Below are 56,914 nucleotides of genomic sequence, written 5' to 3'. Positions count from 1 at the left end.
CGGCCAGCGCGAGATCGCCAATCACGTCGAGCACCTTGTGGCGAGCGCACTCGTCGGCGTAGCGCAGGCCCTCGGCGTTGAGCAGACGGGCCTCGTCGAACACCACCGTGTTGTCGAAGGAGGCGCCAAGCGCGAAGCCAGCGCCCCACAGCCGCGCCACGTCATTCATGCAGCCGAAGGTACGGGCTCGCGCGATTTCGCGGCGGAAGCCTTCCGGCGACAGATCGAAGGCGTAGGTCTGATGACCGATCACCTTGTTGGCGAAATTGATTTCGACTTCGGCCCGGAACCCGCCGGCGAACGGACGCAGCTCGCCCATCGCATCGCCGATCTTGACCTGCACCGGCTTCAGCACCTGGATAAAGCGGCGGACCGCGGGCTGGGTCACTATGCCGGCCTGGTCGATGGCCGCGACGAACGCCGCAGCGCTACCGTCCATGATCGGAACTTCGGCTCCGTCGACCTCGATCGTGGCGTTGTCGACGCCCATGCCGCGCAGCGCGGCGAGAACATGCTCCGCGGTCGAAACCAGCGGCCCTTCACGGTCACCCAGCACCGTCGCAAACTCAGTTGCGATAACGGCGTCGGCGGTGGCGGTAATTTCGCGGTCGGCACCGTCGAGACCGGTGCGGACAAAAATAAAACCCGCATCAACAGGTGCAGGTCCCAGCGTGAGACTAACAGGAAGACCGGAATGAACGCCTACGCCAGTCACGGTGGCTTGCGACCGAAGCGTTGTCTGACGGCTGAACTTCATTCGATAATGCCCACTACCCGACTTCACTCAATTCAAGTGGCCAAACTTCCCCAAGGCCGACTCGCTTGAGCTCCCCAAGTCCCGGCAGACCATAGTGATTGCCCTAAACCGCGCCAACTCACGCTTGTTTACCGATTGTTACCCCACCTCTGCCGCATTCGCGCCCAAGGTTAACCAAATTGCAGCAGCGAAAACGGCCTCGGCGAGCGGTCATCTGATCACCGAAAGAATAATTAATCATTTAAAATCAGTTGCTTGTTTGCGAGGCGCAGCCCCTGCCCGCGAAAAGAAAGAGGCCCCGGCGGTTCCCCGCCGGGGCCTTGTTCGTCGTCAAAGTTGTAACAAACTTCAGTTTGCCTGCCGGCGTAGGAAGGCCGGGATATCAAGATGGTCGTCACCCTGTGGCGCCGGGGCAACAGGCGCCTGGCGGCCATGGGCGTCCAGTCCCTGCGGCGCCGGGCGCTTCGCATACTCAGATACCGGCGATTCGTTCGCCGATATCTGCTGGGCAACGCTGCGGGCCGGCTTGCGCTCGGGCAGCGGCGGCATCGTCGGCATCGCCGGACCCGAGGCACGGGCCGCGATCGGCGGCTCGGTCTCTTCGTCGCGGCGCCCGAGGCCGACATTGGCCAGCCGCTGCAGCAGCGACAGCCGGGTCTTCTGCGGGTGCTCTGCCTCGCCGTCGCCGCTGGCCTGGCGGATCTCCGCCTGTGCCGGCATCGGCAGATCCTCGAACTTCGGCATCCGCGGGGCACGGACCGGCGACCGCTCCGCCGCCTGCGGGATGAAGGTCTCGGGCGGCATCGGCTCGTGCTGCTCGGCGCGGGCCGCCTCGTGGTCCGGGAACAACGTCGGCTTCTGGGCGATCGGCCGCACGGTGACGTCACCGTAGGAGGCCGGCTGCATCGGCGCCTGCGCCGGTGCGCTGTCCGGGGCGACCGCGGCAGCGATTGCCGCGAGCGCTGCGCGCTCGACGGCCGGACGCTGCTGGGGTGCGGCGGAAGCGGCAATCGGAGCAACCGTCACGCCCGTCGGCGGCTCGAGCTTCTGGGCACGCTCGGCCATGCGCTGATTGTCGGCACGCAGGCGGGCGGTCAGATCGGCCAGCCGGCTCTCGGGCGAGCCGCCCGACTGCTGCGCCGGCGCCTGGGCGCGGGAAGCGATCGCGGCCTGCTCGATACCGGTTGCGACCACCGAGACGCGAATGATGCCGTCGAGCGATTCGTCGAAGGTGGCGCCGACGATGATGTTGGCGTCGGCATCGACTTCTTCGCGGATGCGGGTTGCCGCTTCGTCGACCTCGAACAGCGTGAGGTCCTTGCCGCCCGTGATCGAGATCAACAGGCCGCGGGCACCCTTCATCGAGCTGTCGTCGATCAGCGGGTTGGCGATCGCAGCTTCGGCGGCGGTCAGCGCACGCTTCTCGCCGGTGGCCTCGCCGGTGCCCATCATCGCCTTGCCCATTTCCCGCATCACGGCGCGGACGTCGGCGAAGTCGAGGTTGATCAGGCCTTCCTTGACCATCAGGTCGGTGATGCAGGCGACGCCCGAGTACAGCACCTGGTCGGCCATCGCGAACGCGTCGGCGAAGGTGGTCTTCTCGTTGGCGACCCGGAACAGGTTCTGGTTCGGGATGATCAGCAGCGTGTCGACCACCTTGTGGAGCTCGGAGATGCCGTGCTCGGCGGTACGCATGCGGCGCTGACCCTCGAAGTGGAACGGCTTCGTCACCACGCCGACGGTGAGGATCCCCATCTCGCGAGCGGCCTTGGCGATCACGGGCGCAGCACCCGTGCCGGTGCCGCCGCCCATGCCGGCGGTAACGAACACCATGTTGGCGCCGGTCAGGTGATCGCGCAGCTCGTCCATGACCTCCTGCGCGGCCGCAGCGCCGACATCAGGCTGCGATCCGGCGCCGAGCCCCTGGGTGACCTGGGTGCCCATCTGGATGATGCGCTGCGCCTTCGACATGGTCAGCGCCTGCGCGTCGGTGTTGGCGACGACGAAATCGACGCCCTGCAACCCGGCGGTGATCATGTTGTTGACGGCATTACCACCCGCGCCGCCGACGCCGAAGACGGTGATCCGCGGTTTCAGCTCGCTGATGTCAGGGGGTGTCAGATTGAGTGCCATGGTTGCCTCTCTCGATTATGCGCGCGTTGGTTCGTCCCGGCCGCTGGCCGCAGGAGCTGGTGAAAATGCAATGAGCCGGGGTGCGGTCATCAGAAGCCCTCGCGAAGCCATCGTCCGACCTTTCCGAAGTAACCGTCTGTCCCTGTCCTGAGCTGCCGCGTGCGCCGCGGTTCGACATGTTCAAGATGTGCGTATTGCGGATAGACCAAGAGACCCGTCGGCACCGAGAACGAGGCGCCCTTGGCCTCGTTCGGCAGCCGGCCGAAGCCGAGCGGGCGGCCGATGCGGACCTGACGGTTCAGGATACGGGTGGCAAGCTCGACGGTGCCGGTGAGCTGCGAGGCGCCGCCGCTCAATACGACGCGCGCCCTCGGCTCTGCCGCAAAGGGAGAATCCGCGAGCCGGTCACGGACCATTTCAAAAATCTCCTCGGCGCGATGCCGGACGATGTTGGCGATCGTGGCGCGGGACACGATTTGCGGAGTGTCCCGATCGTCGCCTGCAGTGGGAACGGACATCAGCTCGCGCGAGTCCGAACCGCCGGTCAGCACCGTGCCGTATAAAGTCTTGATTCGCTCGGCATCCGCAATGCACGCGCCGATGCCGCGCGCAAGATCCATGGTGATGTGTTGCCCGCCGAGCGCAAATCCGGATGCGTGCACGAGGCGGCCGCCGGAGTAGGTCGCGATCGTCGTCGAGCCCGCGCCCATCTCGACGACGGCGGCGCCGAGATCGGCCTCGTCATCAGTCAGCACCGACAGGCCCGCGACATACGGGCTCGACGCCATGGCTTCGACGTTGAGATGGCAGCGCTCGACCACCAGCATCAGGTTCTTGGCGACCGTCGCGTCCGACGTCACCACATTCATGTCGACGCCGAACTGGCGCGCCACCATGCCCCTGGGATCGCGGATGCCCTTGACGCCGTCGAGCGCGTAACCGACCGGCAGCGCGTGCAGCACGGTGCGGCCGGCGCCGGCGGCGTGGCGCATGCCGGCCGAGGTGACGCGGCTGATATCGTCCGCGGTCACCGAGCCGCCGTGGATATCGGCCGCGGCTTCAACCAGCTGGCCATGCAGCCGGCCGCCGGAGACCGACAGCAGGACGGATTCGACGCGGACCTTGGCCATGCGCTCGGCCAGCGCCACGGCATGGCGCACCGCCTTCTCGCATTCGGCGAGATCGACCACTGCGCCGGCCTTGACGCCGCGCGACTGGATCTGGCTGTAGCCGATCAATTCGACCGCATGGGTGCGGCCGCGCAGCGCCTCGTTCGGCGGCGACGGCTTGAGCCGCGCGATCATGCAGGCGATCTTGCTGGAGCCGATGTCGAGCGAAGCCACCATCGCGGTGCGCTTCGGCATCGGCCGGGTCTTCGGGGTCAGATTGCGGTCGAGGCCGGTCATGCGGAGTCACCCGGCTTCTTCTTGGACTTCTTGTCCTTGAACAATTCGTCCCGCGCCTTGCCGGCTTCCTCGGACAGTTGCACGACCAGCCGATCGGGCAGACGCATGTCGACGGCGACGATGTCGCGCGAGAACAGCTTTTCGTCCTTGTCGAGCTTGGAGAGCGCGGCCAGCGCGTTCCCGACGTCGTTCTCGGGCAGGCGGACGTCGAGCCCGTCCTTGAGGCGCAGGTTCCAGCGCCGCTCGCCGACGAAGATCGCGGCCTTGGTCACCGAACGCACCTGCGGGTAACGATCGAGCAGTGCCAGGAAGTCCTGCGCCCTGACATCGGCACCCTTGCCTACCACCAGCGGCAGATTGAGGAAGCGGCGCGTGACATAGGGCTCGAGCACCGCGCCGTCGGAGGCGATCACCGACAGGCGGCCGTTCTGCTGCCACAATGCGAAGGCGGTGCGCTCGACGATGTCGATCTGCAGCCGGCCCGGATAGAGTTTCAGGATCGTGGCGTCGGCGATCCAGGGATTGGCCTTCAGCTTGGCGCGCACGGTATCGGCGTCGAGGAACAGCAGCGAGGAGCGGCCGTTGACGCCGCCGATCGCAAGCACCTCGTCCTGGCTCAGCTGCTTGCGGCCGTTGATACCGACAGTGGTGATCCGGAAGCCCGCGGAATTGGCCAGCGCATTGCGGGTATCGCTGAGCGCGGTGGTGAACTCCTCGAGATGGCCGCCCCTGACGATGCCGAAGCCCAGGCTGCCGAACAGGATCGCGAGCGTCGCGACCAGGCCGATGCGGCGCGGCAGATAGCGTTCGAGCAGCAGGATGTAGCGGTTCGGCGGCTCGCGATCGATGATGACCTGCGGCCGCCCGGCGGGACGCCGGCGGCGGCGCGCGAGATGGGCGCCGACATACTCGCGCAGCAGCACCGCCGCTCCAATAGCGGCCGCTCTCAGGTCAGCTTGAGGCCCCAGCGATCGCAGCGACCGGGTGAGGCGTCCTGCACCATCCATTGCACGAGCTCGTCACATGTTTGCGCCCGCAAACCCTGCGGGGTCCCGGCACACGTGTCGTCTCGGCTAGACCGGTGGGATTAGAGTGGCCCCCTGTTCCCTGGTTGCGATCCTCGAAGCGGTAATCCGCGACAGCTCACGCCCCGGCAGCCAAGCGCTACATGCGCCGCCAGCGTTAACCTTCGGGCTTCCTGGTAAACAAATGGTAAAGGAGTTCAGCCTGAGGTGTATTTTGATCAACGCTTTGAGTACTTTGCCGCGAACCCGTTAGCATTTTGGCAACAGCGCCGGGTTCCATGCAGCCGACTCGTGCGGGTTCCCCACCCGATCGGCCTTAACGCCTGGCGCGGCGGCGGCCGAGCTCGATCTGGTCGGCCAGGAAGTGGCCAAAGCCGATGCCCTGTGCTTTCAAGGCCTTAGGGTAAAGGGATGCCGCGGTGAGGCCGGGCAGCGTGTTGGTCTCGAGGTAGACCGGGCCAGTGGCCGACACGATGAAATCGCTGCGCGAGTAGCCGGTGCAGGACAATGCGCGGTGCGCCCGCAACGCATGATCCATGATCGCAGCGCTGACCTCGGGCGCGAAGCGGCCGGGACAGATCTCCTGGGTCGACTTCAGGAGATATTTGGCTGTGTAGTCGAAGCCCCCCTCCGCCGGCACGATCTCGATCGGCGGCAGCGCGAACACCGTGCCGTCGGATTGCTCGAGCACGCCGCAGGTCGCCTCGACGCCCGATACGAACGGCTCGATCAGATAGTCTTCATGCTTCGCCGCATTGCGGACTGCGACGAGGTCCTGTTTCGCGTTGACGAAGATCAGCCCGTAGCTCGAACCGTCCTTGGCGGGCTTTGCGATCAGTCTGCCGTGCTTCGCGAAGGCATCGTCGATCTCGTCGACGGTGATGCCCTGCGGCGCGTTGAGGCCCGCGATCGCGGCGAAGCGCTTCGCCGACGGCTTGTCGAACGCCAGATGCGATGACGCGGAGCCCGAGCCGGTGAACGCGACGCCGCGCATCTCGCACATCGCCTGCAACTCGCCGTTCTCCGCGCGGCCACCGTGCAAACCGAGCACCAGCACGCGCTGCTCGACGCTGGCTTTGTCGAGCGCCTGGTCCAGCGCGATGCCGCGACCATCGGGCTTGAAGTCGATCTCGAAGGGCCGCGTGTGGCCGAGCAGCTGTTCGGACGTCACCGCATGCACGGTATCGTCGACGTCCCAGAACCAGAGCTCCGCATCGGGCAGCGCGCGATGCAGCGCCTGCGCGCTCGCCACCGAGACCAGCCGCTCCTTGTTGGTGCCGCCGAACAGAATGGTCACCTGCATCAGCTCTTCCCGATCCGCTTGATTTCCCAGTGCAGCTCAATTCCGCTGGTCTGCTTGACCCGTTCCCGCACCGTCTCGCCGAGCGTCTCGATGTCATGCCCGGTGGCGTTACCGGTGTTGATCAGGAAATTGCAGTGCATCTCCGACACCTGCGCGCCGCCGACCTTGAGGCCACGGCAGCCGGCAGCGTCGATCAGTTTCCAGGCGCTGTTGCCCGGCGGGTTCTTGAACGTCGAACCGCCAGTCTTTTCGCGGATCGGCTGCGCGGTCTCGCGATGGGTCTGCACCTCGTTCATGCGGGTGCGGATCGCATCCGCATCGGTGATCCTGCCGCGGAAGCGCGCCGATGTGAACACGATCGACGGATCGACGCCGGAGTTGCGATAGACGAACTTCATATCCGCATTGCCGAACATGTGCTTCGTGCCGTCACGGCCGATGCCGGTGGCCTCGATCAGCACGTCCTTGGTCTCTCCGCCATTGGCGCCGGCATTCATGCGCAGCGCGCCGCCGACCGTGCCGGGAATCCCGAACAAGAATTCCATGCCGCCGATATCAGCCGCCGCCGCCGTCTCGGCGACGCGCTTGTCTAGCGCTGCGGCACCGGCGGTGACGACATCGCCAGCCGCACTGGTCTCGCCGAATGCGCGCGGCGCGAGCCGGATCACGACGCCAGGCATGCCGCCATCGCGCACGATCAGGTTGGAGCCGACGCCGACGACATAGACCGGCAATTCCTGCGGCAGGCGCTTCAGGAAATAGGCGAGATCATCCTCATCGGCCGGCGTGAACAGCACCTGCGCCGGACCGCCGACGCGAAACCAGGTCAGCTCCGCCATCGACTGGTTCGCCAGCAGCCGCCCGCGCAACTCCGGCATCGCGGCTTTCAGGTCGGGCGTGATGTCCGGGAAGGTCACGATCACCCCAGCGCCTTCAATTCGCCGGGCAGTGCGTAGGCCCATTGCGTGATGTTGCCGGCGCCGAGACAGACCACGAGGTCGCCGGACTTGGCGAGGCCGTGCACGATCTTCGCGAGCTCACCGGCGTCAGGCAGCGGCACAACGTTGCGATGGCCGTGGGCGCGCAGGCCGGCGGCAAAATGGTCGCGGTCGATGCCTGCGATCGGCGTCTCGCCGGCCGGATAGACCTCCGCAACCACGACCGCATCGGCGTCGTTGAAGCAGGTGCAGAACTCCTCGAACAGCGACTGCAGGCGGGTGTAGCGATGCGGCTGCACGACGGCGACGATCTTGCCGTTGGTGGATTCGCGCGCCGCCTTCAGCACGGCCGCGATCTCGACCGGATGATGACCGTAATCGTCGATCACGGTGATGCCGTTGGTCTCGCCGGTCTTGGTGAAGCGTCGCTTCACGCCGCCGAAGCCGGCCATCGCCTGGCGGATCACATCGTCGGACACGCCGAGCTGATGCGCGACTGCGATCGCCGCCGTCGCGTTCGACGCGTTATGGCGTCCCGGCATCGGCAGCATGATGTCGGCGATCTCGTGCGTCGCGCCCGACTTGCGATCGCGGATCGCGACCTTGAATTTCGAGCCGCCGCCCATCGGCGTCAGGTCTAGCAGCTGCGCGTCGGCCTGCGGATTCTGCCCGTAGGTGATGATGCGGCGATCCTCGATCTTGCCGACCAGGGTCTGCACCACCGGATGATCGGTGCACATCACGGCAAAGCCGTAGAACGGAACGTTCTCGACGAAATTGCGGAACGCGTCCTGGATCGCTTCGAACGTTTTGAAATGATCGAGATGCTCGGGATCGATATTGGTGACGATGACGACGTCGGACGGCAGCTTCAGGAAGGTGCCGTCGCTCTCGTCGGCTTCCACCACCATCCAGTCGCCGGCCCCGAGCCGCGCGTTGGAGCCGTAGGCATTGATGATCCCGCCATTGATCACGGTCGGATCGAGCCCGCCGGCATCCAGCAAGGTCGCCACCATCGTGGTCGTGGTGGTCTTGCCATGGGTGCCGGCGATCGCGACGCAGCTCTTCAGCCGCATCAGTTCGGCCAGCATCTCAGCCCGCCGCACCACGGGAATGCGCCGCGCGCGGGCCGCCATCAATTCGGGATTGTCGCGCTTGATCGCGGTCGAGACCACGACGACATCGGCGCCATCGACATTCTCGGCGGCGTGGCCGACCGAGATCTTGGCGCCCTTCTTGCGCAGCCGATCGAGGTTGTAATTGTCCGACGCGTCCGAGCCTTGCACGGTGTAGCCGAGATTGATCAGCACCTCGGCAATGCCGCTCATGCCGATGCCGCCGATCCCGACGAAGTGAATGGGTCCGATCTCGCGCGGCAGTCTCATGCTGGTGCTAGCCTCATTGTGTCCAATCGACTTATGAAAGACGCGGGTAGCCGAGACAAGCCCGGCCATAACGCCCCATGGCCGAAAATTCCTCGCGAACGCCTAAATTCCTGCCACTTTTGCCACCAGATCGGCCAGCCGCTCGGCGGCATCGAGCCGGCCGACCCCGCGCGCGGCCTCCGCCATCGCAGTCAATCTCGCGGGCTCGGCGGCGAAGGCCGAGATTTCGGCGGCGAGCCGCGCCGGCGTGAAGTCGTTCTGCGCGATGCGCAGCGCGCCGCCGGCCTGCGACAGCACGCCGGCATTGGCGAACTGGTCCTGATCGATCGCGCCCGGCAGCGGCACCAGGATCGAGGGCCGGCCGATCGCGGCAAGCTCGGCGACGGTGCCGGCGCCGGAACGCGAGATCACCAGTTGGCTCGAGGCGAGCCGCGCCGGCAAATCCGTGAAGAACGGCGCCAGCTCGGCATTGATCTTGAGCCGGTCGTAGATCGCGCGCACCCGCGCCATGTCCTCTTCGCGCACCTGCTGGGTGATGATCAGGCGGCTCCACAGCGCGGGATCGAGCTGCTCGATCGCCGGCGGCACGATATCGCTCATCACCCGCGCGCCCTGGCTGCCGCCGACGACGAGCAGGCGCAGTGGCCCGTTCACCTCCGGCGGCGTGTATTTCACCGCGGCGGCGGCGAGGATCGCCGGCCGCATCGGCGTGCCGACGGTGGTCGCCTTGCCGGCGAGCGCGGGATCGCGATCGAGCACGCCCGGCAGCGAGGTCGCGATCGCGTTGACGCGGCTGGAGAGGAAGCGATTGGCACGGCCGAGCACCGCATTGGCGTCGTGGATGACGCCGGGCACGCCGAGCAGCCGCGCGGCCATCAGCGGCGGCAGGGTCGGGTAACCGCCGAAGCCGACGACGGCCGCGGGCTTCAGCCGGCGCACCACATTGGCGGCCACCAGCGTGCCGTAGCCGAGCATCAGCACGGTTTGCGCGAGCGAGACCGGGTTGCGGCTGCGCACGGTCGCGCTCGGCACCAGCTCGATACTCTCCCGGCCGAACAGGCCGGAATAGCGCAGCGCGCGGCCGTCGGTCGCCAGCCGCACCCGCAGGCCACGCCTGATCAGTTCCACGGCGAGCGCTTCGGCCGGGAATAAATGGCCGCCGGTGCCGCCGGCCGCCAGCAGAATCAGGGGCGCGTTGTCCATGGTTCCCAGTTAACCGACGCCGCCGTCACAGTCACCTACGCGTAGGCGCGCCGGGCGCTGGCGCCTTCCATCGATTCGATCTCGGTGCGCGGTCGCTGCCGTGTCAGCGCAAGCATCATGCCGACGCCATAGGCGAGCGACACGAATGATGAGCCGCCATAGGAGATGAACGGCAGCGTCATGCCCTTGGCCGGGATCAGTTGCAGATTGACCGCCATGTTGATGGTCGCCTGCACGCCGAACAGGATCGCAAGCCCCGACGCGGCGAAGCGCGAGAACATGTCCTCGGTGGCGTAGGCGCGCGTCAGCGTGCGGATCACGATGAAGCCGAACAGCGCGACCAGCATCAAGCAGAGGATAATGCCGAACTCTTCCGCCGCGACCGCGAACACGAAGTCGGTGTGGCTGTCCGGCAGGCTGCGTTTTGCAATTCCCTCACCGGGTCCGAGACCGAACCAGCCGCCGTTCCAGAACGCCTCCATCGCGGTGTCGACCTGGAAGGTATCGCCGGAAGCGGGATTCATGAAGCGCTTGATGCGGCCGGCGACGTGCGGCACCAGGAGATAGGCGCCGAACAGGCCGGCGCCGGCGGCGCCCGCGAGCCCGAACACCCAGATCATCCGCATGCCCGCGATGAAGAACAGCGCGCCCCAGACTGTCGTGATCAGCATGGTCTGTCCGAAGTCGGGCTCCAGCACCAGGAGCGACACCAGCGTCATCAGCAGCACCAGCGCCATCGACGTCGCCGGCATCTCCGGCCGTTTGGTGGATTCCGCAAACAGCCAGGCCGCGACGATCACGAAGGCGGGCTTGGCGGCTTCGGAGGCCTGGATGTTGACGCCGAGCAGCGTGATCCAGCGCCGCGAGCCCTTGACCTCGGGCCCGACCAGCAGCGTCAGCACGATCAGCGCGATCGACAGCACGAACACCACAAGTGCAGTGCGTCGGATCTGCCGCGGCGTCATGAACGATACGCCGATCAGCACGATCAGTGAGGGCACCAGGAACATGACGTGGCGGTTGAAGAAGTGGAACGGATCGAGCCCGATCCGGGTCGCGACCGGCGGGCTCGCCGCCAACGACAGGATGACCCCGGCCAGCATCAACGCGGCGATCGCCACAAGCAGCAGCTTGTCGACGGTCCACCACCAGTCCGAGAACGGGGTGCGTTGGTCACGGGCGAGCATGGGCGTCCCCAGATGGCAGAGATAACGTTCATTCGTGGCGCAGGATGGTTTCCAAGGGGTTAACGGGTTGGGTAACTTTTGAGGGAGGGGCTTTGGGAAGTCGCTTTAAAGCTCAACGCCGCCGCCTGCCCCCTGCCAACCCAGTCATCCTGAGGGCGCGACCGCAGCGAGCCTCGAAGGATGCGCGGCCACCAGCCGTGCCGCCGTGCTTCGAGGCTCGCTTCGCTCGCACCTCAGCATGACGGTGCAAGTTCTGATTCAACCGTCAGACAGCTTATGCGGCGTCTTCACCCGCCGGCGAATGACGGACAACTTGTGTCTACACCACCGGCTTGATGCCGGGCAGCGCCTGGACGATGTCGCGGAAGGCGGTGCCGCGGATTTCGAAATTGCGGTACTGGTCGAACGAGGCGCAGGCCGGCGACAGCAGCACGACGGCTTCGCTCAGTCCCGACGCCTCGGCATCGCGCGCGGCGCTGACGATCGCGACGTCGAGCGTGCCGGACATCTCATGCGGGACGCGGTCGCCGAGCGTACCGGAGAATTCGGCCGCCGCCTCGCCGATCAGATAGGCCTTGCGGATGCGTGGGAAGTATTCGGTGAGACCGGTGATGCCACCGGCCTTCGGCTTGCCGCCGGCGATCCAGTAGATATCGGCGAACGACGACAGCGCATGCGCGGCGGCATCCGCGTTGGTGCCCTTGGAGTCGTTGACGAACAGCACGTTGCCGCGACGGCCGACCTGCTCCATGCGATGTGCCAGACCCGGGAAGCTGCGCAGGGCGTTCTGCAGCACATCGGTCGCAATCCCCATCGCCAGCGCACAGGCCGAGGCGCAGGCCGCGTTCTGCGCATTATGCAGGCCGCGCAGCGAGCCTATGCCGCCGAGACGCGCGACCTCGCTGCGCGCCGCACCCTGGGCACGCACGATGGTCTCGTGCTCGACATAGAGGCCGTCGGGCAGCGGGTTCTTTACCGAGATGCGCACCACGCGCTTGCCGGCGCGATCGAGCCGGTCGGCGATGTCGCGGCACCAGCCATCGTCGACGCCGACGATCGCGGTGCCGCCCTGTTGCACGCCAACGACCAGCCGCTCCTTGACCGCCGCGTAATGCTCCAGCGTGCCGTGGCGATCGATGTGGTCCTCACTGATGTTGATCAGGATACCGACCGAAGGATCGAGCGATGGCGCAAGGTCGATCTGGTAGGACGACATCTCGATGACATGGACGCGGCCCATCCGCGGCGGCTCCAGCGACAGGATCGCGGTGCCGATATTGCCGCCCATCTGGGTGTCGTAGCCGGCGACCTTCATCAGATGCGCGATCAGCGCCGTCGTGGTCGACTTGCCGTTGGTGCCGGTGATGGCGACGAACGGCGCGTTCGGTGCATGACGGCGCCGTTCGCGGCAGAACAGTTCGACGTCGCCGATCACCTCGACACCGGCCTCGCGCGCCTTCAGCACGCTCCAGTGCGGCGCCGGATGCGTCAGCGGCGCACCGGGGGTCAGGATCAGGGCGGCGAAATTCGCCCACGACACGGTGCGCAGATCGGCGGTGGTGAAGCCGGCCTGCGCCGCCTTGGCGACGTTGTCGGCACTGTCGTCGGCCGCGATCACCTCCGCGCCACCGGCCTTCAGCGCGTGGCAGCTCGCGAGCCCGGAGCCGCCGAGCCCGAACACCGCGACCGTCTTGCCCGAGAAGGAGGTGACCGGGATCATGGTGACGCTCAGCGCAGCTTGAGGGTCGAGAGGCCGGCGAGCGCCAGCATCACCGAGATGATCCAGAACCGGATCACGATCTGCGGCTCGGTCCAGCCCTTCTGCTCGAAATGATGGTGCAGCGGCGCCATCCGAAACACGCGCTTGCCGGTGAGCTTGAACGAGGTGACCTGGACGATGACCGAGACCGCCTCCAGCACGAACAGGCCGCCGATCACGGCCAGCACGATCTCGTGCTTGACCGCAACGGCGGTGGCACCCAGCATGCCGCCGAGCGCGAGCGAGCCGGTGTCGCCCATGAAGATCGAGGCCGGCGGTGCGTTGAACCAGAGGAAGCCGAGACCTGCGCCCAGCACCGCGCCGCATAGCACCGCCAGTTCGCCGGTGCCGGCGACGTAGTTGATCTGCAGGTAGTCCGAGAACACCGCGTTGCCGGTCAGGTACGAGATCATGCCGAAGCTCGCGGCCGCGATCATGACAGGCACGATCGCGAGGCCGTCGAGGCCGTCAGTCAGGTTCACCGCGTTGCCGGCGCCGACCATCACGAAGGCGCCGAAGATCACGAAGAACCAGCCGAAATTGATCACGAGGTCCTTGAAGAACGGTATCACAAGCGAGGTCGAGGACACGTCGCGGCCGAGCCGGACCAGCGCGTAGGTGGCGGCGAGCCCGATCGCTGCCTCGATCAGGAGCCGCAGCTTGCCGGCGAAGCCGCTGTGCGACTGCTTTGTGACCTTGAGATAATCGTCATAGAAGCCGACGAAACCAAAGCCGAGCGTCACCGCGAGCACGATCCAGACATAGGGATTGAGCGGGTTGGCCCAGAGCAGCGTCGACACCACGAGCCCGGACAGGATCATCAGCCCGCCCATGGTGGGCGTGCCCTTCTTGGAGATCAGGTGCGATTGCGGGCCATCGGTGCGGATCGGCTGGCCCTTGCCCTGCCGCAGCCGCAAATGATCGATGATCCAGGGCCCGAACAGGAACACGAACAGCGCACCGGTCACCATCGCGCCGCCGGTGCGGAAGGTGATGTAACGGAACACGTTCAGAGCGCTGCGGAATGGCCCAAACCCCGGAACGGTGTTGGACAGTTCGATCAACCAGTAGAACATTCAAAAAGTCCTATACCGCTTCTTCGTGCGCGGCCTTGTCGGGGAAGCGTTTTTCCAGCGCGCTGACAATGAGCTTCATCTTCGATCCCAGCGAGCCCTTCACCATGATCACGTCACCGGCACGGACCGCGGCGACCACCTGCGCTTCGAGCGCCGCCGAACTCTCGGCATAGCCTCCCCGCTTGCCCGGGGAAAGGGCATCCCACAGATTCCGCATCAGCGGACCACAACAATATACGAGGTCGATGCGGTTGGCGGTCACGGCCTCGTTCAGGTCGCGGTGCAGGTCGGGCCCGGTCGGCCCGAGTTCAAGCATGTCGCCGAGCACGGCGATGCGGCGGCCATGCGGCCCGGTCTGGGCCTGGCCGAGCACGTTGAGCGCGGCGCCCATCGAGGCCGGGTTGGCGTTGTAGCTCTCGTCGATCAGCGTCGCCTCGCCATGGCCGACCTCGAGCGCGCGGCGAAGACCGCGACCGGACGGCGCTTCGAGCTGCGACAGCGACAGCGCCGCGCGCGCGATATCGGCGCCGAGCAGCGACGCGCCCGCGAGCACCGCGAGCGAGTTCATCGCCATGTGCCGGCCGGGCATGCCGATCTTGTAGGTGATGTCATGATCCAGAATGTCGGCGTGCACCGCCGAACAGGTCGCATGCAGCGAGAGATCGATCAGCCGCGCCTCGGCACGCTTGTCGGCGCCGAACGAGACGATGCGCGAGATGCCGGCTTTCTTGGCCTGCTTCTGCAGCCGCGCGAACTGCCCGTTGTCGCGGTTGAGCACCACCGCGCCATTGGGCTCCAGCCCTGCGAATATCTCCGCCTTGGCGTCAGCGATCGCCTCGATCCCGGAGAAAAATTCCAGATGCACCGGCTCGATCGTGGTGATGATTGCAACGTGCGGGCGCACCATCTTGACCAGCGGCGTGATCTCGCCGGCATGGTTCATGCCGATCTCGAACACCGCAAAGCGCGCGCTCGCCGGGCAGCGCGCCAGCGACAGCGGCACGCCCCAGTGATTGTTGAACGAGGCAACCGAGGCATGGGTCTCGCCTTGCGCCGACAGCACGCGGCGCAGCGCCTCCTTGGTCGAGGTCTTGCCGACCGAGCCGGTCACCGCGATGATGCGCGCGTTGAGCCGCGCGCGCGAGGCGTGCGCAAGTTCGACGAGGCTGGCGAGCACGTCGTCGACCACGAGCAACGGCACATCGGCGGGAAATTTTGCCCGTTGCGCGGTCTCGACCACGGCGAGCCCGGCGCCGGCCTTCAGCGCGGCCTCGACGAAGGCATGGCCGTCATGGACGTCGCCCTTGATGGCGAAATACGCATCGCCCGGCGCGATGGTGCGACTGTCGATCGAGAGACCGGTGACGCCGTTTGGCAATGCGCCTTGCGTGGCGGCGCGCATCGCTTGCGCCATCGCATCCGAGGTCCACAACATCGTGCTCATGCGCCCTCCTCTGCTAGCGCGGCAGCAACCGCCTCATGATCGCTGAAGGGCAGCGTCGTGCCGCCGACGATCTGCCCGACCTCATGGCCCTTGCCGGCGACGACCAGCGCGTCGCCGGGCTCGAGCCCGGCAATCCCGGCGCGAATCGCGGCAGCGCGGTCGCCGATCTCGCGCGCGCCCTTTGCAGTGGCCATGATCGCGGCGCGGATCGCCTCCGGCTTCTCGCTGCGCGGATTGTCGTCGGTGACGATGATGTGATCGGCGTTCTCGGCCGCGATCGCGCCCATGATCGGACGCTTACCGGCGTCACGGTCGCCACCGGCGCCGAAGATCACGACCAGCCTGCGCTTGGCATAGGGCCGCAGCGCCTGCAGCGCCTTGGCGAGCGCATCGGGCTTGTGGGCGTAGTCGACGAAGATCGGCGCACCATTATGCTCGCCGACGAATTCAAGCCGGCCCTTGGCGCCCTCGAGATGTTCGAGGCAGCCGAACACGTCTTCCGTCGCGCTGCCGGTGCCGATCGCAAGGCCAGCCGCGACCAGCGCGTTCTCGATCTGGAATTCGCCGACCAGCGGCAGCCGGATCGCGTGCTTACGCCCGCGGTGCTCGATCACGAGCTTCTGGGCAAAGCCTTCGATTGCAGCATCGGTGAGCTTGATGCCCTCGGCGGCGTCGGCATTGCGGCCGACCGCGATGATGCGCAGGCGCCTCGCCCGCGCCGCGTCGATCACTTGCGCCGAGCAGTCGTGATCGGCCGAGATCACCGCCGCGCCGCCGGGCGCAACGAGATCGCGGAACAGGCGGAGCTTCGCATTGAGGTAGTGCGCGACGTCGGGATGATAATCCATGTGGTCGCGCGACAGATTGGTGAAGCCGCCGGCTGCGATGCGCACGCCGTCGAGCCGATACTGGTCGAGACCGTGCGAGGAAGCCTCGAAGGCGAGATGGGTGACGCCGTCACGCGCGATCTCGTCGAGTTGGCGATGCAGCGCGATCGGGTCGGGCGTGGTCAGCGAGCCATAGACGGTGCGCTTGTCCGAGACGAGGCCGATGGTGCCGATGCTAGCGGAGGAGTGACCGAGCCGTTGCCAGATCTGGCGCGTAAAGGCCGCGACCGAGGTCTTGCCGCTGGTGCCGGTCACCGCCGCAATCGTTGCGGGCTGGCGCGGATAGAATATGGCCGCGGCGAGCGCCAGCGCGCGGCGCGGATTCGGTGTCATCACGAACGGCACGCCAAGCGCGCGCTGGGGCCGATGGTCGCCGGCGACCGCGACGGCGCCCGCGGCGATCGCCGCGTCGACGAAGCGTGCACCGTCAGTCTTGCTGCCGGCCAGCGCGAAGAACAGGTCGCCCGGCTTCACCGCGCGGCTGTCGACCGCAAGGCCACCGACGACGATCTCGTCGGCACTCGGATCGATCCTTGGGTCGATTCCTGGATCGATCGTGGCATCGGCGCTGAAGAGGTCGCGAAGTCTCATGATCTTCCAGTCCGGCCGGCGCCGTTCTGGCGCCGTTGTCTGAGCATGGTCTGGTCCGGAAAACCGCTTCGCATTTTTCGCTACCGCGGCCGTTCCGGTCCGGATCATGCTGTGAATATACGCCTTACTGGGTTGTTCTGGATGCCGCAAGAATAAGGCGGTCGGACGGCGGCAGGTCGAAGCGCGGTTCAACGCCCAAAAGCGGCGCAATTCGGGCGATCACGTTGCCGCCGGTCGGCACCGCATTCCAGCCCGAGGTGATGAAACCGTAGGTCTCCTTCAGGGGCTGCGGCTCGTCGAGCATGATCAGCAGCTGGTATTTCGGATTGTCGGCGGGCAGGATCGCGGTGAAGGCGTTCAGCACGCGCTTCTTGGCGTAGCGGCCGTTGATCACCTTCTCCGCGGTGCCGGTCTTGCCGCCGATATAGTAGCCCTTGACGTCGGCCTTCTTGGCGGTACCGACCTCGGCATTGAGCCGCATCAGATAGCGCATCTTGTCCGAGGTTTCGGGCTTGATGACGCGCTTGGCCAGCGCCATCGCCTCCTGCTCGGAGCGTTTCAGGAAGGTCGGCGGGATCAGGTAGCCGCCGTTGACCAGCGCGTCGATGCCCATCACCGCCTGCAGCGGCGCCACCGCGATGCCGTGACCGAACGAGATGGTGACGGTGTTCAGTTCGCCCCACTTCTTCGGCACGATCGGCGAGGCGCTCTCCGGCAATTCGGTGCGCAGCCGCTCGAGCTGCCCCATCTTGCGCAGGAAGGCCTTGTGCGCGTCGACGCCCATCGCCAGCGCAATGCGCCCGGCGCCGATGTTGGAGGAATAGTAGAACACCTCCTTCATGTTGATCATGCGGCCCATGTTGTGATCGTCATGGATCGCGAACTTGCCGTAGTGCAGCGGGCCGCGCGCATCCCACATCGAGTTGAGATCGAACCGGCCGCTATCCAGCGCCATCGCCAGCGTGAACGCCTTGAAGGTCGAGCCCATCTCGTAGACGCCGGTGGTCAGGCGGTTGATGCGATCAGGATCGTGCGCCTCCTTCGGATTGTTCGGATCGAAATCCGGCAGCGACACCATCGCCACGATCTCGCCGGTGCGCACGTTGGAGACGAGGCCGGAGGCGGCCTTGGCCTTGAACTTCTCCTTCGCCTTGATCAACTCGTCGCGCAGCGCGTGCTCGACCCGCAGGTCGATCGACAGTTCCACCGGCTTCTGCAGCCGGTCGGTGGCAAAGCCCGCGCGGTGCAGATCGGCCAGACCGTTATTGTCCAGCCACTTTTCCATGCCGGCGATGCCCTGGTTGTCGATGTTGACGAGGCCGATCAGATGGGCGACCTCGTTGCCGGTCGGATAGACGCGCTTGTTCTCGCGCAGGAAGCCGACGCCGGGAAGGCCGAGGCGATGGATGTCGTTCTGTTGCTTCGGCGTGATCTCGCGCTTCAGCCAGACGAAGCCCTTGCGCGACGAGAGGCGGTCGCGCACCTCGCTGGTGTCGAGATCGGGCAAGGCTCCGGTCAAGAGCTCGATCGCCTCGTCCTTGTCGATCAAGCGGCGCGGCTCGGCGAACAAGCTCGGCGCCTTGACGTCGGTCGCAAGAATCGCGCCGTTGCGGTCGGTGATGTCCGGCCTCGCGGTTGCGATCGCATCCTGCGAGGCGGCGCGTCGCGCACCATGACTGTCGGCGCCCACGGCGAACAGCACGAGACGTCCGGCCAGCACGCAATAGACGGCGGCGAAGGCAAGGATCGCAAGGCCGACGCGCGCGCGCGCTTTCGCGGCACGGTCGACATTGCTGCCGTACAGCAGCGAGCGGACCAGCCGCGCGCGCCAGGGTTCGGCGGATTTCCCGGCCGGTTGGTTGGCGGGTGCCGGATCGGTCATGGCAGGTCCCGTCATTGCTGATCTCCCCCGCCCTGCTCGGTTTCGTCGGGCGCGGGCTGGTCGGCGGCCGGCTGATCGGTCGCCGGCTTGCCAATCGATCCGGTGGTGCTGTCGGGCGCGGCGGCGGCCTCGATGGTGTCGATCATCGCGCCGATCGGATCGCGCGAACCGGGCCGCGTGAAGCTCGGCGGCCGCTCGGGCAGGTTCTTCAGGGAATCGTACTGGTTGGCGTTGACCGGCTTCAGCGGCAAGTGGCGTTCGGCAAGCCCTTGCAGCCTGAGCGGCGCGTCGAGCTTGGCCCATTCGGCACGCAAGGCGGCGATCGCGTTGCGCTGCTCGCGGATCTCGGCGTTGAGCTGCAGCACGCGCTCGACCCGCGCAGTCGATTCCATCTTGATGCGGTAGACATAGGACGCCGCGAAGATCAGCATGCCGATGACGAGGAGATGGAGGAGACGCATCGTCACCCTCCCCGTTTCAGGTCGGCAAGGCGCGGCCATGACGGCAGGTCGTCATCCGGATGCGCCGGCGCCGCCGTGCGTTCGGCCGCGCGCAGCTTGGCCGAGCGGGCGCGTGGATTGGCTGATATCTCGGCGTCACTGGGTGTCACCGGCCGCTTGGTCAGGATCTGAAAGCTCGGTGCCGATTGCGCCACTTCGGGCAGATGCCGCGAGCCGCCGGAGACCTTGCCGCGCTCACTGAGGAAATTCTTGACGATGCGGTCTTCCAGCGAATGGAACGAGACCACGGCGAGCCGGCCGCCCGGCTTCAGCACGCGCTCGGCCGCAGCCAGCGCGAGGTAGAGCTCATCGAGCTCCTCATTGACGAAGATGCGTAGCGCCTGAAAGGTCCGTGTCGCCGGATGGATCTCGTTCGGCTTGGCGCGCACCACCTTGCCGACGATGTCGGCGAGCGCCTCGGTCGTCGCGATCGGCGCGTCCTTGCGCGCGGCGGCGATGGCGCGCGCGACGGCGCGCGAATGGCGCTCCTCGCCGAAGATATAGATGATGTCGGCGAGCTGCTTCTCGGAAGCGGTGGCGATCACATCGGCCGCGGTCGGACCGCTCTGCGCCATGCGCATGTCGAGCGGGCCACCGAGGCGGAACGAGAATCCGCGCTCGGCCTGGTCGAGTTGCATCGAGGAGACGCCGACATCCATCACGACGCCGTCGACCTGATCCACCCCCTGCGATGCGCAGACCTCCGCGAGATTGGAGAAGCGATCCTCGACCAGCGTCAGCCGGCCGTCCGAGCCGTCGACCAGATCGAAGCCGCCTGTTATCGCGGTGCGGTCGCGGTCGATGCCGATGACGCGCGTATCGGCGACATCGAGGATCATGCGGCTGTAGCCGCCGGCGCCGAAGGTCGCGTCGACATAGATGCCGCCGGCGCGCGGATCGAGATAGGCGACCGCCTCGCGGCCCAGCACGGAAATGTGACGGGGCGCACGCTCGCTCATGCGCCACCCCCGGAGAGGGCCGCGTTGCTGGCATGCAAGCTGGCTGCGCGCCGACTCATTGCGTCTCGAATCCTCGCGCTGGTTGTTCCGGCAAAACGGCCGCTGCGTGATGTCAGCGCCAACTCCCGTCCTCGGCCGCAAATCCTGATATCCGACCGGAATTGGGTGGGTTTCCATGGGATTTCGCGCAAACAGCGGACCTTGGCCGTCCCCCGAAACCGGTTCGGCACTTCACCTCTCAGTAACGGCACTTAACGTTAAGAAAACGTTGATGATCGGTTAGCGGAATCGCTCGCCTTTGAGGCGGATTCGAATGATAGCCTCGGCGCCTGCTCCGGACATCGTTGTGCGGCGCGCAGAACCCTGGAACTCACAGGCTGACTGCGCGGCCCTCACGGTAAAGGAATAGTAAACGCCTATTTGTTTATCCATATGTCAAAATGCGTTCTCCTGGTTCGGGTTTGAGTGATTCGTATGGCTTCTGGTTCGTCCTCGTCCGGCAACGCTGATCCGAAGCGTCAGCGCGTCCTTCCTGTTCCGAAGGGCGTGGCCGACGTGCAGACGTTCACCCCGGATTCCTCGATCGCCTCGGACGTGATCCCGTCGGTGAATTTCGGCGACCGCGCCAACAACCGGCAGCCCGACATGATCGTGCTGCACTACACCGGCATGCCCGACGTCGAGGGCGCGATCGCCCAGCTCTGCACCGCCGGCACCGAGGTCTCGGCGCATTACATCGTGCTCGAGGACGGCCGCATCGTGCAATGCGTGCCGGAGAGCAAGCGCGCCTGGCACGCCGGCGTCTCCGCCTGGGCCGGCGAGGACGATATCAATTCCTGCTCGATCGGCGTCGAGATCGTCAATCGTGGCCACGATTGGGGCTATCCCGACTTCCCGCTGCGCCAGATCGCGGCCGTCATCGCACTGTGCCGCGGCATCATGCTTCGGCGCAAGGTGGTCTCGCATCGCGTGCTCGGCCATTCCGACGTGGCTCCGGGGCGCAAGAAGGATCCCGGCGAGAAATTTCCCTGGCACTCGCTGGCCAATTCCGGCGTCGGGCATTGGGTGCAGCCGGCGCCGATCGTGCGCGGCGACGCGCTGCAGCTCGGTGCGATCAGCGATGCCGTCTCCAACATGCAGGCCGCGTTCCGACGCTACGGCTACAACATCCCGACCAACGGCAAGTTCGACGGCCCGACCATGGAGGTCGTCACCGCCTTCCAGCGTCACTTCCGCCCCGAGCGCGTCGACGGGATCGCCGACCGCTCCACCATGGCGACGCTACACGCGCTGCTCGAGACGCTGCCACCGGATGCTGCGGCGCAGGTCGCGGCGAAGGCGAAGTAAGGCTCCGTCTCTCCACCGCCATTGCGAGCCAAATCCGCACGCGCAAGACGGAACTTTTCGCCATCCGGCGTCTTCTTCATTGGGGCGGTCTGAGTGGAGATTCGTCCATGTTCAAAGCACTCATCACCGGAGCTGCAGCCATCGGCCTCATCGCAGCTCCAGTCGCCGCAGGTGCGATGTCGACCCAGGACAAGTCCATGTCGACCCATCACAAGACCCACAAGGTCCATCATGCGCAGAAGAAGATGATGGCGCCCGGCACCACGACCGGCATGTCGAGTGGAACGACGACCGGGCAATCGGCCGGCGCCAAGGCCAAGACAGGATACTGAACAGATCCGACGCCGCGCGGCACGCTGACGATCATTGATATCAAAGCAGTGCCTTCGCAAGTCACGCACGAGATCGGGTGACGTCACCCATCTCGGCGGTCCTTCGCGCGTAAAGCCGCCGCAGCGGCTCGAGTTGCGTCGCCGCGGTGGCGGCAAGATAGGCCTGCCGCGCTTCCTCCTTGCGGCCGAGGCGGCGCAGCAGGTCGGCGCGCACCGCGGGCAGCTGGTCGTATCCCTTCAGGCTGCCGCGCGCGTCCAGCGCGTCGATCAGATCGAGCGCGCGCGCCGGGCCGTCGACCATCGATACCGCGGCGGCGTGGTTGAGCTCGATCACCGGCGACGGGCTGATGCGGAGCAGCACCTCATAGAGACCGGCGATCTGCGGCCAGTCGGTATCCTCATAGCTCGGCGCCCGGGCGTGCAGCGCGGCGATCGCGGCCTGCACCGCGTAGGATTGCGGCCGGCCCGGCATCTGCAGCGCCTCCTCGACCAGCCTCACGCCCTCGGCGATCTGCCGGAAATCCCACAGCGAACGGTCCTGCTCCTCGAGCAGCACGATGTCGCCGCCTGCGGTCTGGCGGCCAGCTCGGCGCGCGTCGTGCAGCAGCATCAGCGCCAACAGGCCCTTGATCTCGCCGCGTGCCGGAATCAAGCCATCGAGCAGCCGCGCCAGCCGGATCGCCTCGCGGGCAAGATCGGGCCGCATCAGATCCTCGCCCGCGGTCGCAGCATAGCCCTCGGTGAAGACGAGATAGATCACCGCGAGCACGCCGGTGAGGCGCGGCTCCAGCGCCTCGCGCTCCGGCACCTCATAGGGAATGCCGGCGAGTTTGATCTTCTGCTTGGCGCGCAACAGCCGCTGCGCCATCGCGTCCTCGCTCACCAGGAACGCGCGCGCGACCTGCGCGGTCGTCAGCCCGCACACCGTGCGCAGGGTCAGCGCAACCTGGACCTCGGCGGCAAACGACGGATGGCAGCAGGTGAAGATCAGCCGCAGCATGTCATCGTCGAGCGTCGCCTCGGCCGGTTCCGGCGACGGCTCCGCGTCCAGCAGCAATTGATGCGTCAGCTCCTGCTGCTTGCCGCGAAACGAAACCGCGCGGCGGACGCGGTCGATCGCCTTGTTGCGGCCGACATTGACCAGCCAGGCGCGCGGATTGGCGGGGAATTCACCGATCGGCCAGCGCTGCAGCGCGACCGCGAAGGCATCCTGAAGCGCATCCTCCGCCAGATCGAAATCGCCGACGAGGCGGATCAGCGTTGCGAGCGCCCGGCCCGCTTCGTCACGGAAGATTTTCTCGATCTGGCTCGGGGTCATGGCCATCGATCGGTGCTCAACGGCCGCGCCAGAGCACGCGGCCGCTGCATTCATGATGCGATAATGCCGTCATCACGGTTTGTCGTAGATCATCACCGGCCTGACCTCGATCGAGCCGGTCTTGGCGCCGGGAATCCGCGCCGCAAGGCCGAGCGCGGTGTCGAGATCCTTGGCCTCGACCAGATAATAGCCGCCGAGCTGTTCGCGGGTCTCCGCGAACGGCCCGTCGGTCGTCAGCGTCTTGCCGTCGCGGACCCGCACGGTGGTTGCGGTCGACACGGGTTGCAGCCCGTCACCCGCCTTGAAGTGCCCGCTCTGGATGATGGACTGGGTGTAAGCGCCGTACTCCGCCGTCACTGCCTTGCGCTCGTCGGCGGTCATGTGGGCGTATTGCTCGTCGCTCCGGTAGATCAGCAGCAAATATTGCATCTCGTCTCTCCTCTTGATCGGCTGGATCGCCGACACCCAGTCGAACGGGCGACAGGTCAAACGACATCTTCAGGATAAATTATTCTGGCGGCTTTGGCGGCGGTTATCCGCTTGACGGATCGGGCGGAAACGCCCATGCCGTGGGGGTCAGTCGGCCGGACGGCCGCTCCCGCCGGTGCCGAAAGGCCGCGGGGGAGGAAAGTCCGGGCTCCATCGACATGCGGTGCCGGATAACGTCCGGCGGGGGCGACCCCAGGGAAAGTGCCACAGAGAACGAACCGCTCCCCCTTTCCGAAAGGGAGGGACGAGTAAGGGTGAAAAGGTGCGGTAAGAGCGCACCGCGTTTCCGGCAACGGAGACGGCATGGCAAACCACACCGGGAGCAAAACCGAATAGGGACGGCAACGCGGTTAGTTCGCGCACGCGCGATAACACCGCAGGGCGATGTCAGGCCCGCTGTCCGGGTAGGTTGCTCGAGGCAAGGTGCAAACCTTGTCCCAGAGGAATGGCCGTCGCGTACCATTCGCGAGAATGGTGCCCTACAGAACCCGGCTTACAGGCCGGCTGATATTTGGACCATGAGGGGCTCGGCGCGACACGCCGGGCCCCTCGCCATTTTGGCCGCCACGCATGCATTCCATTTGCTAGGATGTCTGCCTCGCGGAGGATCGCAGATGGACCTTCAGAAGATCATGGCGAAGGCACGAGACATCGCCAGGAGCAGCGGCACGATCACCACCGAACAACTCAACGGCTTGTGCCCCAACAACATGGAGTCCGAGGACATCACGGCTCTCTTTAAGGCTCTCAACGCCGAGGGAATTCATCTCAAGGACGACGAAGCAGAACCATAGAGGCGATTGCCTGGGCAAGGGTTCTCGCCGAGTTGGTGCGGCGCAAGCGTGATTGCACATGCAGCACGACGTCGGGCTCCAGATGCAACGACGACGTGCGCGCGACCGACATTGATGCAGATCAAGGTGCCTGGAACTCGTTTCGCTGACCCTCCGGATCAGACCAGGAGGCCTACCATGTCGATCACGCGTCGTCAGGCACTTGCGCTGCTGTGCGCCGGGGTTTCGCCACTCGCGATTTCACACGCTGCACGCGCCGATTTTGATGGCCCGGTTGTCCGGGCACTGGAGGGCGGTGAGGATTTCTGGCTCGCCCAGGACGCCTATATCTACGGATATCCGCTGGTGACGATGGAGATGACCCGCAGGGTCATGACAAACGTCGCCAAGCTGGAAGGCACACGCGGGCCGATGGGGCAATTCGTCAAGCTCCGCAAGTACCCGGATGCGAGCTTCAAGGATGTAACCGCGCCCAATGCCGACACCCTCTACACCACGGCCTGGATCGACGTCGGGGATGAGCCCTGGGTCCTGAGCATACCGGACATGAAGGAGCGCTACTTCCTGTTCCCGATGTTGGATGGCTGGACCAATGTCTTCCAGGTGCCGGGCAAACGCACCACCGGCACCAAGGCGCAGACCTACGCGATCACCGGACCGGGCTGGAAGGGGACACTCCCAGCAGGGGTCAAGGAATACAAGTCTCCCACAAGCATCGTCTGGATCCTGGGCCGCATTTACTGCACCGGCACGGCGGAAGACTATGCAGCCGTGCACGCCGCCCAGGACGAGTTCAGGCTCGTGCCGCTTGGCGCCTACGGCAAGTCGTATGCACCTGCGTCAGGCAAGGTCGATGCGTCGATCGACATGAAGACGGCGGTTCGGGACCAGGTCAATCGGATGGACGCAGCTGCGTACTTCACGCTTCTCGCGCAACTGATGAAGCGCAATCCGCCGGCGCCCGCCGACGCGGCTGAGGTTGCGAAGTTTGCGAAGATCGGTCTCGTTCCCGGCAAGGACTTTGATACGAGCAAATTCGATGCCGCATTTGCCAAGCGGGTCCCGCAGGTGGCGTTCGACCGGATCATGTTGCAGTTCAAGGTCAACAACGCAATCCGGAACGTGAACGGTTGGGCTTTCGACGGCGAAGCCGGCACCTACGGCACCAATTATCTCAACCGCGCCCTTGTCACGGCAATCGGCCTCGGCGCAAACCGAATTCAGGATGCATGCTATCCCACATCGCAGAAGGATGCCGACGACAAGGACTACCTTGGCAGCAACAAGTACGTCATGCGCTTTCCGAAGGGGCAGCTTCCTCCGGTCGCAGGCTTCTGGTCGCTCACGATGTATGACGAGAACTATTTCTTCGTCGCCAATCCGATCAATCGGCAGTCGATCAGCGCCCGCCAGAACCTCAAGTCCAACCCGGACGGCTCGGTCGAACTCTATATCCAGAAGGACAGCCCAGGCCCCGACAAGGAGAGCAACTGGCTGCCCGCGCCTGCGGGCAAGTTCATCCTGATGCTGCGCATGTACTGGCCGAACGAGAAGTCGCCATCGATCATCGACGGCAGCTGGAAGCCGCCACCCGTCCGCAAGGTGACAAGCAGCTAGAGCGCTTTCGAGCGAAGTGGATTCCGGCTCGCGTGAAGAAAACGCGTCAAAACAAAAAGCCAGAACTTCAGTTCTGTTTCACTCAGAGCCGAAGTTCTAGCGACATCTTCGTTAGTCCCGCATCTGTGCAGAGAGGCAGGTGTGATGCTGGTTCCCGATACGCCGTCCGTCGAACAGCTGTCGCAAGTGATCGTGCAGGTCACCGCACCGTCGTTCCTCCTAGGGGCGGTTGCCGGGTTCGTTTCCCTGCTGATCTCCCGCATGAATCGGGTGACCGACCGGATACAGGCCGCCGAAGCTGTCCCGGATGGCGATCACGCCAGGGCAAGGCTCAAGAGGGACATGCCGCAACTGAGGCGCCGTGCCGAATTGCTGAACCGTGCGATCCTGTTCTCCACGACAAGCGCAATCTTGACGTGCCTGCTCGTGATCGTGGCGTTCGTCAGCGCATACTATCAGCTGCGGCACGAATACGGTGTCGCTGTACTGTTTGTCATTGCCCTCGCATTTTTCACCGCGGGGCTCGTGAATCTCGTCCGCGAAACCTGGATTTCCGTGCACGAGTACGAATCCGGATCGTTAGCGCCGTAGCTGATCGATTGGCATTCGGTGACATTCGCGCTATGATCACGAGGAGCTGAACGTCTCCCTCTGCTAAATTGAAAAAACAAGAGGAGGAGTGGTCATGTCAGTCGCCTGCAAGTTCGAGCGCAGCATCCTCAGCCACGAAGAATATGAAGCAATCCGCCTGACCCATCATCCCGCCATCTATGACGTCGTGTTGGCTGAGCTCGAGGCCATGCGACCCCGCTTGCGCAAGATGCGCGACAAGGAGCGGACCGTCGGCCGGCAGAAGCAACGAGAGAGCCGCGGAAAGGCCGAGGCTCGCGGGACGAGCTTTCCGGGAACCGCCAAGCATGCGTCAGAGCGAAAGCAGGTGTTCGCAGCGGCACTGAAGCGGGTGAACACCGAGCTCAGGCGTCAGCACAATTTGGCAGCCCGGACGGCACATGTCGAAGCAGCTCGAAAGGCCCTCGCGCTGCACCGGGCCGCGAAGTTCACCACCCGTCCCTCGGCCGGAGCGACCGCAGGCGAAGGCATGGCGCCGAAGCCAAGCGAGCTCCGAAGAAAGATCATTGCAGGTGCAAAAATCGGACGAATATCGCAGGCTACGAAAGTCGCTCAGGCCGTGCGCGACGCGCGCGGCGCATGACCCCGGGCCAACAAGCGCGCCCGATCGATTCCGGGACGATTCGCACCGTCCCGAAATAACGGCTCGTCAGGAAACGATCTCCATGAGCAGCGCCATCAACGTCTCCGGCGCGGTGACGTTCGGCGAGTGGCTGGCGTCGATCTCGAAATAGCGCCAGCCGGCTTCGTTCTTGATGCGCTTTGCGAACTGGCCGAACGTATCGGCCTGGGTGGCGCGGGTGGCGTAGATATAGCTGCGCGGCAAGTTCGTCTCGCCGTGTTGCAGCTTCAGCTTCTGCTCGAAGCATTTGATCGGCATGTCGACGCGGCGCGCGGTCAGCCATTCGACATCTGCGGCAGACGTATCCGGCGGCGTCGGCATCGGCGGGATGCGCCAGCCGTCGCCGTCGCTTGCGAGCTCGCGCATGGTCTCGATGGCCGGCTCGTTGAGGTCGAACAGCGACTGGCCGTCGCGCGGCACGAAGGCGTCGATATAGATCATCTGCGCGATGCGCTCGCGCATCCGGTCGGCGACGCCGGTCGCGACCATGCCGCCATAGGAATGGCCGATCAGCACGATGTCGTGCAAATCTTCATATGAAATGACGCTGAGCACGTCCTGGATATGCGCCTCCAGGTCGAGCCCTTGGTGCGCAAGGTGCGCGCGCTCGCCGAGCCCGGTGTAGCTGGGCGTGACGAGCCGGTGCCCGGCGGCCTGCATCAGGGGATGCATCTTCTTCCACGCCCATCCGGCTGACCAGGCGCCGTGACAGACCAGAAAGGTTTTCGACGAGTTCGCAGTCATGGGGAAGCTTCCATTCCGATTGTCGTTGATGAGCCGTGATTTCGAAGTGTACCCGCCGCCTGCGTCGTGTAAACGTCGCGGCAATGTACAAAACAACGAGACGAGGATGAACCCGGCAAGCTACGCGGTCCTGTTCTTCGGCGCGCTTGCTGGCGGTTTCGTCTCCGGCCTCGCCGGCTTCGGCACCGCGCTGATGGCGCTCGGCATCTGGCTCTATGTGCTGCCGCCGACGCTTGCGGTGCCGCTGGTGCTTGTGTGCTCGGTGATCGCACAGGTGTCGACGCTGCCGTCGATCTGGAAGACCATCGACTTCCGCCTGGTCTGGCCGTTCGTCATCGCAGGCCTCGCCGGCGTGCCGATCGGCATCCTGCTGATCGCCCGCGCCGACCCCGCGGTCTTCAAGCTGACGATCGGCGTCTTCCTTTTGGTGTTCCCGACCCTGCTGTTCCTGCAGCGCAAGCCGATGTCGATCGGCTTCGGCGGCAAATGGGCCGACGGCGCGATCGGATTTGCCGGCGGCATCCTCGGCGGCCTCGCCGGACTGTCCGGGCCGCTGCCGATCCTGTGGGCGAGCGTGCGCGGCTGGGGCAAGCAGCAGCGCCGCGGCGTGTTTCAGATCTTCAACTTCACGATCCTGGCGGCCGCGCTTCTGGTCCAGATCGCAAGCGGCCTGGTGACAACGGAATTGATCTGGCTGACGGCCTGTGCGTTTCCGGGAACGCTGCTCGGCGCCTGGCTCGGCTCGCGCCTTTATCACGCGCTTAGCGACCGGAATTTCTCCGACGTCGTGCTGGTGCTGCTGTTCCTGTCCGGCGTCGCGCTGGTGTGGAACGGGCTGGCGCCGCGATAGACAATGCGTCGGCGCGTGGCTGACGGGACCACACCCATCAGCCACGCGCCATTGCATTACTCCGCCGCCGCCTGGCCGAACTCGGTGGCCTGCCGCTCGAACAGGCCGCGGTAGATACCGCCCTGCCGCGCAGCAAGCACCTCATGCGTGCCCTGCTCGACGATCTCGCCGCGATCGAACACCAGGATGCGATCCATGCTGCGCACGGTCGACAGCCGGTGAGCGATCACGATCGAGGTGCGGCCCTTCATCAGCCGCTCCATCGCCTGCTGGATCAGCGCCTCGGATTCCGAATCGAGGCTCGAGGTCGCCTCGTCCAGGATCAGGATCGGCGCGTCCGCCAGGAACGCGCGCGCCAGCGCCACGCGCTGCCGCTCGCCGCCCGACAGCTTGACGCCGCGCTCGCCCACCAGCGTGCCGTAATCCTTCGGCAGCCGCATGATGAAGTCGTGCGCGTTGGCAAGCCGCGCCGCCTGCTCGATCGCCTCCATGCTGGCGCCCGGCCGGCCATAGGCAATGTTCTCCGCCAGCGTGCGGTGAAACAGGATCGGCTCCTGCTGCACGATCGCGATCTGGCTGCGCAGCGATTGCTGCGTCGCCCTGGCGATGTCCTGACCGTCGATCAGGATCCTGCCACCGGAGACATCGTAGAGCCGCTGCACCAGTTTGACGAAGGTCGTCTTGCCGGAGCCGGAGCGCCCGACCAGGCCGACGCGTTCGCCGGCATCGATGTCGACCGACAGTCCGTCATAGAGCGGCCGGCGATGGCCGCCATAGTGGAACGTGACGTCGTCGAACACGATGCGGCCGCCCTGGATGTCGATCGGCTCCGCATCGACCGCATCGACAATGCCGAGCGGCTCGCCATGGATCTGCACCAGTTCCTCCATGTCGTTGACTGAGCGCTGCAGGTTGTTGATGTGCATGCCCACGTCGCGCAAGTAGGCGTGGATGATGTAGTAGCTGGTCAGCACATAGGTGACGTCGCCCGGCGTGGCGCGGCCGGCTGCCCACAGCAGGATCGCGCCGCCGATCACCGAAGCGCGGAAGCACAGCAGGACCAGCAGCTGCGCCGTCGAGGTGTGGTTGTAGCGGAACCAGGTCCGCCGCACCCGCCGGCGCCAGCGGCTGATGACGCCGTCCAGCCGCATGTCTTCGCGCGCTTCCGCACCGAACGACTTCACCACCGCGTTGCAGGTCAAGGCATCGGCCAGCGTGCCGCCGACCTTGGTGTCCCACGCATTAGAGACGCGCGCGGCCGGCGCGACGTAGCGCACCTGGAACACCATGGTCATCGCGACATAGATCACCGAGCCGACCGCGATCACTGCGCCGAGCGATGGCCAATGCACGCCGAGCAGGATCATCGAGCCGACCAGCACCACGACCGAGGGCAACAGCGCCATCAGGATGGTGTCGTTCAGCAGGTCGAGCGCCCACATGCCACGCGTGATCTTGCGCACGGTAGAGCCCGCGAACGAGTTGGCGTGCCAATCGGTCGAGAAGCGCTGCACGCGCATGAAGGCCTGCTGCCCGACGTCGGACATCGTCTTCAACGTGAACGGCACGATGGTCTGGATACCGACCAGCCGCAGCAGCAGCGACAGCGCGCCGAGGCCGACGATGGCGCCGAATGCCAGCATCGCCGCATGGCGCGCGGCCGCGTCCGCCGCGCCCGCGGTCAGCGCGTCGACCAGATGGCCGGAGAATACCGGCATGAACAGGTCGGCCGCGGTCGCGCCGAGGAATCCCGTTGTCACCGCGGTGGCGCGGTATGGTTGCTCCAGCCAATGCCGGAACACGAATGGCAAGACGATCCGGATCGCGGCCGGCCGCTTTGACGTCAGAGAGGTCATGGCACATTCCGGCCACGCGCCTGTCGCGCCGGCCGGCTCCATCTGGAGCGACGCGCGGACGGAATCCGACCACGAACGTCGCTTGAAATTGTCGATAACGTGTTGGGAAGTTTGGATGATCGGGGCAGAGCCCCGATCAGCGCTGGGACCTAGTGCGCGAGCGCGCCCAGCACCATCGAACGCGGGCGCACGGTCTGCGAAACAAACGACATCATGTGCATCTCCCCGGTTCGTGAAACGATGCGCTGCTTATAAATGCATCACGCGCGATTGGCAAGATGACATCCGCGTGAGTGCGTCAACCTGTCGATCGCGCAACGCTATTCACGCGACCGGGCGCAGCATCGCGTCAATGTGCGTCGCCGCCGCCTGCTGCGGTCATCGACGGCGGCTTGTTGACGAACAGCACCAGGAGACTGAGCGCAACGTAGAACAGCGACAGCATGAAGAAGGCGTCGCCATAGCCCATCACCGCGGCCTGCCGGTGCACGATCTGCGACAGCTGCTTCATCGCCATCAGCGCCGCATCGCCCATGCCCTGCATGCGCTGGGTGAAGGTGTTGAGGGTCTCGACCGCGGTGGCATTGCCCCAGGTCACGCGGTCCTGCAGCCGCGAGATGTGCAGGTCGGTGCGGTCGTTGAGCACCTCGTTGATCACGGCGAGCCCGACCGCGCCGCCGAGATTGCGCATCAGGTTGAACAGGCCGGAGGCGTTCTTGACGCGGTCCTGCGGCAGGGTCGCGAGCGCGATGTTGTTGGTCGGCACCATCGCGCACATCATGCCGATGCCGCGCAGGATCTGCGGCAGCAACAGTTCGTAGAAATCATAGTCGCGGGTGATCCAGGTCATCTGCCAGGAGCCGAGCGCGAAGGTGACGAGGCCGAAGGCGATGATGTAGCGCAGGTCGACCTTCTGCATCAGCCGGCCGACGACCGGTGCCATGAAGAACATGGTGACGCCGGAGACGAACATGGTCTCGCCGATCATCAGCGCGCTATAGCCGCGGATCTCGGCGAGATAGCGCGGATAGACGTAGGTCAGGCCGTAGAGCCCGATGCCGATGCAGAACTGCAGCACGCAGCCGACGGCGAAATTGCGGTTGTTGAAGGCGTAGAGATCGACGATCGGCTCCTCGGCGGTCAGCACCCGCCAGAAGAAGGCGATCGCCGAGACGAAGCAGACCGCGGCGCAGATCGCCACCGACGTGTCCTGCAGCCATTCATATTGCGGACCTTCCTCGAGCACATATTCCAGCGAGCCGAGGAAGCCGCCCATGAAGATCAGGCCAAACCAGTCGAAGCGCTCGAGCAGCGCAAAGTTCGGCTGGTCGAAATCGACCAGGATCAGCACGCCGGTCGTGATGATCACGCCGGGCACGATGTTGATGAAGAACAGCCAGTGCCACGACATCAGATCGGTGATGTAGCCGCCGACCGTCGGCCCCACGGTCGGCGCCAGCGTCGCGACGAGGCCGATGATCGGCGCCACGATGTGGAACTTGGTGCGCGGGAAGATGGTGTAGGCGGAGGCGAACACCGTCGGGATCATGCCGGCGCCGAGGAAGCCCTGCAGCGCGCGCCACAGGATCATCTGCTCGATCGACGAGGCGAAGCCGCACAACAGGCTCGACACCGTAAAGCCGAACGCCGAGATCGCAAACAACAGCCGGGTGCCGAGCGCGCGCGACAGGAAACCGGACAGCGGGATCGCGATCACCTCGGCGATCAGATAGGCGGTCTGCACCCACGACACTTCGGTCGACGATGCCGACAGGCCGGCCTGGATCTCGGTGAGGGAGGCCGAGACGATCTGGATGTCCAGGATCGACATGAACATGCCGAACACCATGATGATGAAGGCGACCACCCGCTTGGGCTGGAGCCGCTCGGTCTCCGAGGCGCCGGTCATCATCGAAGGCGAAGCAGTGGTCGCGTCGGCCATGGGCTCATCAGGCTCCGCGCCTCGGACTGCGTCCGAAGCGTCAAGACATCACTGCGGATGGATCATCATCGGCGAGTCGAGGTCGGTATCGGCGTCGGCATCGGCCGCGCCCTCTCGCGTGTCGACCGTGGTGTAGACCGACATGCCGGCGCGCAGCATACCCTGCTTCGCGACGCTATCAGGCACCCGGATGCGGACCGGCAAGCGCTGCACGATTTTGGTGAAGTTGCCGGTGGCGTTGTCGGGCGGCAGCAGCGTGAACACCGAGCCTGCCGCCGGCGAGATGCTGTCGACGATGCCGGTGAACTTGCGGAATCCGTAGGCATCGACCTTGATCGTGACGCGCTGTCCGGTGCGGATGCGCTTGAGCTGGGTCTCTTTGTAGTTGGCGTCGATGAAGACGCCGTCGAGCGGCACCACATTGCCGAGCCGCTGGCCGACATTGATGTAGTCACCGGTGTTGACCAGGCGGTTGGAGAAGGTGCCGTCAACCGGCGCGCGCACCTTGGTGAAATCGAGATCGCGCTCGGCCCTGGCGAGCTGGGTCTGCAACTCGGCGAGCTGGGCGCGGGCTTCGGCCTGCTGCGCCTTGATCACCTCGACGTTGTCCTTGGCCGCATCGTAGGCCGCCTGCGCCGAGCGCACCGCAGCCGCCCCCTGGTCGCGGCCGGCTTCGGACACTTCGAAGGTGGCGCGCGAGGCAAATCCCTTGGTGCTCAGCGCCTGCTGGCGATCGTAATCGAGATCGGCGCGCTTCAGGCCGGCCTGGGCGGACACGAGCTGCGCCTGCGCCTGCTCGACCGCGCTCGCCGCGGCGGCAACCTGGCGGCCGATGCGCTCGATCGTCGCCTGCTGGGTGCCGATCCTGGTGCGGGCAGCATCGACCGCGATACGATAGTCGCCGTCATCGATCCGGAAGATCACATCGCCTGCGCGCACCAGCGCGTTGTCGCCGGGCAGGATCGCCGCGATATGGCCCGCGACGCGCGCACCGAGCATGGTGTTGTTGGCGCGGACATAGGCGTCGTCGGTCGAGATGTAGAAGCGCCCGACCATCAGGTAATAGGCGGCATAGCTTGCGGCGGCGAGCGCGAGCAGCCCGACCACCCCCATCATCACGAATTTGCGCTTGCCGGATTTCGGCGCCGCGGCGGCGGCGGACATTGCCGGCTGCTCGGGCGTAACCTTGGTCGGCGCCTCAGCGGGACGCTTGTCACCAGGACCCTTGTCACCAGGACGCTTGTCACCAGGACGCTTGGCTTCATCGCCACCGCCCTGCTCGCCGAGATCGACGGATGCGTCGCGCGCCATCGCGTCCTCGGCCATCTCTGGCTCGGAACGAACAATGCGTGCAGCCTGATCGCGTGCGGCGGCCATAACCAAGGCTCCCCAGAAAAAATCTCAATGCCCGCAATGGCGGAAAAAGGGCCGCGCGGCGCATCGTCACTGTCATCAATACATTGACCGAACGGTTCGGTCAATGTACATTCCACATGGTGGATTATAAGGCTTCGATTCTCCCATTTCCCATTCTGGGTTGAGTTGTTACGCGAGAAGCTAAATCAATGGTTGCAGCGCCTCCAAAACCCCTCCACCTCGTCGGCGGCGACGAGGAGTCCTCGAAGCGCCGCCAGATCCTGGACGGCGCCCGCAAGGTATTCCTGGAGCTTGGCTTTGACGGCGCCAGCATGGGCGAGATCGCCCGCGCGGCGGGCGTCTCCAAGGGCACCCTGTACGTGTATTTCCCCGACAAGGCCGGGCTGTTCGCTGCGATCGTCGAGGAGGAGAAGCGCGAGCAGGGCAAGGTCGCATTCAACTTCGATCCGGCACGCGACGTCGACACCACCCTCCCCGAATTCGGCCGCGCCTATATCGCAGTGCTGTGTCGCCCCGGCGGCGGCTCGGCGATCCGCACCGTGATGGCGATTGCCGAGCGGATGCCCGAGCTCGGCAGCCGGTTCTACACGCATGTGATTGCCCACACCGTCGACCGCTTCGCCGCCTATCTCGAGGCGCGCGCCGCGCTCGGCGAGCTCGTGATCGACGACTATCAGCTCGCGGCCTGGCAGTTCATGCAGATGTGCCAGGCGACGCTGTTCCAGGCGTTCATCTTCCAGGCCAATCCGTCGCCCTCGCCGGAACGGATCGCCGATGTCGTCGACAGCGCGACGCACGTGTTCTTCGCGGCATATCGGCCGAAGGCTGATCGATAACATAGAATACGCAACCCTCCGCCCCGTCATTGCGAGCGAAGCGAAGCAATCCATTTCTCCGCTTGAGGCGCGATGGATTGCTTCGTCGCTATCGCTCCTCGCAATGACGGGGAGACATTGGCGCGCTAGCATGTGGCGTCAATTCGAGGATTGCCATCCATGAACGACCTCAACATCCGACATATGCGACCAAGCGAGATCGCGATCGCAGTGGACTGGGCCGCGGCGGAGGGATGGAATCCCGGTCTCGCCGATGCGTCCTGCTTTGCCGCCGAAGATCCGCAAGGATTTTTCATCGGCGAGCTCGACGGAGTGCCGGCCGCGGTGATCTCCTGCGTCAATTATGGCGCGCAATTCTCCTTCCTCGGCTTCTACATCGTGCGTCCGGATCTGCGCGGCCGCGGCTATGGTCTGAAGATCTGGAATGCGGCCATCGCACATGCGCATCCGCGCGTGATCGGGCTGGATGGCGTGGTGGCGCAGCAGGCGAACTACCAAAAGTCCGGCTTCGCGCTCGCTTACGCCAATGTGCGCTACGGCGGCACGGTCACCGCACCGTCCGCGCCGAACTCCGGCATCGTTGCGCTGACCGAGGTGCCCATGGCGCTGGTCGAGGCCGATGACGCCACGGTGTTTCCCGCATCGCGCCCGGCCTTCCTGCGCGCCTGGATCACCACGCCGGGACATGTCGGATGCGCGCTGATGCGCGGCGGCCGGCTAGCCGGCTGGGGTGTGATCCGTCCGTGCCGCGCCGGCCGCAAGATCGGTCCTCTCGTCGCCGACGACCGCGCCGGCGCTGAAACCGTTCTTTCGGCATTGCTCGCCAGCGCGGGCGGCGGCGAGATCTTCCTCGATGTCCCGGCGGTCAACCGCAACGCGGTGGCGCTGGCGCAAGACCTCGGGTTGTCGCCGGTGTTCGAGACCGCGCGGATGTACACCGGCGCGATCCCGCCATTGCGGATCGATCGCGTGTTCGGCGTCACGACGTTCGAACTCGGCTAGCGAAGCCCATGCGTTCAAATGACGCATGATTGCGGACGCGGCTCGTGTGAAGCGGCTCATAGCGCGATTATTCAATGAAGGAATACACTTCTGGTTGAGCGAAAGAGCCAGTTCGGCTCACTTCTGCGCTCGTCCGCAGCACAAGGAGGTGTCACATGGCGTTCCTGTTCTTCAATTTCCGCAGCATGGGCCTCAGCGAGGCTCTCGCCAATATCGGCGAGCTCAAAGGCGTCGTCGCCAACACGCTGAAGCAGAACGGCTTCACCGATGTCGTCAATACCCAGTCGGAGGTCGCCGGCAACAAGAACGGTGTCCGCGTGTCGATCCTGCATCTGCACAATGTCGATCGGCAGTTCTGGCAGGTGTTCATGGCCGGCGGCGATACCGCGGCCACCAAGCAGACGCTCGACGACGTCGTGAACAAGGTGGAGCATCTCGCCTTCCTCTAGAGTTTCCGGCTCTGACCGAAACAGAACCGGAGCTCCGGAGTCGTGCGAAATCCCGCGGACAAGCCGCGGGGATGCGCTGGTCTAGTTCGCCGCCGCGTTGACCTTCGGCGCGGCGACGTTGTCCTGCTCCAGCTCTTCGGGCAGCCCGGCGAAACGGCGTAGCGCCTTCGCCATCTTCACGCGCGCGGCGACGCCCGTGATGATGACGTCGACCATCACGAACGACGAGTGGAAGTGGCCATTCCCCTTGAGCTGCTCGACCTTGACGCCGGCTTTCGCGAGCGCGTCGCCATAGGCATTGCCCTCGTCGCGCAGCGGATCGAACTCGGCGGTCGCAATGAACGCCGGCGGCAGGCCCTCGAGCTTGCCGCGCAAGGGCGCGACGCGCGGATCGGTGCGGTCGGCCGGCGAGCAGTACAGGTCCCAGAACCAGAACATCAGCCCGCGGGTCAGGAAGTAGCCGGCCGCGTTGTCGACATAGGACGGCCGGTCGAAGCTCGAGTCGGTGACCGGGCAGATCAGGAGCTGGCCTGCGATCTCGGGCCCGCCGCGATCGCGGGCAAGCTGGCAAGTGACGGCCGCGATGTTGCCGCCGGCGCTCCAGCCTGCGACCAGCACCGGGCCCGCTTTGCCGCCGAGCTCGGCGGTGTGGGCTGCGATCCAGCGCGTCGCCGCATAGCCGTCCTCGGCCGCAGCCGGGAAGCGATGCTCGGGCGCGTGGCGATAACCGACGCTGACGATGATCATGCCGGTGCGCCGGCACAGATCGCGGCAGAACGGATCGTCCGACAATTCGTCGCCGAGCACCCAGCCGCCGCCGTGGAAATACACCACGATCGGATGCGGCCCCGGCGTCGCCGGCCGGTAGAGCTTGTACGGCAGTGGGCCCTCCGCACCTTGCAGCATGCCGGTGCCGACCTCGCCGACCGGGCGGCCGGCGGGACGGCCTTTGTTGAACTCGGTGAGGAAGTCGCGCGCACCTTGCGCGCCCATCGTCTCGATCGGCGGCAGGTTCATCTCGCCGAGCATATTGAGCACCAGCCGCACATCCGGCTGCAAGCGCACCACCTCGCCGTCATTGCACTGCTCGGCAACGCCGGGCCCCGAGAGCCTGAAGCCGAGCATGCCGCGCGCGACCACCTCGTTGCAGATACTGCGATACGGACCGACGCCGCCGGTGTAGGGCATCACGCCCTGCGGCTTGCCGGGCACGTTGGCGCCCGTGTACCAGGTGTTGGCCAGCCGATGCAGCGTCAGCGTCGCACAATCGGCCATGTGGCGTTCCCAGCCGGCCTGCGCGGTCTCGGTTGCTTCCATCGTGGTGAATCCGGCATCGCGCAGCGCGGCGATGCGGTCGACCACCCAGTCGACATGCTGCTCGATCGAGACCGCCATGTTCGACAGCACCGACGGGCTGCCGGGACCGGTGATCATGAACAGATTGGGGAAGCCCGCGACGGTGACGCCGAGATAGGTCTGCGGTCCGTGCGCCCAGACATCCGACAGCGACTTGCCGCCCCGGCCGGAGATCGGGTGCACGGCCATGATCGCGCCGGTCATCGCGTCGAAGCCGGTGGCGAACACGATGACGTCGACATCGAAGCTGCGTTTGTCGGTCGAGATGCCGCCGGCCGTGATCGCCTTGATCGGCTCCTGCCGCAGATTGACCAGCGTCACGTTCGGGCGGTTGTAAGTCGCATAGTAGTTGGTATCGAGGCAGGGACGCTTGGCGCCGAACGGATGGTCGTGCGGGGTGAGCGCCGCCGCCGTCTCCGGATCCTTGACCACGGCGCCGATCTTCTCGCGGATCAGATCGGCGACCAGCCGGTTGCCGTCGACATCGACCGCCTGATCGGCCCAGAGCTGGGTCAGGATGTGGACGAGGTCGCCCGCCGCCCACGCCTTCTCGAAGCGCTCGCGGCGTTCGGCGTCGCTCAATTGCCAGCTCACCACGGTCTGCTGCGGATACGGCACGCCGGCCATCGACCAGCGCGCCTGCTCGCGATAGGCCGCGCGGTCGCTCTCGAAGAAGGTCTTGCGATCCTCCGGCGTCGGACCATTGCCGGCCGGCAGCGCGAAATTCGGCGTGCGCTGGAACACGGTGAGCTGCGCGGCCTGCTCGGCGATCAGCGGGATCGACTGAATGCCCGACGATCCGGTGCCGATCACGGCAACGCGCTTGCCCTTCAGATCGACGCCCTGATGCGGCCAGCGGCCGGTGAAATAGATTTCGCCCTTGAAGTCCTTGACGCCGTCGATCTCCGGCGGCTTCGGCGACGACAGGCAGCCGGTCGCCATGATGTAGTAACGGCACGAGACATTGGCGCCGTTGTTGGTCGCAATCAGCCAGCGCGACGTCGCATCATCCCAGGTCGCCTGCGTCACCTTGGTGCCGAACCTGATATCGCGGCGAAGATCGTAGCGGTCGGCGACGAAACCGAGATAGCGCAGGATTTCCGGCTGCGTCGCGTATTTCTCCGACCAGGTCCACGCCTGATCGAGCTCGGGATCGAAGGTGTAGCTGTAATCGATGGTCTGGATGTCGCAGCGCGCGCCGGGATACCGGTTCCAGTACCAGGTGCCGCCGACATCGGCGCCCTCTTCCAGCGCAACCGCCGAGAAGCCCGCCTTGCGCAGCCGATGCAGCAGATAGAGACCGGCGAAACCGGCGCCGACGACCGCGACGTCGACCTGCTGCGTGGTTCCGCTGTGCGTGGAGTCCGAAGCGCGTGCTGCAACTGCTGCGTCTGGCATGCCATTCCTCCCGTATGTTTTGATTTGACGGAAGGCTAGCCCTGCGCTTTCAGTTTGTCATCACGACAAACGCAATCTGAGGTCGCCGCAATTGTGACGCGTACGCTCTGGAGCAAGATGCGTAGCGTGTGGACGCAAGTGCGTCGTTATATGTTGCGTCGGTCAAGATCGAAAGACCCGCGCACGATAACTCAGCCCCGTCATCCTCAGGATGACGGGGCTATCGCTTCGTCAAACCGACCGCATCAAACCGCCATCGACCCGGATGTTCTGGCCGGTGATGTAGCCCGCGCCGTTGGAGACGAGGAAGGCGATGGTCGCGGCGATCTCCTCCGCCTTGCCGTAGCGCTTCATCGGCACGCTGTCGCGGCGCGCGTCGGTGGCCGGCAGGCTGTCGATCCAGCCCGGCAGCACATTGTTCATGCGGACGTTGTCGGCGGCGTAGCTGTCGGTGAACAGTTTTGTGAACGCGGCGAGCCCGGCGCGGAACACCGCTGAGGTCGGAAACATCGCGCTCGGCTCGAATGCCCAAGCGGTGGAGATGTTGACGATCGCGCCCGACTTCTGCGCCTGCATGTGAGGCGCAACGAGACGTGTCGGGCGGATCACGTTCATCAGGTAGACGTCGAGGCCGGTGTGCCACTGCTCGTCGGTCAGTTCCAGCACGCCGGCGCGCGGCCCGTGGCCGGCGCTGTTGACCAGCGCGTCGATGCGGCCCCAGCGCGCCATCACGCCGTCGACCGCGCGCTTCAGGTCGTCGTTCGAACGGTTCGAGCCGGTGAAGCCGATGCCGCCGAGCTCGGCGGCGAGCGCCTCGCCCTTGCCCGACGACGACAGGATCGCAACGCGAAATCCATCTGCGGCGAGTCGCCGCGCCGCCGCCGCTCCCATACCGCTGCCGCCTGCGGTGACGAGTGCGACCTTCTGTGTTGTCATGACTAGATATCCCGTTGATGACGAAACTGACGCAAGGTCTATCATCAGGGATCGCGCCGCGCGACAGACGGCCCGCCGCGCGGTGTCGCACTACTTCCGGAACACCTGCTTCGAACCGGCGTCGAACCTCGCCACCGGCCGATCCATCTGCCACAGTTCGATGTCATGGCGATCGACAAGACGGCTGGCCGATGTCACGGCCGCATCGTCGTCGCTGCAATCCATATTGACCACGCCGATGGAGCGGCTGTGCGGTCCGACGATATAGGCGCGATAGGTCGTCATCTTCGTTCTCCGGCTGTTGCGGCGAAGATGAGCGCGAGCACGTATGAATTCGAGAAGGACCGCGACGAGATCTTATAAAGACGGAATAAACGCCTGCCGCGAGCGGCCTACCAGGCGCGGTGGGCCGCTCGAAATCGCCGTCAGGCCGGCGCGCCGTTCTTGAGCAGCTTGGTCACGGCCGCGACCAGCTCGTCGGGCGAGAACGGCTTGTTGAGCAGCACGCTGTCCGGCACGCCCCGGGTCGGCCACTCGTCGCCGCCACCGCCGGTGATGTAGAGCACCGGAAAAGACGGGTCGATCTCACGCGCTCCGCGCGCCACGCGCCAGCCATCGAGCCGGCCGAGCAGGCGGATGTCGGTGACCAGCGCGCTGTATTTGGTTCGGAAGGCCTTCAGCAACGTCAGGGCTTCCTCACCCGAGCCTGCGATCGCCGGCTCATAGCCGCCGTCCCTCAGGGCGTCCTCTACCATCATCTGAAGATCACGATCGTCTTCGATGACGAGAATGATCGGCACGTCTTGCAAAGCTATCCCCCAGAAATCAGCCGGGTGCGCCGGCTCCGCGAGCATATGCAGCAAATAGTGGCTACCGTTTGCACGGCACCCCCAGTAAAAATACGGGTGTCAGATGCGTCCTATTCGTCGGCGAATTCGTCTTCTTCGTTGACCCCCGCTCTACCCCGCGGAGCCGGCTTTCTGCCGCCAAGCGATCCTGTGACATAAGGTTCGCGCGCTGCATAGGGGCTACGGCCGCCGGCACGCGCCGCGACCTCTTCGCCGGAGACGGCAGCGGGCTGGCAGATCAGGCGCCGGCTGGCCCGGCGCATCAGATCCACATGGATGTGGTCGTAGTGATAGACGTTAGAGCCTGGCGCGAGCACCGTGGTGAATTGCTGGCAGGCGGCGGCCTGGATATCGCGCAGAAAGCCCTGCTCCTCCGGCAGGCCCTTCCAGCCATCCTTCACCGAGATGCGTCGGCCATCGGCGAGCGTGAAGGCCGCAATATCGAGCGCATTGCCAAAGGCATGCTCGGAAATATGCGCATGCGAATTGCCGTTCATGCCCCGACAGGAATAGGCCGAGATCTGCTTGATCTCGACGACGCGGGCGCCGAACCAGCGCTGCGCCGCCGGCTGCACGGAATCGGCGAGCCAGCGCTCCAGCACCGAGACGATCGGACACGCCAGCGTTGCGGCAGGCTTCACTGCGACCGGGCCGACCGTCATCACGGGGTTGCCGCTCGACGGGCCGAGCCGCGGTGCCGCCGCCGCACCGGACGGCTGCTGTGAATAAGGCGCAGGTGAGTAAGGCGCGGCCGCGCCCTCGCGCTGCGGATTGCCGGGCAGGCCCGGATAATAAGGTCGCTCGCGGCTCGCATCGGGCGAGCCATCCGGCGGCAGGTCGATCTCACCCTGCTGCGGCGGGACGCCGGGCGCCGACAGCGACACCGGTCCGTTCGGCTGGCTGCCATAGTTCGGTTGGCCGACGGCTTGTTCGGAATATGGCGCCTGCGCGGGCGGCGGGCTCGGCTGACGATTGATCGGCCAACGCGGCTGGTTGCCGACCGACGCCGGCGGACGCAGGCTGTCGTCGGCAAATCCGTAAGCTGAACTGGCTTCGCCGAGCGCGGCGACCTTGAGCGGAAACTCGGCGCCGCAGACACCGGGGCCGGAAATCGGATCGATGCGGACGAGGTCCGGGCCTTCCTTGACCGCGCCGGATTTCAGGCAAGCGGCCTCGGCCTCGGCCCGCCACGGTTCGCGCTCGGCAGTCTGGAACAGACCGCGACCGCAACCAGCAAGCGACACAAGGACAAGGGAGCCGACGAGATACAAACGAACTCCACGCGTCATGGCGCGGAGGTTCTGCGAATTTGATTAAAGACTCTTCAACGCATTTCGACTGTTTGATTTCAGCTGTCTTTAACTATGCAGTGGAACCCTGGCCGCGCGATCGCATCGATCTCTCGTTGTGTCACCAACCATCGCGGATGCTCCGCGCTGTTCATCTTTAAATTGTATTTGCAAACGCTACAATCATGTCGAAATCTGACGGACGGTATCCGGGGCGGGCGGCCAATGCGCAACCCGCAACGCCGCGGAATTTATTTGCGGGCGCTTCAACGCCTTGATTCGCCGCCTGTTTGAGCCGCGCATCGCAATGCGGTATCGGGTAGGAACATCGGGCTTGGCAGCAAGGCTGACTTTTTCGGCCAGGAACCAGTTGCTAGCTTTTGCGTTAATGCGGGCAGCGTTGTGAACCAAGGGAGCGTCCCCATGGATTTCGCGAGTCCTCTGCTGAGCAAGCTGAGCATTGTGGCCGCGTACATCGCGTTCGCCTTCGTCGGCGCCATCATTCTCGGCGTGTTCTGAAGTTCGATAGGCATAGAGTTCAGCGCCCGGCGGCCGCCCCGCCGGGCGCTTTTGTTTTTCTGGTCGACACCACCATCCCGTCACCCTGAGGAGCGCGCATCGCGCGCGAGGTGGCAAACAGTTCGACGGCGTCCGGTTACAGGTTGGACAGCTGCGTAGTCACGAGCGCGGCTCGGCCCGGAGTTGCCCCTGCGTGATCACGCGGTGCCGTGCGCGCGAGACGCGGACCCAGTCGGCACCGGTGCAGTAGACGCGGCCGAGCGCACAGGACAACACCCGCAGTTTGTCGGCCCCCTTCAACTCGATCGTGCCGTAATGGATCGTGCCGCTGTCCTGGCTGGAGACGCCGCCATCCCAGCGCGCGTCCTGCTTCGGCTTCATGTTGATCAGCACGGCTTCGCCGAGATCGCGCGTCGTCCTGTCGAGCGCATAGCCGCACAGCGCCGTGCCGCAGTGACGGATGCGCACCAGATCGTTGGCTTCGGTCTGCCAGTCGCCGATCGGACCGTCGTCCGCCTCGTCGGCCTCGCGCGAAACCTGCAGCACCGGCGCCGGACGCGCAGACGCTGCGGGCACCGCAGCCGGCGGCTGAGCTGCGACGACCGGCGGCGGCTGCGGGGTCATCACGCGCGGCGGCGACGGTGCTGACGGTGGCGACGCGGCAGCCGGCACGGCTGGCGCGGGCTTGTACACGATGATCGGGGGCGGCGCGGGAGGCGCTGCGGGCACGGGCACGGGCGCGGGCTGCGCGCTTGCGGCCGGCGTGGCCGGGACCGCTGCCGTCGCCGCGGGCGCAGGCACCGGCTTGATCGCACGACCGTTGTCAGCGCCGTGATCGCGCCTCGATGGACCCGATACCGAGACACAGGACAGCGCGCGGCAGCGCGTCTTATCGAGATGGACGCGGTGGCCGCCGATCGAGAACGAGATGCCCTCGCCGGCGTTGGCGAGCGGCATGAACAGCATCAGCGCGACGGGCAGGCAGAAGCGCTTCATCGAAACCTCCAAAACGTCCGATGACGCTAGGGGCACCGTGCTCGCGGCGCAGTGATCTCCGTCACCGTGGCGAGCCGTTCGGCTCTGCCCGGCAACGTGATGTGCATCACGGAATCGGAAGCCGGCGGCGCGTAGCGTCCGGACCAATCACCGCCCCGCTCAACGCCATGGAGACTCACGATGCAGAAGCTCGTTGCGATCGCCGCGCTGCTGATGGCCACCACGTCAGCGCATGCCGGCGGCACCGGCATCACCTTCCAGATCGACGGCCAGCGCATCCATGTCGAGGCGCCGCGCAATTGCAGCGCGCTGTCCTGCATCCGCATCTCGGCGCCCGGCTATAACGGCACGATCGGCGGCATCGGCAAGAATCTCGGCTCGAAGTCCAACGACGATGACGATGTCGCCTCGTCGACGAGCTCTCCGCCACCCGCGCCACCGCCCGCACCTGCTCCGGTTCAGGCCGCCGCGCCGCAACCGGCCGCGCCGACCGCCCCCGCTGTCCCGCCCCCTGCGCCGCCGGCAACGGTTGCGACGGCGGCCCCTGCGCCCGTCGACGCCGCGCCCGTCGCGCCTGCACCGGTAGCCGCACAACCTGCGCCGCAGCCGCAAGCCGCTCCGATTGCCGCCGCACCGGCGCCGACCGGACCGATCGGCGTCTGGGCCACCGAGGAGAACAAGGGCAATGTCCGCGTCGAAGCCTGCGGCGCCAATCTGTGCGGCTATTCGGCGACAAGCAACGAACGCATCCTGATCAACATGAAGCCCGACGGCAGCAAGTGGAGCGGCCGCATCCACGATCCCGACTCCGGCCGCAACTACGACTCGACGATCGCGATGAAGGGCCCGAATGCGATGCGCGTGCAGGGCTGCGCCTTCGGCGGCATGTTCTGCGGCGGCCAGACCTGGAAGCGGGTCAGCTAGGCGTCACATTTCCTTTCCGGATCGCCCTGATGTCCGCGGCCGCGCAAGCGGCGAGCGGACATCATTCTGACTGGTCCGACGGTCGCTTCATGTTGATCGCCGGACGCGCTATAAGCGTCGCAATGTCGAGGTTGAATCGAACCTGCGGGCGGCTTGCGATGGCGATGACGGCTCTTGAACTCGGTCTGCGGGGCGCGGTGGTCGCGCTGTTCCTGGTGGTTTGCGCAGTGCTGCTGCTGCGCTACGCGGCGGTGCATCGCGCCGCGCATCTCGGTGCCGCGATGGGCGTGGCCGGCGCGGCCTACGCGATCACCACCGCACCGTTCTTTCCCGCATCGTCATTCGGCTGGAGCTCTCCCTTCATCGCGCTCGCGATGGGCTCGCCGGTGATCTTCTGGCTGTGGGCGCGCGCGATGTTCGACGAGCGGTTTGCGCTGCGGCCCTGGCATGCGGCGGTGTGGACGCTGCTCGCCGGCCTTGGCGTCGTGAGCCACAATTGCTGGACGATCTGGCCCGATCTCGCCGGGCCGTGCGGTCGCGTCCTGGCGCTGGCGACGATCGGGTTTTCCGTGCTCGGGATCGCGCAAATTCCGAAGGGATGGCGCAGCGCCGTGACCACGGCGCGCGGCCGGATCCTGATCGCGCTGCTGATCGGCATCGGCCTTCAGATGATGTTCGCCGCCGCGGCCGGGCTCGCCGCAATGCCGGACCTCTCCATCAGCCGCAGCGCCGCGCTGGCGCTTGGTGCATTCGCGCTGATCGCGATCTGGATGATACTGTTCGATCCGCCCGCGAGCCAGCCGGCGGTTGCCCGCGCCCACGGCGGAACTGGTCATCAGGCCGCACGGGTCGCGCGTTCGCTCGCCAATGCCGGTCCGTCAGCCTCGAGCCAGGCCGCGCTGAACCACCTCAAGCATCTGATGGCGACCGAGCGGACCTATCGGCAGGAAGGGCTGACCATCGGCGTGCTCGCGGTCAGGCTCGGCATGCCGGAATACCGGCTGCGGACGCTGATCAATGACGGGCTCGGCCACCGCAACTTCAACGCCTTCCTCAACCGCTATCGGCTCGACGAGGCCAAGGCGGCGCTCGCCGATGCCGGCCAGGCCGAGGTACCGGTGCTGACGATTGCGCTCGACGCCGGGTTCCAGTCGCTGGCGCCGTTCAACCGCGCCTTCAAGGCGGACACCGGGCTGACGCCGACCGAGTTTCGCCGGCAGGCTATCGCCGGCAAGACCGCACCGGATGAGGTGGAAATCGCCGGTTCAAACTGACAATTCGCTCCTCGAATTCAGAAATCGATAGGCCGACAGGCCCACAATCTGCCTAGCTGTGCCGACGCGGGCGCGGGTCGCGCCAATGCGTGAGATGACAAGCGGAGTTCAACGGCCGATGAAGCATTTCTTCACCGCGGCAAGGTTGCTGGCCCTCGACCTGGCGTCGACCCTCGTCTTTCTCGTTCTGTTCCTGCTGACCCACAACACCGCGCTCTCGGTCGGCCTCGGCATCGCGTTCGGCGTCACGCAGATCGGTATCCAGATCATACGCGGCAAGCGGATCGACACCATGGAATGGCTGAGCCTGGTCCTGGTGGTCACCGCCGGCACCGCGACACTGCTCACGAATGACCCGCGCTTCGTGCTGTTCAAGCCGAGCGTGATCTACGCCATCGTCGGCGTCGTGATGCTCAAGCCCGGCTGGCTGAACCGCTATCTGCCCGAGATCGCGCAGACGGTCGTGCCCGATGTCGCCATCAAGGTCGGTTACGTCTGGTCGGGGCTGATGTTCGTCTCCGCCGCGGTGAACGCCTTCGTCGCGCTCACCTGCGAGATCACGACATGGGCCGTCGTGATGCCGGTCTTCGGCATCGTCAGCAAGATCGTGGTGTTCCTCGGCGGCTTTACCGCGATCCGCCTCACCGCCAGGCGCCGCATCCGCGCCATGCCCGAAGCTCAGCGCGAGGCCGTGCTCGCGCTCGAGGGGGCTCCGGCGGCGGCGACACCATAGGCGCTGACGTTGCCCGTCGGCGTGTGGTTGACGAAACAAACCGGCGCGCGACGAAACCATTTTGCCGTGCGCACGAAGAATTGCCGAAACCAAACCTGCCTAGTGATGGCCTCCGCGACACGCTGCAACGGCGCGATCATCACAAGGGGGACATCATGGCTTTCACTGCTTCCACGCTGCGTCACGGCAAACTGCTGGCGGCAACCGCGTTCGCGCTCGGTCTGTTGACTTCGGCCTCCTATGCCTACACCGACGAACAGCAGCAGCTGTGCACCGGCGACGCGATGCGGTTGTGCAGCTCGGAAATCCCCGACGTCGATCGCGTCACCGCCTGCATGGTGCGGCAGCGCACGCTGCTCAGCGATGGCTGCAAGGCGGTGTTCCACTACGTGCCGCCCGCAACCGCCGCGCAGCCCGCAAGCTACGCCCCCGCGGCCAGGCCGGCGAAGCCACTCAACATCACTCCTCACAAGCGCGGCTAAGCAAAACCCTGGCAACGACCAGGCACCGTGCTTCCGCTCGGGAGCGCGGTGCTTGATCGTTCTGGTCCGCCATGACAACAAGGCAGGACCGTTCATTCGGCATTCAGCCTGACGCGGCTCAATTGCCAGTCCCCAATGCCTCCCGGGAATCGATGGTGATGCGCCGCGCCTTCCTTTATGCGCTTCTGCTTGGTGCCGGCGTCACGATGGGTTGGCATACAACGGCCAATGCCGCGCCGAAGCTGACGCAGCTCGCGCAAGCGCAGCCTGCACCGGCACCCTTGCCCGCCCCCGCACCGAGTGCGACACCGTCAACGCCAGCGCCTGCCACGCCAGCGCCTGCCACGCCCGCCCCGGCTGCCGCGCCGCAGGCCACGGCGCCCGAGCCGATCGGCAACGTCGCAACGCTGACCGGCACCGCCACAGTCACGCGCAACAACACCACGACGCCGCTGCAGATCCGCGACGATATCTTTGCCAATGACGACGTCGCGACATCAGCGACCTCCTCGCTCGGCATCACCTTCAACGACGGCACCACCTTCAACCTGCGGGCCAATGCCAGGATCACGATCGACAATTACGTCTACGATGACGGCGGCCAGCAGAACAGCGCGCTGTTCAACGTCGCCAAGGGCACGGCGGCGTTCGTCGCCGCCGCCGTCGCCAAGACCGGCGACATGAAGATCTCGACGCCGACCGCGACGCTCGGCATCCGCGGCACCACCGGCCTCGTCGAGGTGCCCGAAGGCGCGACCGCGACCAGCAACAATGTCGGCATCAAGCTCTATCCCGATGCCGACGGACATGTCGGCCGCATCGAGGTCAACGACCGCAGCGGCGCCTCGCTCGGCGTGCTGACACGCGGCGCGAGCGGGTTTGCGATTCGTCCAGGCGCCGGCGGTGCCCGTTTCGCCGCGGTGCCGCTGACGATCTCGCCGCAACAGATGACGCGCGACCAGGGCTTCGTGCGCGCGGTGCATTCGGCGCAGACGCTGGGCCGTCAGGTCGTGACCGAGCAGCGTGACTTCCGCCGTGCCAATCCCGACTTCCGCAGGGCCAATCCGGCCGCGCCCTATCCGAATCGCGGCCAGCCGGTGCAGCCGAACCCGCAGCGCCAGAACGGCCTGCCGGGCCAGAACCGCAACGCGCCGCAGCAGCCGGGTCAGCAAAACCGTCCGGGCCAGCCGCAGCAACCGGGCACGCAACCCAGCACGCCCGGCCGGCAGGGCTCGCAGCAGCAGCCGGGCACACAGCAGCAAGGCGGCGCGCAGCACGCGTTGCCCGGCCAACCCGGCGGCACGACGCTGCCGCACGCGCCCGGCGTCCAGACGCCAGCCGGACAACGGCCTGCGGGACAACAGCCCACGCGCCAAGAGCCCACACGTCAGGGAGGCGCGACGCAACCCGGCGGACAACAGCAACCCGCGCGTCAAGGCGGTCTGCAGCCCGGCCGTACGCAGGTGCCAGGCGGCGTCCGCCAGCCGGGACAACCAGGTCAACCGGGCGTGCCGCGACAGGGCGCGGCGCAACCTGCGCCGCAGGCACCCGGCGAGGTGCGGCCCGGCATTCAGCAGGCCACACCCGGCGTGCGTCCGGGCATGCAGCGGCCCGCAGTTCAGGCCCGCCCCGGCTTCACGCAACGGCGCGCACCGCCGCCGCGCGCAGCGAAGCCGCCGCCCCGGGACAAGCGCCGTAATTGATGAGAGCGCGCGGCGTCAGGCCGCGCGGCGCAGCCAGTCGCGCACGCGCTCAATCAAATTCTTGCGCGGGATCGGTTGGACTGTGGTGGCAACCGGTTCGATCTCGCGCGCAGATGACGGCGGCGGTTCGGATGCAGTTGCTTCCACAACATGCGCGGTCTCGATCGCTTCGCCGCTATCCGCGGCACTATACTCCGGCACCTTCGCCGGCTGATCCGGTTCGGTATCCATCACCGCAATATCGGACGTATCGGCTGTGACCGGCAACTCTACAGGCGCCGGCGTATCGACAACGATCGGCGTCTCGGCATCCTCGGGCGCATTCGCGACCACGGGGACCTCCGCCGTAACGGGCGCTTCAGCGATCGCAGCTGCGTCAACGACCGGCTCTTCCTCGGCAAGCCGCGCGCGCCGTCGCTCCGCAGCCACGTTCCGCAACTGTGCACGCCGCTCGCGCTCGGCGTTCGCCGCGGCCTGCATCGCGATCGGGCCGACATTCTCCAGGAACGCGCGCTCATAGCCGCGCGACAGGCGATCGAGCGCTTCATCGAGCGGCAGCCAGTCCACTTCCCTGATGTCGCTCATCAACGCGCGCACCGGCTCGCCGCCGGCATCCATGCGCCAGTAATGCACCACCTTCGAGCGGCCGCCTGAATCATAGACCAGCGTGCCGAGGAATTCGTGTACCACGACATCGTGGCCGGTTTCCTCCAGCACCTCGCGCTCGGCGGCCTCGCGCGGCGTCTCGCCATCGTCGAGCTTGCCCTTCGGCAACACCCATTCATTGCGCTTGCGCAGGCGCACGACGGCAAAGCGCGGCAGAGCCTCCCGCCGCAGCACAATGCCTCCCGCCGCCAGAACAGGCGTCCGCGCCATCACGTGTCCATCGGGTTTGCGATTTAGGATCGTCGCGCGACGATCTCGCCTATCTTAAAGCATGATCCGGAAAAGTGGAAACCGGTTTTCCGGGCAGATCATGCTCAAAGAATGACGCGCAGCAAACAACGAGATCAGTTTGCAGGCTTTTTCAACAACGGTTCGCCGCATTTGATCCGTGTTCCCTCCGCGACATTGTCGCAGAATTCGAAATCGCCGGGCGCCAGCAGGATGATGGTCGAGCCGTGCTCGAACCAGCCGAGCTCGTCGCCCTTCTTCACATGTGCGTCACAGGGGAAATCCACCGGACCGCGCGATTGCGCGTTCAGCGTGACGTCGAGGAAATGCAGGCGGAGGCTGGCGACAAGGATCGCGGCGACCGGAACCAGCGTCAGCGCCTCGCCGGTCGGAAGCTTCGCCCGCAGCACCGCGCGCTCGTTCTTGCAGAACAGCCGCTCGACCCGCTTTAGCGCGATCGGATTGACGTTCCAGACGTCGCCATGGATGAACGTCACCTTGTCGATCGCAAGATCGTACGGCGCATGGAAGCGGTGATACATGCTCGAGGTCAGCCGCAGCGTCACGAAGCGGCCGTTTTTGTGCTGCTCCACCAGCGCGGGATCGCCGAGCAGGTCGAGCAGCGAATACGGCGCGCCCTTGACCTGGAAAAGCTGCCCATCCTCGATCCGCCCATGCGCGCCGATGATCGCATCCGACGGGCTCGCGATGATGGCGGGATCGGCCGCCGCCGGGCGCAGGCCGGGCTTCAGCTCGCGGGTAAAGCAATCGTGCAAACTCTTGAACTCGGTCTTCTTCGCCTCGGACAGATCGAGGTCGGAGAACAGCTTCCAGCAGGCGATCGAGGCATCGCGCACCAGGGGGTTCTCGACCTTGGAGAACCAGCCCATGAATCGGGTGATCGCCGCCCGCGGAATCCGGTTGGTTAGCAGGAAATTGAGGTCCTCCTGCTGGGTGAATGCCGAGATCAGGCCCTTGACTGTCATGAATTTGTTAGGTGCCGACGCTAGCGCTTCTGTCATGGAAACATCCCTTCCGATTCTCTCGCTGTCCGCCGCCGCGCTTGCCGGCGCCGCCGCAGCTTTCCCCAAAATTCAGGCCCGCCTCGCGCTGTCGCGGGCCAAGCACCGCTCGCTGACCGGACACTCCAAGATGTCCAAGATGGTGGCGCGCATGGTGCCGCACTACGAATTCGACATCGACACGTTCTTTTGCTCCGACGGAGCCCCGAAGGACGTCGCGATGCAGCGCCAGGACGGCTTCTTCCGCCTCGCCGGCCTCTACGCGGATCGCTACCCCAAGGGCCGCGCGCTCACCGCCGAGGTGACGGAGCGGATCTCCGACCTGCAGTTCACCGAAACCTACCGCGTGCCGTTCCAGTACAGCCGCCTGGTGCGCGAGCATCTCGGCACCTCGGCCTTCGTCGAGGCGTCCAGCGGCGTCACCGTTACCGACCTCGACGGCAATGTGTCCTACGACCTGACCGGCTCCTACGGCGTCAACATCTTCGGCAACGACTTCTACAAGGAGTGCATCGCCGAGGGTGAGAAGCGGGCGCACGCGCTCGGTCCCGTGCTCGGCCCCTACCACCCGATCATTGCCGACAACGTCAAGCGGCTCTGCGAGATCTCCGGCCTCGACGAGGTCTCGTTCCACATGTCCGGCACCGAGGCCGTGATGCAGGCGGTGCGGCTCGCACGCTACCACACCAAGCGGACGCATCTGGTGCGGTTCGCCGGCGCCTATCACGGCTGGTGGGGCGAGGTGCAGCCCGGCGTCGGCAATCCGGTGTCGCCGCACGAGACCTACACGCTTGCCGACATGTCGGAGAAGACGCTGCACGTGCTGCGCACTCGCAAGGACATCGCCTGCGTGCTGGTCAATCCGCTGCAGGCGCTGCATCCGAACGGCAACGCGCCCGGCGATTCCGCGCTGGTCGATTCGTCGCGCTCCTCCCGCTATGACCGTGCCGCCTACACCGAATGGCTGAAGAAGCTGCGCGAGGTCTGCACCGAGCGCGGCATCGTCCTGATCTTCGACGAGGTGTTTGTCGGCTTCCGCCTCGCCGCCGGCGGCGCCCAGGAATATTTCGGCGTCAAGGCCGACATGGTGACCTACGGCAAGAGCCTCGCCGGCGGGCTTCCTGTCGGCGTGGTGTGCGGCCGCAAGGACCTTATGCGGCGTTTCCGCGACGACCGGCCGGCCGACATCTGCTTTGCCCGCGGCACCTTCAATTCGCATCCCTACGTGATGACGGCGATGGACGAGTTCTTGAGCCGGCTCGCCAGCCCCAACTTCCGCTCGATCTACAACGGGCTGGAGGAGACCTGGAACGGCCGCGCCAAGGCGCTCAACGACCGCCTCACCGAACAGGGCCTGCCGGTTCGCGTCGGCAACATCTCGTCGATCTGGACGGTCTATTACACCGAGCCGTCCCGCTACAACTGGATGCTGCAATACTATCTGCGCGCCGAGGGCCTGGCGCTGAGCTGGGTCGGCACCGGCCGCCTGATCTTCACCCTGAACTACACCGACGCCGACTTCGCCGAGGTCGCCGACCGCTTCGTCACGGCCGCCGAGAAGATGAAGCGCGACGGCTGGTGGTGGCACAAAGAAGGCCTCACCAACAAGAACATCAAGCGGCAGATCCTGAAAGAGATGGTCGCCGTGAGGTTCGGGCGCTGAGGCTAGTCCCAAGCACCGCTGTCTCCCCCCCTCGCCCCGCTTGCGGGGAGAGGGTTGGGGTGAGGGGGAGTCTCCACATACTCGCTGACAAACGGACTCGCGGAGAGTCCCCATCACCCGGATTGCATCTGCGATGCAATCCGGCCTCTCCCCGCAAGCGGGGAGAGGCGAAGTGAGCGTGCGGTCAAGAATATTCAACGCGAAGCTATCCGCTCTGTTCCCAAGAACGTAGATGCCCGGGACGAGCCCGGGCATGACGCAGTTCAAAGACGTTGGAGCAACGATCAGGCGTGCCTGACGTGCTTCTCGAGACCCGGATCGATCAGCTCGCCCTTCATCAGGAACAGCGGCGCCTTGTGATAGAGCTTGAGGTCATGGAAGGGGTCGGTGACGATCTTGGTCATCCAGACGAGGCCGGTCTCGACGTCGCGGATGAAGAACAGGTGGATGGTGCGGAACAGAAGGCCGCCGATGCCGACCGCGAGCCAGATCTTGGCGACCTGACGGGTGAAGTCGCCCATCGTGACCCAGGGCTTGAACAGGCCGAACAGGGTCGGGTCGAAATACAGCACCATCGGCGACAGCGCCCAGATCGCCATCAGCACGACCTTGCGCTGCAGATTGTAGCCGACCTTGATGTCTTCCTTGTGCTCGTGGGTCGCCTGGTTAACGTGATCGTAGCCCTTCGGCTCGAAGAAGAAGTGGCCGGCCTGGCGCGAGGTCATCGAGACCAGCCAGCCGACCAGCGCCGACACCACCGGATCGAAGAACAGCATCACATAGGCGAACAGGAAGCTCAGCGCGCTGACGAAGTGCAGGCTCTGGTTGATCCGGCTGTGGTGGTAGAAGCGATGGTCATCCCAACGCTGGGTACGCAGCTCTTGCAGAAAGTTCTTGATCATTGGTTCCCCCAACATCTTTCGGGACAGGATTTACAGGGATTCGATGTATCGCGTGTGACATCATCATAATGACATATGACAATGCGGAGCGACGCCTTGACGCAACCGGAGAAGGGTTTTGCCTCATCCCGGCGAGGTTTGCGGGGATGAAGCTGAGGAGATCGTAGCATCCTGGCTTGGGAGCGCTGCGCGCCACCTCACCCGGGAGGACCGGCGGCCCTGGGCCGCCTTGGTCAGGCCGCCTCAGGCTGCCTGCTTAGGCGGCCTTGGCGACATCAGCCTTGCGGAAGCGGACCAGCGAGAAGTGGCCGAGCGGCGGGATCAGGCGGCGCTCCGCGAGCTCCATGCCGCGCGCGCCGGCCAACCATTTGGTGTAGCGCGACCAGGCGAATTCGGCGGTGCGGAACCCGAGCGGGCGCACCACCGGCTGCAGCTTCTGCTCGATGAAGCGGCGCACGCCGGCATCGGCGCTGACACGGGTCAGGACGATCATCTCGCCGCCGGGCTTCAGCACCCGGGCGAACTCGTCCATGGCAGCTTCCGGGTTCGGCACCGCCGACAACACGTACTGCGCCATCACGACGTCGAACGAATTGTCGGGGAATTCGAGCTTCTCGGCGTCCATCACCGCGAGCCCCTCGACATTCTTCAGGCCCTGCTCGGCAACCCGCTTCTTGGCCTTCTCCAGCATCGCCTCGGAGATGTCGGTGCCGAAGATGCGCACATTCTGACTGTAAAGCGGCAGCGAGATGCCGGTGCCGACGCCGACCTCGAGCACGCGGCCGCCGATCTTGTTGGTGGCCTGGATCGCGGCCTGGCGGCCCTTGCTGAACACGCCGCCGAATACGAGGTCGTAGATCGGGGCCCAGCGGTCATAGGCCTGCTCGACCGTTTCGCGGTCGAAGTCCATGGAACGGTCGGCGCCCAGCTTGATGATTTCAGCCATAGTAGAGTCTCTCGTCTTTCGTTCGATTGAGCTGTTAATTCGGAACCGCACTGCGGCCGGCGACGCGGCGGGCGGGCCGCGGCGCGCGGCTCGGCTGCAACGTGGCCAGATTGCCGATGAACTGACGCGCACTGTTTTCCCAGGAACGCTCCAACGCAAAATTGCGGCAGTCCGCGCGCGACATGTTCAGCGCGCGCAGGCAGGCGCTGCGCAGATCGTTGTCGATCGCGCCGATCGGATGATCCGCGATGACGTCCTTCGGGCCGGTGACCGGGAACGCCGCGACCGGCGTGCCGCAGGCCAGCGCCTCGAGCTGCACGACGCCGAAAGTGTCGGTCAGGCTCGGGAATACGAACACGTCGGCGGCGGCGAGATGCGAGGTCAGATCCTGGCCCTTCTTCTCGCCGAGGAAAATCGCGTCGGGATACTTCTGTTGCAGCGCCGCACGCTGCGGGCCGTCGCCGACCACGACCTTGGAGCCCGGCAGGTCCAGCGACAGGAAGGCGTCGAGATTCTTCTCAACCGCGACGCGGCCCATGGTCATGAAGATCGGCCGCGGCAGGTCGAGCACCGCCGGCTGGTCCGGATTGAAGATCTTGGTGTCGACGCCGCGGGTCCAGAAGCCGAGCTTGCGGAAGCCGCGCCCGGCAAGCTCCGTGCGCAGCGAGTCGGTCGCGACCATCGTCATCGATCCGGCGGCGTGGAAGTGGCGCAGCACGGCATAGCCGACGCTGTCCGGAATTCCGGTGCGCACCGAAACATATTCCGGAAAGCGCGTCGTGTAGGAGGTGGTGAAGGCGAGCTTGTTGCGCTGGCAATAGCCGCGCACTGCCCAGCCGATCGGCCCCTCGGTCGCGATGTGGATCGCCTCGGGCGCGGCCTCCTCGATCCGGCGCGCGATCTCGCGGCGGTTCGGCAGCGCCATGCGCAGGCCCGGATAGGTCGGCACGCCGACCGAACGGAAACCGTCGGGGGTGAGGAATTCGATCTCGGCGCCGAGCGTCGCTGCGCTACGCGCAAGCGAGGTCAGCGTCCGGACCACGCCGTTGACTTGCGGATGCCAGGCATCGGTCGCAACGAGTATGCGCATCGCAGGAGACCCAAATCGTTAATCTTGATTCTGCTCGCACGACGTTCTGACATGGATGTTTCAAACGTATGACGTCATCGAAATGTTAGGTTGTTTTTCACGGCGAACTGCCGGTTTTTCGTGTAACATGACAGCCAGATGTCAGAGCAGCAGAGTGAACATCCCGGCACCACGCGCCGCAGGCTCAAACGGCGAAACTCCTCGCTCCTGATCCTCGCGGTCGGCATCTTCGTGTTTGCCGCCGCCGCCGCGGCGCTGTTCTACGGTCTGCGTTCGACAACCCTCTCGATCGCGGTCGGCCCGACCGGCAGTGAAGACGTCAAGCTCATCCAGGGGTTCGCGCAGGCCTTTGCGCGCGACGGCGGCGCGGTGCGGCTGAAACCGGTCACGACACAGGGCGCCGCCGAAAGCATTGCGCTGTTCGCCGCGAACAAGGTCGACCTCGCGGTGGTGCGCGGCGATCTCAGCCTGCCGGCGAGCGCCGAGGCGGTTGCGATCCTGCGCAAGAATGTCGTTGTGCTGTGGGCACCGTCGGGCGGCAAGGGCAAGCCGCGGTCCGCGAAGATCAAGAGCATCGACGACCTCGCCGGCCGCAAGGTCGGCGTCGTCGGAAGCACCCCGGCCAACGTCACGCTATTGCGCGTGATCCTGACCGAGTCCGGCGTCAACCCCGACAAGGTCACGATCACTCAATTCGCAGTCAACAAGGTCGCCGATCTGGCGCGCGATCCCTCGCTCGACGCCTACATGACCGTCGGGCCGCTCGACAGCAAGGTGACGGCGGAAGCGATCGCGGCGACGGCGGCCGCGCGCGGCGAACCGAAATTCCTCCCCATCGATGTCTCGGAAGCGATCGCGCAGAAACATCCGCTCTATGAGTCCGAGGAGATCGCCGGCAGCATCTTCTCCTCCTCTCCGGCCCGTCCCGAGGACAAGGTCGAGACCGTCGGCGTCAATCACCTCATCATCGCGCAACATGCCCTTCACGAAGCAACCGTCGGCACGCTCGATCGGCAATTGTTCACGCAGCGGCTCCAGGTCGCGCGCGATCTGCCGGCGGCAGCCAAGATCGAGAAGCCGGACACCGACAAGGATGCCGCGCTGCCGGCGCATCAGGGCGCGGCCGCCTATATCGACGGCACCGAGCGCACCTTCCTCGAAAAATACTCCGACTACATCTGGGGCGGCATCCTGCTGGTCTCCGGCCTCGGCTCGGCGGGCGCATGGCTGCGCCACTATGCGAAGCGCGACGAGCGCGAGCAGTACGTCACCCACCGCGACAATCTGCTGAAGCTGATC

The 56,914-nt window shown here is 65.6% G+C and carries 50 protein-coding genes, 1 other RNA gene and 1 pseudogene (2 of these 52 cut by a window edge); 18 read left to right on the top strand and 34 right to left on the bottom strand.

Annotation, left to right across the window (positions count from 1 at the left end):
• From lpxC to rsmH, 17 genes and pseudogenes are all read right to left on the bottom strand, one after another.
• Nucleotides 1-757, bottom strand: the 5' portion of a protein-coding gene (gene lpxC, locus ACVISU_RS31960) for a UDP-3-O-acyl-N-acetylglucosamine deacetylase (protein WP_456709579.1). The gene continues 206 nt to the left of window position 1, outside the view; 757 of the gene's 963 nt are visible here — the first part of the coding sequence; the start codon lies at nt 755-757; its stop codon lies off the left edge, out of view.
• Between the two features lie 348 nt (nt 758-1,105).
• Nucleotides 1,106-2,890 (bottom strand): cell division protein FtsZ, encoded by a 1,785-nt coding sequence (ftsZ, locus tag ACVISU_RS31955; RefSeq protein WP_456709578.1) that lies wholly within the window; start codon nt 2,888-2,890, stop codon nt 1,106-1,108.
• A gap of 89 nt (nt 2,891-2,979) precedes the next feature.
• Nucleotides 2,980-4,296 (bottom strand): cell division protein FtsA, encoded by a 1,317-nt coding sequence (gene ftsA, locus ACVISU_RS31950; protein WP_050401730.1) that lies wholly within the window; start codon nt 4,294-4,296, stop codon nt 2,980-2,982.
• Nucleotides 4,293-5,303 carry a cell division protein FtsQ/DivIB gene (locus ACVISU_RS31945; RefSeq protein WP_050401729.1) on the bottom strand — a complete coding sequence of 337 codons (1,011 nt, stop codon included), beginning with the start codon at nt 5,301-5,303 and terminating at the stop codon, nt 4,293-4,295. The genes ftsA and ACVISU_RS31945 overlap by 4 nt, the downstream gene beginning before the upstream one ends.
• Nucleotides 5,243-5,512 (bottom strand): annotated as a pseudogene (locus ACVISU_RS31940) (hypothetical protein); the annotation flags it as partial. The gene ACVISU_RS31945 and the pseudogene ACVISU_RS31940, both read right to left, overlap by 61 nt.
• 125 nt (nt 5,513-5,637) lie before the next feature.
• Complete coding sequence (locus tag ACVISU_RS31935) at nt 5,638-6,624, bottom strand: D-alanine--D-alanine ligase family protein (RefSeq protein ID WP_456709577.1); 987 nt, start codon at nt 6,622-6,624, stop codon at nt 5,638-5,640.
• Nucleotides 6,624-7,541, bottom strand: coding sequence for a UDP-N-acetylmuramate dehydrogenase (murB, locus tag ACVISU_RS31930; RefSeq protein WP_456710947.1), 918 nt, complete (start codon nt 7,539-7,541; stop codon nt 6,624-6,626). Before murB ends, ACVISU_RS31935 begins: the two co-directional genes overlap by 1 nt.
• Before the next feature lie 2 nt (nt 7,542-7,543).
• A complete protein-coding gene (murC, locus tag ACVISU_RS31925) occupies nt 7,544-8,947 on the bottom strand; it encodes a UDP-N-acetylmuramate--L-alanine ligase (protein ID WP_456709576.1) in 1,404 nt (467 codons plus the stop codon).
• A gap of 102 nt (nt 8,948-9,049) precedes the next feature.
• Nucleotides 9,050-10,150 (bottom strand): undecaprenyldiphospho-muramoylpentapeptide beta-N-acetylglucosaminyltransferase, encoded by a 1,101-nt coding sequence (gene murG / locus ACVISU_RS31920; RefSeq protein WP_063695363.1) that lies wholly within the window; start codon nt 10,148-10,150, stop codon nt 9,050-9,052.
• A gap of 35 nt (nt 10,151-10,185) precedes the next feature.
• A complete protein-coding gene (ftsW, locus tag ACVISU_RS31915; RefSeq protein ID WP_456709575.1) occupies nt 10,186-11,337 on the bottom strand; it encodes a putative lipid II flippase FtsW in 1,152 nt (383 codons plus the stop codon).
• Between the two features lie 319 nt (nt 11,338-11,656).
• The gene (murD, locus tag ACVISU_RS31910) at nt 11,657-13,057 is read right to left on the bottom strand and encodes a UDP-N-acetylmuramoyl-L-alanine--D-glutamate ligase (RefSeq protein WP_456709574.1); all 1,401 of its coding nucleotides are present in this window, start codon (nt 13,055-13,057) and stop codon (nt 11,657-11,659) included.
• 8 nt (nt 13,058-13,065) lie between these two features.
• Nucleotides 13,066-14,172 carry a phospho-N-acetylmuramoyl-pentapeptide-transferase gene (gene mraY, locus ACVISU_RS31905; protein ID WP_050403237.1) on the bottom strand — a complete coding sequence of 369 codons (1,107 nt, stop codon included), beginning with the start codon at nt 14,170-14,172 and terminating at the stop codon, nt 13,066-13,068.
• Nucleotides 14,173-14,182: 10 nt separating this feature from the next.
• Entirely contained in the window at nt 14,183-15,616 is a 1,434-nt protein-coding gene (locus ACVISU_RS31900) for a UDP-N-acetylmuramoylalanyl-D-glutamyl-2,6-diaminopimelate--D-alanyl-D-alanine ligase (RefSeq protein WP_456709573.1), read from the bottom strand.
• Nucleotides 15,613-17,094, bottom strand: coding sequence for a UDP-N-acetylmuramoyl-L-alanyl-D-glutamate--2,6-diaminopimelate ligase (locus ACVISU_RS31895; RefSeq protein ID WP_456709572.1), 1,482 nt, complete (start codon nt 17,092-17,094; stop codon nt 15,613-15,615). The genes ACVISU_RS31900 and ACVISU_RS31895 overlap by 4 nt, the downstream gene beginning before the upstream one ends.
• Nucleotides 17,095-17,218: 124 nt before the next feature.
• A complete protein-coding gene (locus tag ACVISU_RS31890) occupies nt 17,219-18,991 on the bottom strand; it encodes a peptidoglycan D,D-transpeptidase FtsI family protein (RefSeq protein WP_430641553.1) in 1,773 nt (590 codons plus the stop codon).
• Nucleotides 18,988-19,437, bottom strand: coding sequence for a cell division protein FtsL (gene ftsL / locus ACVISU_RS31885; protein ID WP_050403233.1), 450 nt, complete (start codon nt 19,435-19,437; stop codon nt 18,988-18,990). The genes ACVISU_RS31890 and ftsL overlap by 4 nt, the downstream gene beginning before the upstream one ends.
• Before the next feature lie 2 nt (nt 19,438-19,439).
• Complete coding sequence (gene rsmH, locus ACVISU_RS31880; RefSeq protein ID WP_456709571.1) at nt 19,440-20,435, bottom strand: 16S rRNA (cytosine(1402)-N(4))-methyltransferase RsmH; 996 nt, start codon at nt 20,433-20,435, stop codon at nt 19,440-19,442.
• A 474-nt stretch (nt 20,436-20,909) separates the two neighbouring features.
• Between rsmH and ACVISU_RS31875 the strand changes: the two genes are divergently transcribed.
• Nucleotides 20,910-21,782, top strand: coding sequence for an N-acetylmuramoyl-L-alanine amidase (locus ACVISU_RS31875; RefSeq protein ID WP_456709570.1), 873 nt, complete (start codon nt 20,910-20,912; stop codon nt 21,780-21,782).
• A gap of 107 nt (nt 21,783-21,889) precedes the next feature.
• Nucleotides 21,890-22,114, top strand: coding sequence for a hypothetical protein (locus tag ACVISU_RS31870; RefSeq protein WP_050403230.1), 225 nt, complete (start codon nt 21,890-21,892; stop codon nt 22,112-22,114).
• Between the two features lie 61 nt (nt 22,115-22,175).
• On the opposite strand, the gene ACVISU_RS31865 is transcribed toward ACVISU_RS31870, so the two are convergent.
• Together ACVISU_RS31865 and ACVISU_RS31860 are read right to left on the bottom strand one after the other, a co-directional pair.
• Entirely contained in the window at nt 22,176-23,432 is a 1,257-nt protein-coding gene (locus tag ACVISU_RS31865; protein ID WP_456710946.1) for an RNA polymerase sigma factor, read from the bottom strand.
• A gap of 72 nt (nt 23,433-23,504) precedes the next feature.
• A complete protein-coding gene (locus ACVISU_RS31860) occupies nt 23,505-23,861 on the bottom strand; it encodes a YciI family protein (protein WP_050403254.1) in 357 nt (118 codons plus the stop codon).
• 147 nt (nt 23,862-24,008) lie between these two features.
• On the opposite strand from ACVISU_RS31860, the gene rnpB reads away from it, so the two are divergent.
• The 5 genes from rnpB (at nt 24,009) to ACVISU_RS31835 (ending at nt 27,545) form a co-directional block, all read left to right on the top strand.
• Nucleotides 24,009-24,433, top strand: an RNA gene (rnpB, locus tag ACVISU_RS31855) — RNase P RNA component class A.
• Nucleotides 24,434-24,535: 102 nt separating this feature from the next.
• Nucleotides 24,536-24,715 (top strand): hypothetical protein, encoded by a 180-nt coding sequence (locus ACVISU_RS31850; protein ID WP_050403228.1) that lies wholly within the window; start codon nt 24,536-24,538, stop codon nt 24,713-24,715.
• Nucleotides 24,716-24,892: 177 nt separating this feature from the next.
• Nucleotides 24,893-26,332, top strand: coding sequence for a DUF1254 domain-containing protein (locus ACVISU_RS31845; protein WP_456709569.1), 1,440 nt, complete (start codon nt 24,893-24,895; stop codon nt 26,330-26,332).
• Between the two features lie 144 nt (nt 26,333-26,476).
• Complete coding sequence (locus ACVISU_RS31840; RefSeq protein ID WP_083992080.1) at nt 26,477-26,923, top strand: DUF2721 domain-containing protein; 447 nt, start codon at nt 26,477-26,479, stop codon at nt 26,921-26,923.
• Nucleotides 26,924-27,017: 94 nt separating this feature from the next.
• The gene (locus tag ACVISU_RS31835; RefSeq protein WP_456709568.1) at nt 27,018-27,545 is read left to right on the top strand and encodes a hypothetical protein; all 528 of its coding nucleotides are present in this window, start codon (nt 27,018-27,020) and stop codon (nt 27,543-27,545) included.
• A gap of 66 nt (nt 27,546-27,611) precedes the next feature.
• On the opposite strand, the gene ACVISU_RS31830 is transcribed toward ACVISU_RS31835, so the two are convergent.
• Nucleotides 27,612-28,328: an alpha/beta fold hydrolase gene (locus tag ACVISU_RS31830; protein ID WP_050403225.1), complete on the bottom strand. Its 717-nt coding sequence runs from the start codon at nt 28,326-28,328 to the stop codon at nt 27,612-27,614.
• 106 nt (nt 28,329-28,434) lie between these two features.
• Here ACVISU_RS31830 and ACVISU_RS31825 point away from each other — a divergent pair, with 106 nt between their 5' ends.
• Nucleotides 28,435-29,178 carry a sulfite exporter TauE/SafE family protein gene (locus tag ACVISU_RS31825; protein ID WP_050403224.1) on the top strand — a complete coding sequence of 248 codons (744 nt, stop codon included), beginning with the start codon at nt 28,435-28,437 and terminating at the stop codon, nt 29,176-29,178.
• A gap of 56 nt (nt 29,179-29,234) precedes the next feature.
• Here ACVISU_RS31825 and ACVISU_RS31820 read toward each other — a convergent pair whose 3' ends face one another.
• The 3 genes from ACVISU_RS31820 to ACVISU_RS31810 form a co-directional block, all read right to left on the bottom strand.
• Entirely contained in the window at nt 29,235-31,034 is a 1,800-nt protein-coding gene (locus tag ACVISU_RS31820) for an ABC transporter ATP-binding protein (protein ID WP_456709567.1), read from the bottom strand.
• 349 nt (nt 31,035-31,383) lie between these two features.
• Nucleotides 31,384-32,976 (bottom strand): DHA2 family efflux MFS transporter permease subunit, encoded by a 1,593-nt coding sequence (locus tag ACVISU_RS31815; protein ID WP_456709566.1) that lies wholly within the window; start codon nt 32,974-32,976, stop codon nt 31,384-31,386.
• A gap of 48 nt (nt 32,977-33,024) precedes the next feature.
• Complete coding sequence (locus ACVISU_RS31810; protein WP_456709565.1) at nt 33,025-34,353, bottom strand: HlyD family secretion protein; 1,329 nt, start codon at nt 34,351-34,353, stop codon at nt 33,025-33,027.
• Nucleotides 34,354-34,541: 188 nt separating this feature from the next.
• Between ACVISU_RS31810 and ACVISU_RS31805 the strand changes: the two genes are divergently transcribed.
• The 3 genes from ACVISU_RS31805 to ACVISU_RS31795 all read left to right on the top strand — a co-directional run bounded on the left by ACVISU_RS31805 (nt 34,542) and on the right by ACVISU_RS31795 (nt 36,640).
• Entirely contained in the window at nt 34,542-35,189 is a 648-nt protein-coding gene (locus tag ACVISU_RS31805; protein ID WP_050403221.1) for a TetR/AcrR family transcriptional regulator, read from the top strand.
• 159 nt (nt 35,190-35,348) lie between these two features.
• On the top strand, nt 35,349-36,191 hold the full coding sequence (locus ACVISU_RS31800) for a GNAT family N-acetyltransferase (RefSeq protein WP_456709564.1): 843 nt from the start codon (nt 35,349-35,351) through the stop codon (nt 36,189-36,191).
• A 155-nt stretch (nt 36,192-36,346) separates the two neighbouring features.
• Nucleotides 36,347-36,640, top strand: coding sequence for a hypothetical protein (locus tag ACVISU_RS31795; protein ID WP_194459614.1), 294 nt, complete (start codon nt 36,347-36,349; stop codon nt 36,638-36,640).
• A gap of 81 nt (nt 36,641-36,721) precedes the next feature.
• Here ACVISU_RS31795 and ACVISU_RS31790 read toward each other — a convergent pair whose 3' ends face one another.
• From ACVISU_RS31790 to ACVISU_RS31765, 6 genes are all read right to left on the bottom strand, one after another.
• On the bottom strand, nt 36,722-39,394 hold the full coding sequence (locus ACVISU_RS31790; protein WP_050403218.1) for a flavin-containing monooxygenase: 2,673 nt from the start codon (nt 39,392-39,394) through the stop codon (nt 36,722-36,724).
• Nucleotides 39,395-39,625: 231 nt separating this feature from the next.
• Nucleotides 39,626-40,330, bottom strand: coding sequence for an SDR family oxidoreductase (locus tag ACVISU_RS31785; RefSeq protein WP_456709563.1), 705 nt, complete (start codon nt 40,328-40,330; stop codon nt 39,626-39,628).
• A 90-nt stretch (nt 40,331-40,420) separates the two neighbouring features.
• Nucleotides 40,421-40,615: a hypothetical protein gene (locus ACVISU_RS31780; protein ID WP_050403216.1), complete on the bottom strand. Its 195-nt coding sequence runs from the start codon at nt 40,613-40,615 to the stop codon at nt 40,421-40,423.
• 140 nt (nt 40,616-40,755) lie between these two features.
• On the bottom strand, nt 40,756-41,139 hold the full coding sequence (locus tag ACVISU_RS31775; RefSeq protein WP_050403215.1) for a response regulator: 384 nt from the start codon (nt 41,137-41,139) through the stop codon (nt 40,756-40,758).
• A 110-nt stretch (nt 41,140-41,249) separates the two neighbouring features.
• The gene (locus ACVISU_RS31770; RefSeq protein ID WP_456709562.1) at nt 41,250-42,467 is read right to left on the bottom strand and encodes an extensin-like domain-containing protein; all 1,218 of its coding nucleotides are present in this window, start codon (nt 42,465-42,467) and stop codon (nt 41,250-41,252) included.
• 678 nt (nt 42,468-43,145) lie between these two features.
• The gene (locus tag ACVISU_RS31765; RefSeq protein WP_456709561.1) at nt 43,146-43,982 is read right to left on the bottom strand and encodes a DUF2147 domain-containing protein; all 837 of its coding nucleotides are present in this window, start codon (nt 43,980-43,982) and stop codon (nt 43,146-43,148) included.
• Between the two features lie 180 nt (nt 43,983-44,162).
• On the opposite strand from ACVISU_RS31765, the gene ACVISU_RS31760 reads away from it, so the two are divergent.
• From ACVISU_RS31760 to ACVISU_RS31740, 5 genes are all read left to right on the top strand, one after another.
• Entirely contained in the window at nt 44,163-44,906 is a 744-nt protein-coding gene (locus tag ACVISU_RS31760; protein WP_456709560.1) for a DUF2147 domain-containing protein, read from the top strand.
• 158 nt (nt 44,907-45,064) lie between these two features.
• Nucleotides 45,065-46,180, top strand: coding sequence for a helix-turn-helix domain-containing protein (locus ACVISU_RS31755; protein WP_456709559.1), 1,116 nt, complete (start codon nt 45,065-45,067; stop codon nt 46,178-46,180).
• 118 nt (nt 46,181-46,298) lie between these two features.
• Nucleotides 46,299-46,913: an inner membrane-spanning protein YciB gene (locus ACVISU_RS31750; protein WP_456709558.1), complete on the top strand. Its 615-nt coding sequence runs from the start codon at nt 46,299-46,301 to the stop codon at nt 46,911-46,913.
• A 155-nt stretch (nt 46,914-47,068) separates the two neighbouring features.
• Entirely contained in the window at nt 47,069-47,395 is a 327-nt protein-coding gene (locus ACVISU_RS31745) for a hypothetical protein (protein WP_456709557.1), read from the top strand.
• Nucleotides 47,396-47,553: 158 nt separating this feature from the next.
• Complete coding sequence (locus tag ACVISU_RS31740; RefSeq protein ID WP_456709556.1) at nt 47,554-49,098, top strand: FecR domain-containing protein; 1,545 nt, start codon at nt 47,554-47,556, stop codon at nt 49,096-49,098.
• Between the two features lie 15 nt (nt 49,099-49,113).
• Here ACVISU_RS31740 and ACVISU_RS31735 read toward each other — a convergent pair whose 3' ends face one another.
• Together ACVISU_RS31735 and asd are read right to left on the bottom strand one after the other, a co-directional pair.
• On the bottom strand, nt 49,114-49,974 hold the full coding sequence (locus ACVISU_RS31735) for an NUDIX domain-containing protein (protein WP_456709555.1): 861 nt from the start codon (nt 49,972-49,974) through the stop codon (nt 49,114-49,116).
• Between the two features lie 134 nt (nt 49,975-50,108).
• Nucleotides 50,109-50,978, bottom strand: a complete 870-nt coding sequence (asd, locus tag ACVISU_RS31730) for an archaetidylserine decarboxylase (RefSeq protein WP_050403207.1) — start codon at nt 50,976-50,978, stop codon at nt 50,109-50,111.
• Between the two features lie 34 nt (nt 50,979-51,012).
• Here asd and ACVISU_RS31725 point away from each other — a divergent pair, with 34 nt between their 5' ends.
• Nucleotides 51,013-52,677 carry an aminotransferase class III-fold pyridoxal phosphate-dependent enzyme gene (locus tag ACVISU_RS31725; RefSeq protein WP_456709554.1) on the top strand — a complete coding sequence of 555 codons (1,665 nt, stop codon included), beginning with the start codon at nt 51,013-51,015 and terminating at the stop codon, nt 52,675-52,677.
• A gap of 284 nt (nt 52,678-52,961) precedes the next feature.
• On the opposite strand, the gene ACVISU_RS31720 is transcribed toward ACVISU_RS31725, so the two are convergent.
• The 3 genes from ACVISU_RS31720 to ACVISU_RS31710 form a co-directional block, all read right to left on the bottom strand.
• Nucleotides 52,962-53,579, bottom strand: coding sequence for a hypothetical protein (locus ACVISU_RS31720; RefSeq protein WP_050403205.1), 618 nt, complete (start codon nt 53,577-53,579; stop codon nt 52,962-52,964).
• A gap of 256 nt (nt 53,580-53,835) precedes the next feature.
• The gene (locus ACVISU_RS31715; RefSeq protein WP_050403204.1) at nt 53,836-54,525 is read right to left on the bottom strand and encodes a class I SAM-dependent methyltransferase; all 690 of its coding nucleotides are present in this window, start codon (nt 54,523-54,525) and stop codon (nt 53,836-53,838) included.
• Between the two features lie 34 nt (nt 54,526-54,559).
• Nucleotides 54,560-55,615: a glycosyltransferase family 4 protein gene (locus ACVISU_RS31710; RefSeq protein WP_456709553.1), complete on the bottom strand. Its 1,056-nt coding sequence runs from the start codon at nt 55,613-55,615 to the stop codon at nt 54,560-54,562.
• Between the two features lie 138 nt (nt 55,616-55,753).
• Between ACVISU_RS31710 and ACVISU_RS31705 the strand changes: the two genes are divergently transcribed.
• Nucleotides 55,754-56,914, top strand: the 5' portion of a protein-coding gene (locus ACVISU_RS31705) for a TAXI family TRAP transporter solute-binding subunit (protein ID WP_456709552.1). Its footprint extends 225 nt past the window's final position; 1,161 of the gene's 1,386 nt are visible here — the first part of the coding sequence; it begins with the start codon at nt 55,754-55,756; the stop codon falls past the right edge of the window.

The sequence above is a fragment of the Bradyrhizobium sp. USDA 4452 genome, assembly GCF_054063575.1.
Note: the sequence above shows the minus strand (reverse complement) of the source record. Positions and strands in the feature narration are given on the sequence as shown.

Bases quoted from the DNA above. Each gene is read 5' to 3' on its own strand.
- ftsZ (WP_456709578.1), bottom strand. From the start codon at position 2,890: ATGGCACTCAATCTGACACCCCCTGACATCAGCGAGCTGAAACCGCGG.
- ftsA (WP_050401730.1), bottom strand. From the start codon at position 4,296: ATGACCGGCCTCGACCGCAATCTGACCCCGAAGACCCGGCCGATGCCG.
- ACVISU_RS31945 (WP_050401729.1), bottom strand. From the start codon at position 5,303: ATGGATGGTGCAGGACGCCTCACCCGGTCGCTGCGATCGCTGGGGCCT.
- ACVISU_RS31935 (WP_456709577.1), bottom strand. From the start codon at position 6,624: ATGCAGGTGACCATTCTGTTCGGCGGCACCAACAAGGAGCGGCTGGTC.
- murC (WP_456709576.1), bottom strand. From the start codon at position 8,947: ATGAGACTGCCGCGCGAGATCGGACCCATTCACTTCGTCGGGATCGGC.
- murG (WP_063695363.1), bottom strand. From the start codon at position 10,150: ATGGACAACGCGCCCCTGATTCTGCTGGCGGCCGGCGGCACCGGCGGC.
- ftsW (WP_456709575.1), bottom strand. From the start codon at position 11,337: ATGCTCGCCCGTGACCAACGCACCCCGTTCTCGGACTGGTGGTGGACC.
- murD (WP_456709574.1), bottom strand. From the start codon at position 13,057: ATGATCCCGGTCACCTCCTTCTCGGGCAAGACGGTCGCGGTGTTCGGG.
- mraY (WP_050403237.1), bottom strand. From the start codon at position 14,172: ATGTTCTACTGGTTGATCGAACTGTCCAACACCGTTCCGGGGTTTGGG.
- ACVISU_RS31900 (WP_456709573.1), bottom strand. From the start codon at position 15,616: ATGAGCACGATGTTGTGGACCTCGGATGCGATGGCGCAAGCGATGCGC.
- ACVISU_RS31895 (WP_456709572.1), bottom strand. From the start codon at position 17,094: ATGAGACTTCGCGACCTCTTCAGCGCCGATGCCACGATCGATCCAGGA.
- ACVISU_RS31890 (WP_430641553.1), bottom strand. From the start codon at position 18,991: ATGACGGGACCTGCCATGACCGATCCGGCACCCGCCAACCAACCGGCC.
- ftsL (WP_050403233.1), bottom strand. From the start codon at position 19,437: ATGCGTCTCCTCCATCTCCTCGTCATCGGCATGCTGATCTTCGCGGCG.
- rsmH (WP_456709571.1), bottom strand. From the start codon at position 20,435: ATGAGCGAGCGTGCGCCCCGTCACATTTCCGTGCTGGGCCGCGAGGCG.
- ACVISU_RS31875 (WP_456709570.1), top strand. From the start codon at position 20,910: ATGGCTTCTGGTTCGTCCTCGTCCGGCAACGCTGATCCGAAGCGTCAG.
- ACVISU_RS31870 (WP_050403230.1), top strand. From the start codon at position 21,890: ATGTTCAAAGCACTCATCACCGGAGCTGCAGCCATCGGCCTCATCGCA.
- ACVISU_RS31865 (WP_456710946.1), bottom strand. From the start codon at position 23,432: ATGACCCCGAGCCAGATCGAGAAAATCTTCCGTGACGAAGCGGGCCGG.
- ACVISU_RS31860 (WP_050403254.1), bottom strand. From the start codon at position 23,861: ATGCAATATTTGCTGCTGATCTACCGGAGCGACGAGCAATACGCCCAC.
- ACVISU_RS31850 (WP_050403228.1), top strand. From the start codon at position 24,536: ATGGACCTTCAGAAGATCATGGCGAAGGCACGAGACATCGCCAGGAGC.
- ACVISU_RS31845 (WP_456709569.1), top strand. From the start codon at position 24,893: ATGTCGATCACGCGTCGTCAGGCACTTGCGCTGCTGTGCGCCGGGGTT.
- ACVISU_RS31840 (WP_083992080.1), top strand. From the start codon at position 26,477: ATGCTGGTTCCCGATACGCCGTCCGTCGAACAGCTGTCGCAAGTGATC.
- ACVISU_RS31835 (WP_456709568.1), top strand. From the start codon at position 27,018: ATGTCAGTCGCCTGCAAGTTCGAGCGCAGCATCCTCAGCCACGAAGAA.
- ACVISU_RS31830 (WP_050403225.1), bottom strand. From the start codon at position 28,328: ATGACTGCGAACTCGTCGAAAACCTTTCTGGTCTGTCACGGCGCCTGG.
- ACVISU_RS31825 (WP_050403224.1), top strand. From the start codon at position 28,435: ATGAACCCGGCAAGCTACGCGGTCCTGTTCTTCGGCGCGCTTGCTGGC.
- ACVISU_RS31820 (WP_456709567.1), bottom strand. From the start codon at position 31,034: ATGACCTCTCTGACGTCAAAGCGGCCGGCCGCGATCCGGATCGTCTTG.
- ACVISU_RS31815 (WP_456709566.1), bottom strand. From the start codon at position 32,976: ATGGCCGACGCGACCACTGCTTCGCCTTCGATGATGACCGGCGCCTCG.
- ACVISU_RS31810 (WP_456709565.1), bottom strand. From the start codon at position 34,353: ATGGCCGCCGCACGCGATCAGGCTGCACGCATTGTTCGTTCCGAGCCA.
- ACVISU_RS31805 (WP_050403221.1), top strand. From the start codon at position 34,542: ATGGTTGCAGCGCCTCCAAAACCCCTCCACCTCGTCGGCGGCGACGAG.
- ACVISU_RS31800 (WP_456709564.1), top strand. From the start codon at position 35,349: ATGAACGACCTCAACATCCGACATATGCGACCAAGCGAGATCGCGATC.
- ACVISU_RS31795 (WP_194459614.1), top strand. From the start codon at position 36,347: ATGGCGTTCCTGTTCTTCAATTTCCGCAGCATGGGCCTCAGCGAGGCT.
- ACVISU_RS31790 (WP_050403218.1), bottom strand. From the start codon at position 39,394: ATGCCAGACGCAGCAGTTGCAGCACGCGCTTCGGACTCCACGCACAGC.
- ACVISU_RS31785 (WP_456709563.1), bottom strand. From the start codon at position 40,330: ATGACAACACAGAAGGTCGCACTCGTCACCGCAGGCGGCAGCGGTATG.
- ACVISU_RS31780 (WP_050403216.1), bottom strand. From the start codon at position 40,615: ATGACGACCTATCGCGCCTATATCGTCGGACCGCACAGCCGCTCCATC.
- ACVISU_RS31770 (WP_456709562.1), bottom strand. From the start codon at position 42,467: ATGACGCGTGGAGTTCGTTTGTATCTCGTCGGCTCCCTTGTCCTTGTG.
- ACVISU_RS31765 (WP_456709561.1), bottom strand. From the start codon at position 43,982: ATGAAGCGCTTCTGCCTGCCCGTCGCGCTGATGCTGTTCATGCCGCTC.
- ACVISU_RS31760 (WP_456709560.1), top strand. From the start codon at position 44,163: ATGCAGAAGCTCGTTGCGATCGCCGCGCTGCTGATGGCCACCACGTCA.
- ACVISU_RS31755 (WP_456709559.1), top strand. From the start codon at position 45,065: ATGGCGATGACGGCTCTTGAACTCGGTCTGCGGGGCGCGGTGGTCGCG.
- ACVISU_RS31750 (WP_456709558.1), top strand. From the start codon at position 46,299: ATGAAGCATTTCTTCACCGCGGCAAGGTTGCTGGCCCTCGACCTGGCG.
- ACVISU_RS31745 (WP_456709557.1), top strand. From the start codon at position 47,069: ATGGCTTTCACTGCTTCCACGCTGCGTCACGGCAAACTGCTGGCGGCA.
- ACVISU_RS31740 (WP_456709556.1), top strand. From the start codon at position 47,554: ATGCGCCGCGCCTTCCTTTATGCGCTTCTGCTTGGTGCCGGCGTCACG.
- ACVISU_RS31735 (WP_456709555.1), bottom strand. From the start codon at position 49,974: ATGGCGCGGACGCCTGTTCTGGCGGCGGGAGGCATTGTGCTGCGGCGG.
- asd (WP_050403207.1), bottom strand. From the start codon at position 50,978: ATGACAGTCAAGGGCCTGATCTCGGCATTCACCCAGCAGGAGGACCTC.
- ACVISU_RS31725 (WP_456709554.1), top strand. From the start codon at position 51,013: ATGGAAACATCCCTTCCGATTCTCTCGCTGTCCGCCGCCGCGCTTGCC.
- ACVISU_RS31720 (WP_050403205.1), bottom strand. From the start codon at position 53,579: ATGATCAAGAACTTTCTGCAAGAGCTGCGTACCCAGCGTTGGGATGAC.
- ACVISU_RS31715 (WP_050403204.1), bottom strand. From the start codon at position 54,525: ATGGCTGAAATCATCAAGCTGGGCGCCGACCGTTCCATGGACTTCGAC.
- ACVISU_RS31710 (WP_456709553.1), bottom strand. From the start codon at position 55,615: ATGCGCATACTCGTTGCGACCGATGCCTGGCATCCGCAAGTCAACGGC.